This is a genomic window from Pyruvatibacter mobilis, assembly GCF_012848855.1.
In the GTDB taxonomy this organism is placed as follows: Bacteria; Pseudomonadota; Alphaproteobacteria; order CGMCC-115125; family CGMCC-115125; genus Pyruvatibacter; species Pyruvatibacter mobilis.
Genome location: NZ_CP051630.1, coordinates 285,172 through 342,842, shown reverse-complemented (window position 1 = coordinate 342,842; position 57,671 = coordinate 285,172). Strand labels below are relative to the sequence as shown.

43 protein-coding genes (2 of these 43 only partly in view) are annotated in these 57,671 nt (G+C 62.7%); 14 read left to right on the top strand and 29 right to left on the bottom strand.

The window, feature by feature from the left end:
• The 3 genes from HG718_RS01585 to hisN form a co-directional block, all read left to right on the top strand.
• Nucleotides 1-355, top strand: the 3' portion of a protein-coding gene (locus HG718_RS01585; protein ID WP_205345622.1) for a YceI family protein. Its footprint begins 302 nt before the window's first position; 355 of the gene's 657 nt are visible here — the last part of the coding sequence; its start codon lies off the left edge, out of view; its stop codon occupies nt 353-355.
• A 156-nt stretch (nt 356-511) separates the two neighbouring features.
• Nucleotides 512-2,350, top strand: coding sequence for a translational GTPase TypA (gene typA, locus HG718_RS01580; protein ID WP_160586751.1), 1,839 nt, complete (start codon nt 512-514; stop codon nt 2,348-2,350).
• Nucleotides 2,351-2,400: 50 nt separating this feature from the next.
• Complete coding sequence (gene hisN, locus HG718_RS01575) at nt 2,401-3,219, top strand: histidinol-phosphatase (protein WP_160586750.1); 819 nt, start codon at nt 2,401-2,403, stop codon at nt 3,217-3,219.
• On the opposite strand, the gene HG718_RS01570 is transcribed toward hisN, so the two are convergent.
• On the bottom strand, nt 3,216-4,205 hold the full coding sequence (locus HG718_RS01570) for an alpha/beta fold hydrolase (RefSeq protein WP_160586749.1): 990 nt from the start codon (nt 4,203-4,205) through the stop codon (nt 3,216-3,218). The genes hisN and HG718_RS01570 overlap by 4 nt on opposite strands.
• Nucleotides 4,206-4,336: 131 nt before the next feature.
• Here HG718_RS01570 and HG718_RS01565 point away from each other — a divergent pair, with 131 nt between their 5' ends.
• Entirely contained in the window at nt 4,337-5,893 is a 1,557-nt protein-coding gene (locus tag HG718_RS01565; protein WP_160586748.1) for an acyl-CoA carboxylase subunit beta, read from the top strand.
• Nucleotides 5,894-5,963: 70 nt separating this feature from the next.
• On the opposite strand, the gene HG718_RS01560 is transcribed toward HG718_RS01565, so the two are convergent.
• Both HG718_RS01560 and HG718_RS01555 read right to left on the bottom strand, forming a co-directional pair.
• Complete coding sequence (locus tag HG718_RS01560) at nt 5,964-6,794, bottom strand: hypothetical protein (RefSeq protein WP_160586747.1); 831 nt, start codon at nt 6,792-6,794, stop codon at nt 5,964-5,966.
• A 322-nt stretch (nt 6,795-7,116) separates the two neighbouring features.
• Nucleotides 7,117-7,587, bottom strand: coding sequence for a hypothetical protein (locus HG718_RS01555; RefSeq protein ID WP_188658383.1), 471 nt, complete (start codon nt 7,585-7,587; stop codon nt 7,117-7,119).
• Nucleotides 7,588-7,904: 317 nt separating this feature from the next.
• Here HG718_RS01555 and HG718_RS01550 point away from each other — a divergent pair, with 317 nt between their 5' ends.
• From HG718_RS01550 to HG718_RS01535, 4 genes are all read left to right on the top strand, one after another.
• Nucleotides 7,905-8,939, top strand: coding sequence for a TAXI family TRAP transporter solute-binding subunit (locus HG718_RS01550; protein WP_160586746.1), 1,035 nt, complete (start codon nt 7,905-7,907; stop codon nt 8,937-8,939).
• 34 nt (nt 8,940-8,973) lie between these two features.
• Nucleotides 8,974-11,049 (top strand): TRAP transporter permease, encoded by a 2,076-nt coding sequence (locus tag HG718_RS01545; protein WP_160586745.1) that lies wholly within the window; start codon nt 8,974-8,976, stop codon nt 11,047-11,049.
• Between the two features lie 176 nt (nt 11,050-11,225).
• On the top strand, nt 11,226-11,699 hold the full coding sequence (locus tag HG718_RS01540; RefSeq protein ID WP_160586744.1) for an Hsp20 family protein: 474 nt from the start codon (nt 11,226-11,228) through the stop codon (nt 11,697-11,699).
• A gap of 240 nt (nt 11,700-11,939) precedes the next feature.
• Nucleotides 11,940-12,926 (top strand): alpha/beta hydrolase, encoded by a 987-nt coding sequence (locus HG718_RS01535; protein ID WP_160586743.1) that lies wholly within the window; start codon nt 11,940-11,942, stop codon nt 12,924-12,926.
• A gap of 17 nt (nt 12,927-12,943) precedes the next feature.
• Here HG718_RS01535 and HG718_RS01530 read toward each other — a convergent pair whose 3' ends face one another.
• The 3 genes from HG718_RS01530 to HG718_RS01520 form a co-directional block, all read right to left on the bottom strand.
• Nucleotides 12,944-13,465, bottom strand: coding sequence for a hypothetical protein (locus HG718_RS01530; protein WP_160586742.1), 522 nt, complete (start codon nt 13,463-13,465; stop codon nt 12,944-12,946).
• Nucleotides 13,466-13,594: 129 nt separating this feature from the next.
• Nucleotides 13,595-17,740 (bottom strand): translocation/assembly module TamB domain-containing protein, encoded by a 4,146-nt coding sequence (locus HG718_RS01525; RefSeq protein WP_160586741.1) that lies wholly within the window; start codon nt 17,738-17,740, stop codon nt 13,595-13,597.
• Nucleotides 17,740-19,665 (bottom strand): autotransporter assembly complex protein TamA, encoded by a 1,926-nt coding sequence (locus HG718_RS01520; RefSeq protein ID WP_160586740.1) that lies wholly within the window; start codon nt 19,663-19,665, stop codon nt 17,740-17,742. Before HG718_RS01520 ends, HG718_RS01525 begins: the two co-directional genes overlap by 1 nt.
• A gap of 217 nt (nt 19,666-19,882) precedes the next feature.
• Here HG718_RS01520 and HG718_RS01515 point away from each other — a divergent pair, with 217 nt between their 5' ends.
• Nucleotides 19,883-20,716, top strand: coding sequence for a DUF2189 domain-containing protein (locus tag HG718_RS01515; RefSeq protein WP_160586739.1), 834 nt, complete (start codon nt 19,883-19,885; stop codon nt 20,714-20,716).
• An 86-nt stretch (nt 20,717-20,802) separates the two neighbouring features.
• Here HG718_RS01515 and ccoS read toward each other — a convergent pair whose 3' ends face one another.
• The 13 genes from ccoS to HG718_RS01450 all read right to left on the bottom strand — a co-directional run bounded on the left by ccoS (nt 20,803) and on the right by HG718_RS01450 (nt 32,980).
• The gene (ccoS, locus tag HG718_RS01510) at nt 20,803-20,985 is read right to left on the bottom strand and encodes a cbb3-type cytochrome oxidase assembly protein CcoS (RefSeq protein WP_027838956.1); all 183 of its coding nucleotides are present in this window, start codon (nt 20,983-20,985) and stop codon (nt 20,803-20,805) included.
• On the bottom strand, nt 20,985-23,222 hold the full coding sequence (locus tag HG718_RS01505; protein WP_160586738.1) for a heavy metal translocating P-type ATPase: 2,238 nt from the start codon (nt 23,220-23,222) through the stop codon (nt 20,985-20,987). The genes ccoS and HG718_RS01505 overlap by 1 nt, the downstream gene beginning before the upstream one ends.
• Entirely contained in the window at nt 23,219-23,743 is a 525-nt protein-coding gene (locus HG718_RS01500; RefSeq protein WP_160586737.1) for a FixH family protein, read from the bottom strand. Before HG718_RS01500 ends, HG718_RS01505 begins: the two co-directional genes overlap by 4 nt.
• Before the next feature lie 37 nt (nt 23,744-23,780).
• On the bottom strand, nt 23,781-25,367 hold the full coding sequence (gene ccoG, locus HG718_RS01495; protein ID WP_244617582.1) for a cytochrome c oxidase accessory protein CcoG: 1,587 nt from the start codon (nt 25,365-25,367) through the stop codon (nt 23,781-23,783).
• A gap of 122 nt (nt 25,368-25,489) precedes the next feature.
• A complete protein-coding gene (gene ccoP, locus HG718_RS01490) occupies nt 25,490-26,389 on the bottom strand; it encodes a cytochrome-c oxidase, cbb3-type subunit III (protein WP_160586736.1) in 900 nt (299 codons plus the stop codon).
• On the bottom strand, nt 26,386-26,577 hold the full coding sequence (locus HG718_RS01485; RefSeq protein ID WP_036262412.1) for a cbb3-type cytochrome oxidase subunit 3: 192 nt from the start codon (nt 26,575-26,577) through the stop codon (nt 26,386-26,388). The genes ccoP and HG718_RS01485 overlap by 4 nt, the downstream gene beginning before the upstream one ends.
• 12 nt (nt 26,578-26,589) lie before the next feature.
• Nucleotides 26,590-27,321 (bottom strand): cytochrome-c oxidase, cbb3-type subunit II, encoded by a 732-nt coding sequence (gene ccoO / locus HG718_RS01480; protein ID WP_027838954.1) that lies wholly within the window; start codon nt 27,319-27,321, stop codon nt 26,590-26,592.
• Nucleotides 27,322-27,336: 15 nt separating this feature from the next.
• A complete protein-coding gene (gene ccoN, locus HG718_RS01475; RefSeq protein WP_244617581.1) occupies nt 27,337-29,040 on the bottom strand; it encodes a cytochrome-c oxidase, cbb3-type subunit I in 1,704 nt (567 codons plus the stop codon).
• A gap of 235 nt (nt 29,041-29,275) precedes the next feature.
• Entirely contained in the window at nt 29,276-30,319 is a 1,044-nt protein-coding gene (locus HG718_RS01470) for a threonine aldolase family protein (RefSeq protein WP_160586735.1), read from the bottom strand.
• Between the two features lie 10 nt (nt 30,320-30,329).
• Nucleotides 30,330-30,815: a DoxX family protein gene (locus tag HG718_RS01465; protein WP_160586734.1), complete on the bottom strand. Its 486-nt coding sequence runs from the start codon at nt 30,813-30,815 to the stop codon at nt 30,330-30,332.
• Complete coding sequence (locus HG718_RS01460; RefSeq protein WP_160586733.1) at nt 30,815-31,645, bottom strand: HvfC/BufC N-terminal domain-containing protein; 831 nt, start codon at nt 31,643-31,645, stop codon at nt 30,815-30,817. Before HG718_RS01460 ends, HG718_RS01465 begins: the two co-directional genes overlap by 1 nt.
• A 4-nt stretch (nt 31,646-31,649) precedes the next feature.
• Nucleotides 31,650-32,582 (bottom strand): MNIO family bufferin maturase, encoded by a 933-nt coding sequence (gene bufB, locus HG718_RS01455; RefSeq protein ID WP_160586732.1) that lies wholly within the window; start codon nt 32,580-32,582, stop codon nt 31,650-31,652.
• Nucleotides 32,583-32,683: 101 nt separating this feature from the next.
• On the bottom strand, nt 32,684-32,980 hold the full coding sequence (locus tag HG718_RS01450) for a BufA1 family periplasmic bufferin-type metallophore (protein WP_160586731.1): 297 nt from the start codon (nt 32,978-32,980) through the stop codon (nt 32,684-32,686).
• A gap of 1,047 nt (nt 32,981-34,027) precedes the next feature.
• On the opposite strand from HG718_RS01450, the gene gltB reads away from it, so the two are divergent.
• Nucleotides 34,028-38,704: a glutamate synthase large subunit gene (gene gltB, locus HG718_RS01445; RefSeq protein WP_160586730.1), complete on the top strand. Its 4,677-nt coding sequence runs from the start codon at nt 34,028-34,030 to the stop codon at nt 38,702-38,704.
• Between the two features lie 66 nt (nt 38,705-38,770).
• Entirely contained in the window at nt 38,771-40,198 is a 1,428-nt protein-coding gene (locus tag HG718_RS01440; RefSeq protein ID WP_160586729.1) for a glutamate synthase subunit beta, read from the top strand.
• Nucleotides 40,199-40,271: 73 nt separating this feature from the next.
• Here HG718_RS01440 and HG718_RS01435 read toward each other — a convergent pair whose 3' ends face one another.
• The 8 genes from HG718_RS01435 to HG718_RS01400 all read right to left on the bottom strand — a co-directional run bounded on the left by HG718_RS01435 (nt 40,272) and on the right by HG718_RS01400 (nt 51,039).
• The gene (locus tag HG718_RS01435; protein WP_160586728.1) at nt 40,272-40,670 is read right to left on the bottom strand and encodes a hypothetical protein; all 399 of its coding nucleotides are present in this window, start codon (nt 40,668-40,670) and stop codon (nt 40,272-40,274) included.
• A 13-nt stretch (nt 40,671-40,683) separates the two neighbouring features.
• Nucleotides 40,684-42,159, bottom strand: coding sequence for an MBOAT family O-acyltransferase (locus tag HG718_RS01430; protein WP_160586727.1), 1,476 nt, complete (start codon nt 42,157-42,159; stop codon nt 40,684-40,686).
• A 99-nt stretch (nt 42,160-42,258) separates the two neighbouring features.
• Complete coding sequence (locus HG718_RS01425) at nt 42,259-43,563, bottom strand: GDSL-type esterase/lipase family protein (protein WP_160586726.1); 1,305 nt, start codon at nt 43,561-43,563, stop codon at nt 42,259-42,261.
• Nucleotides 43,560-44,561: an SGNH/GDSL hydrolase family protein gene (locus tag HG718_RS01420; protein WP_160586725.1), complete on the bottom strand. Its 1,002-nt coding sequence runs from the start codon at nt 44,559-44,561 to the stop codon at nt 43,560-43,562. The genes HG718_RS01425 and HG718_RS01420 overlap by 4 nt, the downstream gene beginning before the upstream one ends.
• Nucleotides 44,562-44,981: 420 nt before the next feature.
• The gene (locus HG718_RS01415) at nt 44,982-46,202 is read right to left on the bottom strand and encodes an efflux RND transporter periplasmic adaptor subunit (protein WP_160586724.1); all 1,221 of its coding nucleotides are present in this window, start codon (nt 46,200-46,202) and stop codon (nt 44,982-44,984) included.
• Nucleotides 46,203-46,205: 3 nt separating this feature from the next.
• On the bottom strand, nt 46,206-48,587 hold the full coding sequence (locus HG718_RS01410) for an ABC transporter permease (RefSeq protein ID WP_160586723.1): 2,382 nt from the start codon (nt 48,585-48,587) through the stop codon (nt 46,206-46,208).
• Between the two features lie 11 nt (nt 48,588-48,598).
• The gene (locus HG718_RS01405; RefSeq protein ID WP_160586722.1) at nt 48,599-49,336 is read right to left on the bottom strand and encodes an ABC transporter ATP-binding protein; all 738 of its coding nucleotides are present in this window, start codon (nt 49,334-49,336) and stop codon (nt 48,599-48,601) included.
• Between the two features lie 32 nt (nt 49,337-49,368).
• Nucleotides 49,369-51,039: a VWA domain-containing protein gene (locus tag HG718_RS01400; RefSeq protein ID WP_160586721.1), complete on the bottom strand. Its 1,671-nt coding sequence runs from the start codon at nt 51,037-51,039 to the stop codon at nt 49,369-49,371.
• Between HG718_RS01400 and HG718_RS01395 the strand changes: the two genes are divergently transcribed.
• The gene (locus HG718_RS01395; RefSeq protein WP_160586720.1) at nt 51,017-52,960 is read left to right on the top strand and encodes an autotransporter outer membrane beta-barrel domain-containing protein; all 1,944 of its coding nucleotides are present in this window, start codon (nt 51,017-51,019) and stop codon (nt 52,958-52,960) included. The genes HG718_RS01400 and HG718_RS01395 overlap by 23 nt on opposite strands.
• 38 nt (nt 52,961-52,998) lie before the next feature.
• Here HG718_RS01395 and HG718_RS01390 read toward each other — a convergent pair whose 3' ends face one another.
• Nucleotides 52,999-53,937, bottom strand: coding sequence for an AAA family ATPase (locus HG718_RS01390; protein ID WP_373868322.1), 939 nt, complete (start codon nt 53,935-53,937; stop codon nt 52,999-53,001).
• A 295-nt stretch (nt 53,938-54,232) separates the two neighbouring features.
• Between HG718_RS01390 and HG718_RS01385 the strand changes: the two genes are divergently transcribed.
• Entirely contained in the window at nt 54,233-56,323 is a 2,091-nt protein-coding gene (locus tag HG718_RS01385) for a 3-hydroxyacyl-CoA dehydrogenase NAD-binding domain-containing protein (RefSeq protein ID WP_205345742.1), read from the top strand.
• The gene (locus tag HG718_RS01380) at nt 56,323-57,042 is read left to right on the top strand and encodes a glutathione S-transferase N-terminal domain-containing protein (protein WP_160586718.1); all 720 of its coding nucleotides are present in this window, start codon (nt 56,323-56,325) and stop codon (nt 57,040-57,042) included. The genes HG718_RS01385 and HG718_RS01380 overlap by 1 nt, the downstream gene beginning before the upstream one ends.
• 40 nt (nt 57,043-57,082) lie before the next feature.
• Here HG718_RS01380 and HG718_RS01375 read toward each other — a convergent pair whose 3' ends face one another.
• On the bottom strand, nt 57,083-57,671 hold the 3' end of the coding sequence (locus HG718_RS01375) for a lytic murein transglycosylase (protein ID WP_244617580.1). The gene runs 629 nt beyond the window's last position; 589 of the gene's 1,218 nt are visible here — the last part of the coding sequence; the start codon falls outside the window, past its right edge; its stop codon occupies nt 57,083-57,085.

Below are 57,671 nucleotides of genomic sequence, written 5' to 3'. Positions count from 1 at the left end.
CACCGCAAGCATCGACACCGCCCACAAGGAACGCGACGAGCACCTTCGCAACGCTGATTTCTTCAACGTGGCCGAATATCCGGAGATGACTTTCACCTCCACCGCCATCGAAGTGACCGGCGACGCCACCGCCAAGGTGACCGGCGACCTCACCATGCTGGGCCAAACCCACCCGGTGACCCTTGATGTGACGCTTAACAAGGCCGCAGAACACCCCTTCTCCAAGAAATATGTCGCAGGCTTCTCTGCCACCGGCACCCTCGACCGTACCCAGTGGGGCATGGATTACGGTGTTCCGGCCGTGGGCTCTGAAATCGAGCTGCTGATCGAAGCCGAGGCCATGCGTCAGGAATAGCTGCCCCGCTCTATCGGGCACTCGACAGATCGGCGTCCGGGCCCTATACCGGCGCCAGAAAAGTCCTCGTAGAAGGGCGCGGAATGGGAGTTTCCCGGTTCCGCGCCCTTTCTGCGTCTATTACCCGGTTCTGACACCCAGTTAAGACAGGTTTCCATGGCCACCCAGGAACGCCGCAACATTGCGATCATCGCCCACGTCGACCACGGCAAGACCACCATGGTGGACAAGCTGTTCCAGGCCTCCGGCATCTTCCGGGAAGGCCAGGAAGTGGAAGACCGCGCCATGGATTCCGGCGATCTGGAGCGTGAGCGCGGCATCACCATCTCGGCCAAGGTCGCAAGCTTCGAGTGGAAGGGCATCCGCATCAACCTGGTGGACACGCCGGGCCACGCCGATTTCGGCGGTGAAGTGGAACGCATCCTCTCCATGGTGGACGGCGTGTTGCTGCTGGTGGACGCCGCTGAAGGTGCCATGCCGCAGACCAAGTTTGTGACCATGAAGGCACTGGCCCTCGGCCTGCGCCCGATCGTCGTCATCAACAAGATGGACCGCAAGGACGCCCGCCCCGACCACGTGCACGAAGCCGTGTTCGACCTCTTCGCAGGCCTTGATGCCAGCGACGAGCAGCTCGATTTCCCGGTGCTCTATGCCTCCGCCCGCGAAGGCTGGGCGTCTGCCACCGAAGCCACCTCCGGCGACAGCATGGACGCCCTGCTCGACGCCATTGTGGAGTACGTGCCGGCACCGGAAGACCTCGAAAGCGAGGATGCTCCCTTCGAGCTGCTGGCCACCGGCATCGAGTCCGACCCGTTCCTCGGCCGGCTGCTGTCCGGCCGCATCAAGGCCGGCACCATTAAGCCGAACATGACCATCAAGGTGCTGACCCGCGAAGGCGAAGAACGCGAGCGCGGCCGTGTCACGAAAGTCCTGGCGTTCCGCGGGCCCCTCCGCGAACCCGTCGACAGCGCCGAACCCGGCGACATCGTGGCCATTGCCGGTCTCAAATCCGCAACCGTGTCCGACACGCTGTGTGATGTCTCCATCACTGAACCGCTGGATTCCAAGCCCGTCGATCCACCGACCCTGGCCATCACCATGATGGTGAATGACAGCCCGCTCGCCGGTCGCGAGGGCTCGAAGGTGCAAAGCCGCGTCATCCGCGAGCGCCTGCTGCGCGAGGCAGAAGGCAATGTGGCGATCCGGATTTCTGAAGTGCCCGGCGGTGACGCCTATGAGGTGGCGGGCCGTGGCGAATTGCAGCTCGGCATCCTGATCGAAACCATGCGCCGCGAAGGTTTCGAGGTGTCGATCTCGCGCCCCCGCGTTTTGATGCGCGAAGACGAAAACGGCCAGAAGATCGAGCCCGCCGAAGAAGTGCAGATCGACGTGGACGAGGAGTTCACCGGCGTCGTCATCGACAAGCTGACCCAGCGCAAGGCTGAACTGATGGGCATGGTCCCGTCCGGCGCCGGCAAGACGCGGCTGACCTTCATCTGCCCCGCCCGGTCGCTCATCGGTTACCAGGGCGAGTTCCTGACCGACACCCGCGGCACCGGCATCATGTCCCGCCTGTTCCACGGCTGGGTGCCCTACGCTGGCGAAATCGGTGGCCGTCACCACGGCGTGCTGATCTCCAACAGCGATGGCGAGGCCGTCGGCTATGCCCTGTGGAACCTTGAGGATCGCGGCAAACTGTTCATCACCCCTGGCACCAAGGTCTATCAGGGCATGATCATCGGCGCGAACTCGCGCCCGGACGATCTTGAAGTGAATCCGCTCAAGGGCAAGCAGCTCACCAATATCCGCACCCAGTCCAAGGACGAAGCCGTGCGCCTGACGCCGGTGCAGCCCATGGCGCTCGAACAGGCCATCTCCTATATCGGAGACGACGAGCTCGTCGAGGTGACCCCGGAAAACATTCGCCTGCGCAAGCGCTACCTGGATCCCCATGAGCGCAAGCGCCACCGCAACGCCGCGGCCGCTGCTCAATAACAGGCCAAAGCCGCTTGCGGCCTCGCGCCCAACGGGCTACCCGTGAGCCCATGAGCAGCGATGATCCCATAAGCCTTGAAGGCTTTATCCTGGAGCTGGCAGACGCCTCGGGCGCTGCCATCATGCCCTATTTCCGCACCGCGCTGGACGTAGGCGACAAGCGCTCGCGCGGCGCCTTCGATCCGGTAACCGAAGGCGACAAGGCAGGCGAACGCGCCATCCGCGCGCTGATCGATGATCGCTTCCCGAACCACGGCATTCTGGGTGAGGAATACGGCTTCAAGCCCGGCACGTCGCCCATCTCCTGGGTCATCGACCCCATCGACGGTACGCGCGTGTTCATGTCGGGCCTGCCCACCTGGGGCACGCTCATCGGCGCCATGCAGGACGGCGTCCCGGCAGTCGGACTGATGGACCAGCCCTATACAGGCGAGCGCTTCATCGGCGGTCCGTCCGGTGCCTTCCTGATCGGCCGCACCGGGCGTACCCCGATGCAGACGCGTCCCTGCGCGGGCCTTGATGACGCGGTCATGGGCGCCACCGATCCGCGCATGTTTGCCAAAGGCGGCGAAGCCGATGCTTTCCGCACCCTCGCCGACAGGGTGAAGCTGCTGCGCTATGGCGGGGATTGCTATAATTACGCCATGGTGGCCATGGGGCAGATGGATCTCGTGGTGGAAGCCGGCAACCAGGCCTATGACATCCTGCCGCTCGTGCCGGTCATCGAGGCCGCCGGCGGCAGTGTCACAGACTGGCAGGGCCGCCCCTTGCGGGCAGGCGACGCCTTTACCCAATCAGGCGGCCGCATGATCGCGTCAGGCGACCGGCGCATCCACGATCAGGCGCTGGAAACCCTCTCGCAGGCCTAGGCCGTCTGTGGCGCCAGAAACGCGTCAAACGCTGCCCAGAACGGTGCCTGCAAGTCATCCTGCTCCATCAGGATTTCGTGCTTGCAGCCGACGCACTTGAGATACTGCCCCGTGCGCATCCGCCGTGCCTGCGCCGCAACACCTTGATCCGGCACCAGCACATCCTTCTCCGCCCCGGCAAACAACACCGGCGTGGTGATGGCCCGCGCAAATTGATCGCTCTGGACCCAGTCCATGCTCTCGGACGCAGCCCCCGCCCAGCCACAGGTGACAGATGCCAGTGCCAAATTTGGGTTCGCCTCAACAAGGGCAACCTGCCTCGCATAACGCTGCGGGTCTGACGTTACGCTATTGCCCTCAAACGCATGAGACCCGACAGCGTCTTTATCACCGCCGCCAGGCAAATAGGCATCCCCCAGCCCCAGCGCCATGCCGGTAAAGCCGAAACCGCGCATCAGCCCCTTCATCCACGGCTTGAGTGCGATGTCCACCATCGGCGCGCTGAGAACCAGCTTTTCCAGCTTCGGCAGCCCACGCGCCAGGGCAGCGCCCGTGTCCTGCAGATAAAGCCAGCGCAGCAGGATGTTGCCGCCCATGGAGTGCGCAAGGCCCACATAGGGTGCAGGCATCTGGCGCTCGCCGATCAGTTTGAGGAAACAGGCAAGGTCCCGGTCATACTCGCTGAAATCATCGATATGCCCCTTGAGCCGGTTACCCGTCATCCGCGCTGACAGCCCCTGCCCGCGCCAGTCCATGGTGGCAACCGCATAGCCCCGCTCACGCAGCTGCGTCACCACCTCGAAATACTTCTCGATGAATTCCGTCCGCCCGCTGAACAGCAGCACCGTGCCGCGCGGCGCATCAGCTGTGGCAGGCCACACCGCCCCGCGCAGTTGCCGCCCGTCATATCCCGCAAACCAGAACGCCTCCGCCCCCTCGGGACAGGGGTTCTCGGGAGTGTCCGTCAGCGAGGCAGGAGATGTCATGAGGCGCGGCTCCGCGTTTTGTTGTCAGCCGATTACAGATAGGCTGCCCGGCGACCTGATCCAATACGATGCAACGCCGCCCGGGTGCAAACCAGCCCGCTGCTGCATCCCGAACAATGAGCACACGACACATGACCTGGGAAGCCGAAGCCAAGGAAATCATCGCCCGCCGCGCCGCCGCCAAGAAGCAGGGCGGCGAGGAAGGGATTGCCAAGCAGCACGCCAAGGGCCGCCTCACCATCCGGGAACGCATCGCCCACCTGGCCGATGACGGCAGCTTCCAGGAACTGGGCGAAGGCGCAGGTGCACCGGAATTCGACGAGGACGGTAATCAGACAGGCTTCAGCCCCGCCAATTTCGTGCTCGGCTTTGCCAAGGTGGGCGGCCGCCGCGTCATCGTCGGCGGGGAAGATTTCACCCTCAAGGGCGGCTCACCCAACCCCGCCGGCCTGCGCAAAAGCGTCTATTCCGAAGACGTGGCCCTGCAATACAAGGTGCCGCTCATCCGCCTCCATGAAGGCGGGGGCGGGTCGGTGGCAGGCTCCGGCGGCAACAAGGGCAAATCCCGCCCTGTCGGTGATCCGGTTTTCTCGACCCCACGCTTCCTGTCGGTGGCAAAGACACTCGGCACCGTGCCCGTTGCCGCAGCAGCGCTTGGCCCGGTTGCGGGCATGCCCGCTGCCCGTCTCGTCTCTTCGCATTTTTCGGTGATGGCCAAAAACGCCCAGGTGCTGATCGCCGGCCCCGCCGTTGTCGAACGCGCCACCGGCCACAAGATGACCAAGGAAGAACTGGGCGGGTCGGACGTGCACGCCAAATCAGGCGTCATCGATAACGTGGCGGAGACCGAAGAAGCAGCGCTGGAGGACATAGCCCGCTTCCTCTCCTACCTGCCACAGAACGTCTTCGAGGCCGCCCCCGTTCTCCCAAACGATGACCCGCTGGACCGCGCCGACGACAAGCTCCTCTCAATCGTCCCGCGCGAACGCCGCAAGCCCTATGCCATGCGCAAGATCATCAAATCCGTGGTGGATGACGGCAGCTGGTTCGAAATGACCCGCCGCTACGGCCCCTCCCTCATCACAGGTCTCGCCCGCCTCGGAGGACGCCCCGTCGGCATCCTCGGCAACGACTGCACCTACTACGCCGGTGCCATGACAGCGGACGCCGCCCGCAAGACGCGGCGCTTTGTTGATTTCTGCAACACCTTCAACCTGCCCGTGGTGGCGCTGGTCGATGAGCCGGGCTTCATGATCGGCCCGGATTCCGAAACCACCGGCACCATCCGCGCGGGTGCGGAAGCCATTGCCGCTGTGATGAATGGCCGTGTGCCCTGGGCCAGTGTCATCGTCCGCAAGGTGTTCGGTGTGGCGGGTGCCGCCCATTTCGCCCCCGGCGGCCATGTGTTCTCATGGCCCAGCGCAGAGACAGGCGCCCTGCCTGTTGAGGGCGGCGTTGCGGTCGCCTTCGCCCGCCAGATCGCTGCCGCCGACGACCCTGATGCCAAGCGCCGCGAGCTGGAAGAGATGCTGGCCGCCACCCAATCCCCCTTCCCCCGGGCCGAGGGTTTCTCCGTCCACGAACTGATCGACCCGCGTGAAACCCGCGCCAAGCTGAATGAATGGCTCGACTGGGCTTGGCCGACGCTCGATCATCAGCGCGGCCCTTATCTCCGCGCCATGGCCTGACCCGCCGCATATAAAAAAGGTGCCCGGGCCGAAGCCCGGGCACCCTCCCGGAGAGCACCTCTCTTGCGGCTTAGAGGTACCGGTAACCCAGCACATTGCCGGTATAGGCACAGATCCGCAGATCAACGTTGCGCTTGCCGTGGCGCGCCTTCACCCGGTAGTGGTCGCTCCAGTCATTGCCACCGGCGACGTAGGTAGCGCCTGAGAAGTGCGAGTAATTGTGCTTCTTCAGCCCGCCGGTCCAGTGCTTGAACGGCTTGCGCTGCGGGGCCGCCTTGGCATGCAGATTGTATCGCTTGGCCTTCTGCACATTCTCGATGTGGCCCGTGCGGCTGTCGGCGGTGATCAGCACCGGCCGGCCCCGGCGGTTGAGCCCCCGCACCTTGTAGACATGGCCCTTGAGGTCCACGCGGTCGAACTTCTTGAAGCCTTCATGGCGCAGATTTGACAGCAGTTTGCGGATGCCGAGCGCCCGCTTCGGGGTAGGCTCGGTCTTGTGCGCACGGCTGACGTCGAACAGACGGCCTGTATAAGGATCAGCCTTGGCCTGGTTGAAACCACCGCGCGGGCCATAGCCCTTGACGTGATAAACGCCATTTCGGAACACGATGTCCGTCACCTTGCTGCCGGTGCGCTGCTGGATTTTCTTCACCACCCCCGGAATGTAGAGGAAGTTCTTGCCCTGGCCGCCATGGGCCTTCCGCGCTTGATGATAGAAATCAGTGCGGTGCCAGCCACGGTCATAGCTGTTGTAGTGATGCGCCTTGCCATTGGCGAAAACGATGCCGCCGCCATTGCCGTTGCTGATGGTCAGCGAAAAGCCGCCCGCCTGCGCCGGAGCGATGGCAGAGGTGGCGGCAAGAGCGCCACCCATGGCTGCAAGGATCAGATACTTCTTCATTTCATGGCTTCCTTCTCTTTTGCCCGGCTGCTGCTCATGCGGGCGGTTCAGCTTGGCCACCCATGCACGCGGTGGCAGGAACGTCGTGGCACCGGCATGTCCCCGGTGCGTGAGAAGGAAGTTGACCGACCCGCGCTGAACCCGTTCTGGGTGGCCCGTTAAGACGGGGCTCACACTTATGAACCTCACCCAACCCGGCATGCAGGCTCACGTCAGACGAGTCCCGGAAACCGCCTGTCCAACAGACAACGGGCGTCCCCGGCATCGCCGGAAACGCCCGTCATTCCGCCGATAAAGGCGGCCCTGCCCCTGGCGTCATCGCCTAGTGATAGCGCCACCCAAGCACGTTGCCGGTATAGGCACACACCCGCAGATGGACCCGCTGGCCGTAGCCATCATGGGCATTCACATAATAGTGAGGCGTCCAGTGCCGTCCGTGGCCATGAAATGTCGGACGGCCAAAACGGTAATAGCCATGACCGGACAGGATCCGGACGAAGTGCTTGAACGGCTGCACATTGCCGTAGCCGTGATGGCGGTAGCGCGGACCGTAGTGATAGTTGCGATGCTGCTTGTAGTGCCGCTTGTGCCAGTGCGATTGCCGCCAGCCGCCGTGATACTTGTAGCCGCGATGACGCGGCCGCTTGTGATCGATTTGCGTGGCTGCCAGCGGAGCATCCGCGGTAGCGGCAAGCCCTGCCGGTACCGCGGCGTGTGCGGGTGCACCGGTCAGCAGGCCAAGGGCAAATGCCCCGGCCAAACCGGCGATTGCCAAAGCCAGTCGAGAGTTCATGTGAGCGCTCCTGTCGGTAAGATTCGCCGGGCGCAGCATTGATGCCCCGCCCACCAGCGGTGCATTCAGCCCGGCACCTGCCTCCGGCCTGAATGCCATTCCCCCGTCTGGAAGCATCGTCCCGCGCGCCTGAACTCCTCCTGCATGCCGCGTTAACCTTTCGATCATCAAGATGAGCAAAATCTCATTTAGATGAACGACTTGTATGGTTAATCAGTCACGCCTAAAGCGGCCTCGCTGGAGACGGCGGGAGCACGTGATACTATCCCGCGCAGATCAGCCGTTTCGGACTGCCAGGACCTCCAGGGAGACTACCCATGCGCCGCCTGACCCGACATGCCCGCCACATCGCCGCTGCCGCCGTGGCGGCAGGCACGCTGCTGACCGCAGCTCTTTCCGCCCAAGCGCAGGACCGGCAATACATCATGGCCACGGCCACCACCGGCGGCACCTATTACCCCGTCGGCGTCGCCATCGCGACACTCAGCAAGCTCAAGCTTGAACCGCAATACGGCTTCTCCCTGTCCGCCATCAGCTCAGCGGGTTCCGGGGAGAACGTGAAACTGATGCGGGAAGACGAAGCCCAGTTCGCCATCCTGCAAGGGCTCTATGGCGCGTGGGCCGCCACCGGAACAGGCCAGCTCGAAAACACCGGACCGCAGGAAAACCTCCGTGCGGTCACCATGCTGTGGCGAAACGTCGAGCATTTCGTTCTGCATGCGGATGAGACGAAGACCAGAACAATCCACGACCTCAAGGGTCTGGGAAAACCCTTCTCCATGGGCAAGCGCAATTCAGGCTCCGAGGGGTCGGCCCTCCACATCCTGTCGGCGCTTGGCATCGAGCCAGGCACAGATTTTGACGTCATCAGTCTCGGCTACGGTCCAAGCGCCGATGCCATTCAGGACGGCAAAGCCGTGGGCATGAACACCCCGGCGGGAGTCCCCGTCAGCGCTGTGACCCGGGCATTCGCCGCTGCTAACGGAAATCTTGTGGTCCTGGCCTTCAGCCTTGAGGACACGGCAATCATCAATGCGGCGTTGGGTGATGACATCGCGCTCTGGTCGCCCTTCACCATTCCCGCCGGCACCTATCCGGGCCAGCAGCAGGATGTCGCCACAATCGCCCAGCCCAATTTCCTCGCCGTAAACGCCGATGTAAGTGACGAAGATGTCTATCAGCTGACGAAGGCGGTCTACGAGAACCTCCCGTTCCTTGCAGGCATTCATGCCGCAACAAAGGACATGGCCCTGGACAGCGCCACCACAGGTCTGCCCCTGCCGCTTCACCCTGGCGCCCTGCGCTATTATGAAGAAGCGGGCTTAGAAGTGCCGCAGCGCCTCAAGCCCTGACGCTTGAGCCGGCACAAACGGGGGAGACTACCGCATGGCTGATGAGCCGGGATCAGGCACAGGCGGCATGCCTGCAGCCGCACCGCTTGGCCGCCTTGGCATTGCCTTTGCTGTCGTCGTCTCCGCAGCTCATCTGTGGGCGAACCTGTTCGGCACAATGCCGGAACTACAGGCTGCCGGGTTCCACTTCGGTTTGTTTGCCATCCTCTGTGTGCTTTTATTCCCGGCCTCCGGGCCGCGCGCCTTACGCATCATTGCCGATGGGCTGATAGCTGCAGGTGCATTGGCCACCTCGATCTACCTCTACATGGCTGAGGACGCGCTCTACGCACGCGGTGTCAGCTTCATCTGGTCTGACTGGATTGCGGCTTTGACGGCGATCGCCATCGTCATGGAACTGGCGCGCCGCACCACCGGCTGGGTGGTGCCTGTGCTGACACTCCTGGCGCTCACCTACGTGGTGTTGTGGGGCCCCCATGTGCCCGGGGCCTTCGCCTTCGCAGGCCTGTCCGCCGAAACACTTCTGTTCCGCAGTTACTTCGGCACCGACGGAATGTTCGGCCCGATCGCACGCATCTCCTGGACCTTCGTGTTCATGTTCATCCTGCTGGGTGCATTCCTGGTGCGTTCCGGCGCGGGCGATTTCATCCTGGCGCTGGCCCGTGCTGCCGCGGGGCGCATGACGGGCGGCCCGGGGATCGTGGCAATTCTCGGTTCCGGTCTCATGGGGTCGATTACAGGGTCAGCCGTCGCCAACACGGTCTCGACAGGTGTCATCACCATCCCGCTGATGAAGCGTGCGGGCTTCCCCCCAAAATTCGCCGGCGGCGTCGAAGCCGCAGCCTCCACCGGCGGCCAGTTGATGCCACCTGTCATGGGGGCAGGTGCTTTCGTCATGGCCTCTTTCACGCAGATCTCCTACCTGGAAATCATCGCGGTGTCGGTGCTGCCAGCGATCCTCTATTTCTTCACTGTCGGTGTCTTCGTGCGCCTCCAAGCCGCAAGGCTAGGCCTCACGCCTGAAAACGATGCGGAACCTATTGGCCCCGTCCTCCGCCAGGGTTGGCATTTCCTCCTGCCAATAGGCGCTCTCGCAGGTCTGCTGATCTGGGGGTTCACACCGGTCTTCGCCGCTGCAATCGCCATCCTTGTCACCGTGGCAAGCTCATGGCTCTCCGGCACCCCCATGCGGCTCGACGATGTCCTGGCAGCCGCCGCCGACGGTGCAAAGTCCATGGCACCCACTGCCATGCTGCTGCTCTGTGTCGGATTGATCGTCAACGTGGTCGGCATGACAGGCATAGGCAACACCTTCTCGCTCATGCTGTCCGGCTGGGCCGGTGGAAGTTTGCTGCTGACCCTGGTGCTCGTTGCCCTCGCCTCCCTCATTCTCGGCATGGGCTTACCGGTTACGGCCAGCTACATCGTGCTCGCCACCCTGTCGGCACCAGCCATCTATGGTCTGATGGTGGACGCGGAACTGGTCCGCACCCTGATGGCTGGCGGCAGCACGCCGGAACTTGCCGCCTATGCCCTCCTTGCAGCGCCCGATCTCGCAGCACTTGTCGGTCAGCAAATGACGGAGACGCAGGCCTCCACCCTGCTCGCAGCCCTGCCCGCGGACATACGCGCGACACTGGCCGATGGCCTCCTCTCGCCGCCCCTCCTCGCGTCCATGCTGCTTGCAGCCCATCTTGTGATTTTCTGGCTCAGTCAGGACTCCAACGTCACGCCGCCAGTCGCTCTCTGCGCCTTCGCCGCCGCCTCAATTGCCGGGACACGGCCCATGGAAACGGGCCTTTCGGCCTGGAAAATCGCCAAGGGCCTCTACCTTGTCCCGCTGCTTTTTGTCTATCAGCCACTGGTCACCGGAACGGGCATCGAGCCCTTGGTGACAGCACTCATGGCGATGCCCGCATTCATGGCGCTCGCAGCATCGCTTCAGGGCTACTTCGCCGCCACCCTGCCCCCATTGTCCCGCCTGGTATTGGGGGTTGCGGGGTCGGCGGTCATCCTGCCTTGGGGCACTCTTTGGGAGCATGTGGCACTGAGCTGCATCCTTGCCGTGGGATTGGCGGTTTTCTGGCGATTCCAAACCCGGCGGGCATGATCCGCTCCCCCTTGACGCCCCCGTGGCGGGTTCCCAAATATCAAGAGCGGACGCCGGTTGTCGGGTCCGCGTTGGGCTTCATCACCTTTCACCGCCGTGCCCGCACGGGGCGGCATCCAAGGGTGAAAGGCACATGCAGCTTGATACGCATTACGCTCATCAGGAGGTTATGTCTCATGCGTGCTTATGATTTTTCCCCCCTTTACCGCAGTGCCATTGGCTTTGACCGCCTCGCTGGCCTGCTTGATACCGCCAGCCGGCTTGACGCCCAGGCACCGTCCTATCCGCCGTTCAATGTGGAGCGCGTGGACGAGAACGAGTACCGCGTGACCATGGCGGTCGCAGGCTTCACCGAGGACGAGCTTGAGATCGAGGTGAAGGATCAGACCCTCACCATCTCAGGCAAAAAGGTCGAAAGCGACGAGGACCGGAATTTCCTCCATCGCGGCATTGCCACCCGCAGCTTTGAACGCCGTTTCCAGCTTGCCGACCACGTTCAGGTGACCGGCGCACAGCTCGAGAACGGTCTGCTTCACGTCGACACACGCCGCGAGATCCCCGAAGCGCTGAAGCCGCGCACCATCGCGATCCAGTCCAGCGCCAACGGCAATGGCCGCAAGGTGATCGAAAACACGGCCGACGCCGCCTGATTGCCTGACAGAAAAAGCTCTCACACGGATGGAAGCGCGATCGCGGACTGCGGTCGCGCTTCTTTGCATGCCGTGCACGAGATACAGGCGTTATCCATCTCTGTCAGCATGGCTTCCATGCGCGACATGTGGGCAAAACGACTCGACACACCAGGCCGTATGATTTCAAATCGATGACACTGCGGCGACGTTCCCGCGTCGCCACGAAATGCGTCCCTGCCAAGACCCTGCGAGGATCCCATGGCAAGCTGGCAGAGCAGGCTGACCGCTCTCTTCCTCCGTCTTGCGGTCAAGAGGCCGCTTGATCCTTACGCCGACCCGGCCGTCATGCGCGCACGGGTCAACCGGATGGCAGGTCGCCTCAACGCCAAGGCCCCGTGGATCAGAACAAGCCCGGTCTCGGCAAATGGTGTGCCCGGCGAATGGATCTATGGGCCTTCAATTGATGCCGTGCCCGATGGCGCGACACCTCAGCGGTCGCGAAAGATCGTGCTCTATCTTCATGGCGGCGGATATGTCGTCTGCAGTCCGGCCACGCACCGTCTGATGGTCGCACGCATGTGCCGTGAAGCAGGCTTTGATGCCCTGCTGATCGACTACCGTCTGGCGCCTGAACATCCTTTCCCCGCAGCCGTGGAAGATGCGGAGGCAGCGTACCGATGGCTGCTCGCCTCGGGCTACGCCGCATCGGACATCGTTGTGGCAGGCGACAGTGCCGGCGGCGGGCTGACCCTCTCGTTACTGCTGACCCTGCGTGAGGCAGGCATGCCGTTGCCCGCGGGCGCAGCCCTCCTGTCCCCCTGGACGGACCTGGCGCTGACAGGCCTCACCATGCTTACCAAGGCCAAGGCAGACCCGATGCTGCGGCTTGATTCCGCTGCATTGGCAACCCGTCACTACCTGCAGGCGACATCACCAACCCACCCGATAGCATCCCCCTTGCACGCCTGCCTTGACGGCCTGCCACCACTCCTGGTGCAGGTCGGCGGTGAGGAAATCCTGCTGGATGATTCCCGCAGGCTTGTCGCCAAGGCGCTCGATGCTGGTGTGGACGCGTCGCTCGAGATCTGGCCGGGAATGATGCATGTCTTCCAGGCGTTCCCGAAGATGCCGGAAAGTAGGCACGCCATTACGCGTCTAGGCAGGTTCCTGAAAATGCGTGCGGATGCCGCGGACAACAGCGCACCCACAAGTCTTGCCGCTCCCGTATCCGAAGCTGCGGAGTAGAACGCCGCTCGACCGCGCTACTTGCCGGCAGGTGCGGAGCACTCAGCAAGGCGGCGCAGCAGATCGTCGACCCTGGGTCCGAACTCTTCCCGTTCGGCTGCCGCGGCGATATCACAGAGTGTAGACGTCGCTTCATCAAGCAGATCGATCATGCCGGGCGCGACCTGACGCATACCGCGAAGTGCCTCGCAGTAAGGACCTGCCAGCCGCGTCGCAATATCGAACCCGAACGATCCCGCCTGTCCCTTGATATCGTGCAGCACGCCAAAGGCATCGACCGATGCAGCGGCATGCTCCTCCGTATAGGGAGCAGCAGAACGCAAACGCGTCATCGCGTCTGCAAGTGTGCCCGCATCCTGGGAAAGCTGTGCCGGATAGTCTTCAGCGAGGCTCTCAACCGCAGCTTCAGCCGCGGCAATAGCCGCCATCAGCTCGTCATCAAGCTGGACATCCTCTTCATCGAGGGTGATTTCCGCATCCGGGGTCATCGATACCATGACCATGCCTTCCTCATGGAAACTGCCGCCGTCAGGCGGCACACACCGCATCCCGGCATCTGTGAGGCCGGATTGCGGATGTACGATCAGCATAGTCTGGCAGCCAAGGTTTAACCGCCCTTTAAGACAACCGGACACGCTCACAGCGCGCAGAGCCGGGTACTCCGAGGCTCAGTAGTCGCGCTCCCAGGTGACACCGACCTTCGTGTCACCTGTGGTCCCCACACCGCCATCCAGTGAGATGTCGTCGGTGAGTTCCACTTCCACGTTCACCTCGCCGGATCCTGCGTCCAGCCCCTGGGCAACACCCACATAGACGCCGTCCCGCACATAGGAGCCGACTTCAACCCCATCGTCGCCAAAGGACAGAACGTCCACCCCCAGTGCCCGGCGCATCGCATCCAGCACGCCGCCGCCAGATGACGCGCCCGCGAGATTGGCCGCCGCATCCGCCAGCTGAACCGCCTGGAGCGCCGTCAACTGGCCGGTACCCGTGCCAAACAGCACCCGTGACAGAATTTCATCGCGCGGCAGGGCGGGTACGGACGACAGGCCGATCTGCGGATCCGACGACAGTCCCGTGACAGACACGGTTGCCTCGAAACCATCTTCCTCGTAGACCGCCTTCACGTTGAGATAGGGGTCAACGTCCTGGCCACCGGTAAACTCCACCGTACCGCCTGATAGATTGAAGCTGCGGCCCAGAAAATCGAACGTGCCACGCAGCACTTCAAACTTGCCAACCAGGGCAGGCTGATCAGCAGGACCGGTCACTTTCAACGCCCCGCCCCATTCCGATTCCAGCCCCCGGCCGCGTACAAAGGCCCGGCGCGGCGCATTGATCGCCACATCCAGAACGATGCCGGGCGGATCATCCGCCTCTTCTGCAGAAGATTTCTCAGCTTCCGGATCAACCGGCACGCCATCGCCCGTCACCTTGGTCACGTCGATCACTGTCACGTCAGAAGCAAGTTTGTCCGGTATTCGCGCATCCAGCTGGTCCACCTGTATGTCCCCGCCGATGGTCACCGGCGTCGCCGCCCCATCCACACCACGCGGCCACAGAACCGTGACTGTCCCACTGGCCACCGCATTGACCTCATCCCGCCGGGCCGCGCGGAAGCGCGTCATCTGCATGGAAACATTCAGGCGGTTGTCGGATTGGTCGGTCAGGTCAAGCACACCTTCGCCCGCCAGACGCCCTTCTGCACCGTCGCGCGCATCCACCTCCAGTGTGCCGCCCGTACCGGTGCCATCCAGTTTCACCTTGAGGGGGGAAAGCAGAAGCCCCGTGTCGTAATTCTCGTAAAGGCCGTCGCTCATGGTCGCACCGCCGGCCACATCCAGATCCACGAGCGTGCCTGATGCCGACACATCAACATCCATCAACCCCGCCATCCGGTGACCATCCACCGGCACAAGCGGCCAGACCGCCCCGAGGTCGACGACCCCGGACAACGAAGCGGTCAGCGGCGCGCGTTCCTTCAGGAAAGGCACACCATTGCGCACGCCGACAGGAAGACGTGCTGACCCCGTGAGGTCACGCGTGCCCGGCATTTCCGCCGTCAGCTCCGCTGTGAGTTCAGCACCGTCCCATGTGCCTTCCATGGCAACCCTGGGGGGCGCAACCTGAGCACCAGGAACCACCGGGGCTGCCGTCAGATTGAAAGTGCCCTCCCCGCGCGCCCCGCTGGCTGACACCTTCGCCGTCCCCTCCAAGGTTCCGCCAATGCCGGTTTCAGCACCGGTCAGGGCACTGACAAGAGAGAGGGGGAGCGCTGCAAGAGACACATCCATGTCAAGCCTGCCCGGCTTCTGCTCCAGCCTCCCTTCAACACGGCCGCTCGCAAGACGCAGAGACAGGTCTTCGACACTCACACCCGTCGCATAGGAAAGCCGTACCGGCTGCTCCACGGAAAAAGGAACATCCGCAAGCCGCCCTTCGAGTTCGGTAAGTGATGCCTTTGCGCCATCCACATCGATATCGCCCCGCCCATATAGACGTCCGTTTTCCGATGCCCCGTCAAACGGCTGGACACCGCTTGCCTCGAAAGCGACAGAGGGCCGTTGCACCGTGCCGTTGATGCCGATCCTCACGCGATCTGCTGCCGCGCCGCCGGCAGCCAGAGACCGGAGGTTTACTGTGGCATCAAGTGTCTCCTCCGGTGCGAGCGTTGCGTCGAGCCTGGCCCCGCCGATCCAGAGATCGGTAATCTTGATCCGCTTGAAGGCACCCTTCGCGGTCATCTTGCTGCCGGTCTCTTCTGAAACACTCTTGATCGCGAGATTGCCCTGGCCCTTCAGCGGCACACCGGCAATCCGCCCCACCGCGTCAAGCGACGCCACATCAAGACCAAGGTCAGCGTCAACTGCGCCGGCGGGCCCCAGCACCACATCCCCCGACGCCACCAGTCCGGGCAGGGAAGCTTCGATCTCCGCAAGTCGTGTCGCACCCTGGTCCTGCATTACTCGGGCAGAAGCCCGCGCCGTTTCACCTGCCGCGCGCCCGTTGAACGCAAGGGTCAGGTCGACGGCAGGCGTCAACCTCCCGTCTACGTTGAGGCGCCCCTGCAGATCAACCCCGGCCACGCGCGCTGTATCAAGATCCACGGCGGCAGCAAGTTGCGGAGCACTTAATGCCCCGGTCAGTGTCACCTCGGCCTTGGCACGCCCCCCAAGCGGCGTGCCGGCAAGTGAAGAGAAAACCGAGAGGTCATCTGCATCAGCGGTCAGGGCAAGGTCGCTGGCGTCAGCCGACACACGGCCGGTAGCGGCAATGTCGAAAGCGCCCGATGCCGGTGTCAGGCTCAGGCTCTCGACAATCGTTTCAACGCTGCCTGTACCCCCATCACCGCCACTGGCAGTTCCGGTGAACCGGCCCGCAAGGGTCACCACCTCGCCAAGCACCGCATTGGGTTCCCCATCCGGGCCAAGCGCAGGCGCGTAGCGTGCGTCCAAACGCCCGGTCAGGGCGCCGGCAAAGTCGAGACGCTGCACATCAACCCGCGCCGTCAAATCACCCCCAAGAGGCAACAGGTCAGTGCCTGAGATTTCCACATCAGCCTGACCAGACGCCATGTCGGCAAAGAGGTCGATGTCGCCGGACATATCCGCCATCAGTCCGGGTGCTGATAGCGTCAGCCGCGCAACTTCAATTCGGGTCAGCCCGGCGTCTGAGGTCGCATCAAGATCAACGGTTAAGGGTTCAGGCAGCTGCTCACCGACCAGCGCATCCAGCCTGGCAAGCTGACCTGACAGACGCAGCTTCGGAGCGGACAACGGATCAGTGAGCGTCACCGCCCCCGCATAGGAAGTGTCCCCATAGGAAAGCCGGGCATCCTGCATCTCATAGACACCACCCGCCGAGGCAAGATCGCCGTCCAGTGAGACCTGCTTTACGTCGGCCAGCGCCGCACCGGGCAAGAAGCGCAATTTCGTTGCAAGGCGGCCATTGTCACCAAGAGGCCCCTGCGCAATTGCCGTGACATCACCATAGGCACCAATCTGCCCGGCGAGATCGAAAGTCCAGTCCGACAGGTCGCCGGATGATGAGGCAGTAACGTCCAGCGTGCCGAGCGACGGGTCGCCTGTCAGAGCGGCAACCAGTCCCGGTTGCTCCACCGTGCCATCCCGCAGCGAGATATCGATCTGTGGTGCGACCGCCTCACCCAGGGACGCGGCAACTGAAAGGTTGAAAGGGGCACCGCCGGTGCGCGCGACAGACAGGCTGAGATCAGCCCGCCGGCCGGCAAGGCCTGCGCGCCCCTGAGCAGTCAGAACAACGGTTTCGGTGCCGGCGACACCAGACGCCAGCATCACCTCTGAAAGCCTGAGCTCGTCGACCCGTACCGCGACAGGCAGTGAGGGGACGAGCGGACCGGGCCGAGTATCTTCTTCCTCGTCACTCCCGCCAGACGGAAGGGCATGGATGGTTGTCCGCGCCGCCACTATCTCCGTGGCATGCACCTCGCCGGACAGAAGCGCGAGCGGACGCCACCCTAAGGAGAGGTCCTCTATCTCGGCCAGCAAGGCTTCACCGTCGCGCACAACGACACGCTCCGCTGTCAGCCGAACCGGCCACAACCCGCCATAACCATCAAAGGTAACGGTGATGCCGTCTCCCTCAGCCAGGGAGCCCAGCACGCGCTCCGCGAGAGCCACCCGCACGGGCGTGACCTGGAGCACGAAGAACAGCAGGACTACCAGCCCCATTGCCACACTGAGACCGGCGCCAACAGCCACCGCGGCAACCCGCGCGGCCTCAAGCCCGTGCCCACGCATCCGCGGCCAGTCCATCCGGTCATCGGCCCACTGCATCAGAAGGCCTGACCCAGCTTGACGTAGAATTTGAGGCTCGGTTCTTCGTCCGAGGGCGTGGCGATGGGATAGGCCAGGTCGACCCCGATGGGCCCGAAGGAGGTGTAATAGCGGAAACCAAGCCCACCACCCCACGCGACCTCCTCCTCGAAGTCGGGCAGTGGCGAGTCCGTCACGATACCGCCATCAATGAACGGCACCACACCGAGATCATCCATGAAGCGCCAGCGCAGTTCATTGGAGAACTCCATGAGGCTGCGTCCGCCTTCCTGAGCGCCATCCGTGCCCAGCGGGGATATCTCCTGGAATTCGAACCCACGCACCGACCCGGCACCGCCGGCATAAAAACGCTTATCCGCCGGAAGCTCGCCCGTCCGCGCACCGACGATCGACCCCGCACGCGCACGCGTCGCCCAGACGAGCCGCTTTTCTTCGTCCAGCGGCACATAGGTCCGCAGTTCCACGTCGGCTACATGGAAGGCGAGTTCATCGTTGAACCGCCCGAAATAGGGCGTGGCGGCGAGCCTGAGGCGATAGCCGTCGCGGGGATCAAGCAGGCTGTCAGCTCCGTTGTACGTCGCCTGAAGCGGCACACCGAAAAGAAGGGCCGTCTCCGTCGCTTCGCCGACTTCGTCCACCTGCGCGCCGTCGAACAGGACACCTGCCTTCCCCGTCCATTTGTCACCCAGCGGCCGCTCGATGCCGGCCGTCAGCAAGCCACCGACACGGTCATAAATGTCGGTACTTTCGCGCCCCGCCATGGTGCCCAGTTCAAGCGTCTGATCAGCACGGCGAAAGCCAGCCACCCGGTATCGCGCCTCGGCCTCCTGCTCGATCTGCGCAATCCGCGCTTCCAGACGCAGATGCTGCCCTTCGCCAAGAAGATTGCGGTTCTCCCAATGGGCACTGATGCCGAAGCCCTCGGTACTCGAGTAACTCGCGCCGGCGCCGATTGTGCGCGGCGGACGCTCACTCACCGTTAGTGTCACGGGCACTTCGCCCGTGTCGTTCACGGCCTCGCCCACTTGAAAGCGCACACCGTCAAAAAGGCCGGACCGGACGAGCCCCGCCCGCATGTCGTCAAGCTTCCGCTGATCGAAGACTTCGCCATCCTCGAATGTCTTGCGCCGGTCGATATACGCGGGCGTTACCCGCTCCAGCCCGTCAACGGTCAAGTCCCCGAAACGGGCCCGGGCACCCAGCTCAACAAATGTCGTGACTGCGAGCCTGTCGGAGTCCACGTCCGCCAGCGCCCGCCGGCCGCCAGACTTGGCAAAGGGGTAGCCCCGGTCGTGCAGATCATCGACGAGCTTTTTCTCAGCGGCAATGATATCCGCCGCAATCGCAGGCGCACCAGGCACAATGCCATAGGCTGACAAGTCGGACGGCAAGCCCGCATCGCTGTCGCCGACGGACTCTGCTGCTGCCTTCTCGCGGTAAGAGACCTGGTTGTCGCCGATCACATATTGCGGACCGGCATCGACCTGCACCACCACTTCGACCGGCTGTGTTGGCAGCGCGGGAACCGGTGGTGCGGCACCGGGCACCACTGTCCCGTCTGCCGGAGTTGCTGATGCAGATTGCGGCAGCCCAAGATCGATCCGGTAAGCAACGGTGCCCTCAAAATATCCCCGCGACTGCAACACCTTGTTCATGCGCGTCACATCGGATTGGGCGCGCCTGCGCAAACCACCGATACTTGCCGGTGGTTCGTCCTTTCGGGCAATCAGCTGCGAGACTTCCTCGAACGCGCCGCCAAGGCCATCAGGCACGCCGTCGAGACGAACTGCATAGCCGCGGTCGCCAATAAGCCGCAGCGAGTCGCTGATCAGGGGGACTTGTGGGCCGGGAGCCGGAGGGACATCCGCGCGTGCGGCATCGTCCGCCGCCTGCGCGATGGACGCCAGCCCGGCAGAGATCGACATGGCCAGCGCCATTCCGGGTGCGGCCCGCCATATTGGCCGCGCTACGCGACGGAAACCCAGCAAAACAAGCATGATGCCGCCAATATAGCTTCATCATGGCCAAACGGCGACCGGCGCACTTTTTGCGCCTGATCAATTCCCTTCCGCGGCAAATACACGCATAATTTTCACAAACTGCAGGAGTGGAAATCACCCGCGTATCGTTTGGGAGGACAATATGACCACACAGGATGTGGCCCATCATCACGCAGATACCGGCAGCAATGGTGCTGCCAAGCCCGCCCCCGCCATCAACCGCGTCGCCATGGACGCGCCCTGGCGATGGCTGGCAGCAGGCTGGCGGGACATGTGGACCCGGCCTGGCCTGAGCCTTGGCTATGGCCTCGTCGCCGTAGGCGTATCCGCCGGTCTCGCCGCAGCGCTCTGGTACGCCGGGCTCTTCTCGCTGATCCTCGTGCTTGCGGCAGGCTTCCTCATTGTCGCCCCGCTCCTGGCCGTCGGCCTTTACGAGATGTCGCGCCGCCTGCAGGCTGGCGAGCCTGTCACCCGTGCCGACATCGCACTGGTTTCAACTGCGTCGCCGGTGCAACTCGCCTTTGTCGGCATCATCCTGATGCTCATGTTCCTTGCGTGGATCCGGGTCGCCACTCTCCTTTTCGCCATCTTCTTCGGCCTGGAGGCAATGCCGCCCTTCGAGCAGTTCTTCCCTGCCCTCATCCTGGAACCGCGCGGGCTGTCCCTCTTGGTCATCGGCACGATTGTCGGGGGGCTCATCGCGGCCGCGGTCTTCTCTGTAGCCGTCGTGTCGGTCCCGATGCTCCTTGAGCGGGATGTAGATGCCGTCACCGCCGTCCTCACCAGCCTCCGCTCGGTGCAGGAAAACTTCGGACCGATGGCCCTGTGGGCATGGCTGATCATGGTGCTGACCGTCTTCGGCATCGCCAGCCTGTTCGTCGGCCTCATCATCACCTTCCCCCTTGTCGGTCATGCCACCTGGCATGCCTACAAGGACGTGGTGGCCCCGGAGAGCGCACCTAAAGAACCTGCCTGATCCCACTCAGGACCAATTGCATAAAGAACGCGGGGCCCGGATGGATCCCCGCGTTTTTTGTTTACCGGCCGCAATCTGTCGACTTTCTACCGACTGTCACCCCCATCGCGTCCTGGCGGTGGGGCGTCATCATCGTCGTCGAAAAGGATTCGTTCTGCCGCCCCATCAAGATCATCGAACTGCCCGCTCTTCAGCGCCCATAGAAATGCCGCAAGGCCCAGAAGGCCAAGAAACAATGCGGCAGGGATGAGCAACGCCAGAACGTCCATCAGAGATCGTCTCCATCACTCTTCATGCCCACATGGCCGAGCCGCAAACGCAGCGCGTTGAGCGTCACGAGAATGGAAGAAGATGACATCGCCAGGGCTGCGATCAGCGGCGTGACGAAGCCGGCAACGGCAATCGGCACCGCTACCGCGTTGTATGCCAGCGACAACCCGAAATTCTCCAGTACCAGCTGACGGCTTCGGCCTGCCACATCAATGGCCGCGGTCACGGGAGCCAAGGCCTGCCCCTGGAAGACAAGGTCAGCCGCAGCCTGGCTCACATCCGCCCCCGTTGCAGGCGACATGGAAACATGAGCTGCTGCAAGAGCCGGCGCATCATTGAGCCCGTCACCCACCATCAGGACCTTGCGGCCATCGGACGCCATGGCCTCGAGCCGCGCGATCTTGTCCTGCGGCAGCAAGCCACCTTCGAAGGCCTCGATACCTGCCTGCCCCGCCATGGCCGCCACAGTGCCCGGGCGGTCGCCGGACAGAAGCACGACATCCAGGCCACGTAACCGTGCCCAGTCGATAACCGCTCCCGCGTCCCCACGCAGGGTGTCCGTGAAACCGAACCGCACCGGCGCGTCGTCTCCCGCCTGAAACCATATCTCCGGGCCAAGTGCTGCGTGGTCGGAGCTGCTTCCAGCACCGACGAACTCTGCACTCCCCAGCCGCGCCGGCACCCCGCCGACATCGCCCATCAGCCCCTGCCCCGGATGCTCGCTCACATCGGCCGCCGCCGGACCATCGCCTGCTGCCTGCGCGAGGGCTCGGCTCAGCGGATGCGTGCTCGCACGCGCCAGCTGTGCTGCCCGTTCCAACTGGTGCGGATCAACGCCATGCCTGTCCAGCGTGAGTGCGCCATGGGTGAGTGTGCCCGTCTTGTCGAAGACAATCGTGTCCACCTCGGCAAGCCGTTCCAGCGCGTCCGATGATTTGAGGAGTACCCCGCGCGACAGCAGTCTCCCGCTGGCAACCACATGTACCACCGGCACCGCCAAGCCGAGGGCGCAGGGACAGGTGATAATCAGGACGGCAATGGCAATCTTCAGGGCCTCGTCCCAGACAAGGCCGCCAGCCAGCCACCAGCCAATGAAGGTGGCCGCGGCCAGGATATGCACTGCCGGTGCATAGACCCGTGCAGCCCGGTCCGCGATCCGCACAAAGCTGTCGCGTCCCTGCTCGGCGGCTTCCATCAGCCGGACGATTTCGCTCAGCAGGGACTCGTCGTCGCCCGCTGTCACCTTCACCCGCAAGGGGCCACTGATGTTCAGCGTACCGGCAAAAACCTGCGTGCCGGGCGCTGCAGCCACAGGTGCTGTTTCCCCGGTGATCAGACTCGTATCGAGGTCCGACGCACCGTCGACGACAATTCCGTCAGCCGCAACCCGCTGCCCCGTGGCAACAGCGACCACCATCCCGGGCCGCAACGCCTCAACCGGCAGAGCACGCGCCACGCCATCATCACCTATGACGGTTGCCGCATCAGCCCGAAGCGCCAGAAGATTCTGGGCGGCCAGCGCGGCCCGCCCGCGCATCTTCATGTCCAGCGTCCTGCCGATCAGCAGGAAGAACAGCAGCATGATGCTGGCATCAAAATAGACATGCTTTGCCCCGGCGATTGTCTCCGCAAGGCTCATGCCTGCTGCCAGCAACACCGCCAGCGAGATCGGCACATCCATGTTCATGGCACCGGCCCGCAAGGCCCGCAGGGCGGACCGGAAGAATGGCCGCCCCGCATAGGCCACGGCAGGCATGGCGATGAGGCCGGAAATCCAGTGGAACATGTCGCGCGTCGCGTCTTCCATGCCACCGGAATGCCCGGCCCACACAGACACAGACAGCAGCATCACATTGGCCGCCGCAAACCCGGCGACGCCCATGCAGGTAATGAGTTCCTTCTCTTCGCGCGCCTGCTGGCTCTCCAGCGTCTTCGGATCATAGGGCCGCGCGCCATACCCGGCATCGACAATGGCCGATACGATCTGCCGCGGTCGCACCTGCGCAGGTGAAAAGGCCACGGTCAGCCGTTTGGTGGAAAGGTTCATGCGGCCATTGGTGACACCTGCAAGCCCGTTCACCGCCCGCTCGACCTTCTTTACGCAGCCGCCACAATGAACCCCGTCAACGACGAAGTGCACCACCGCGCCGCCATCGTCGAGCGCGCGGACATAGCTGTCGGGTATGTCGGGAACGTCCTGGCCGAGCCCGGCATCATCAGCGGACACATCGGTCATGAGGGTTGCCTTCCGCCTGCCCATACCCGTTTCTCGAGATAGTATGGAGTGTCCGTACCAGTATCGAGTTCGAGCCGCATTTCCCAATGCCCCCGCGCGGGCAGCCGGGCAATCCCTTCATAGTCGCCGGGTGCGGTTTCCGTGAGGTCCGTCACCACGTCCTCACCCTGAACCACCGGGCGCCAGAAGGTCACTGTGCCGCTGAAGCCTGCCAGCGCAGCGTCGCCGGCATCTCTTGCGGTAATCAGGACACGCACTTCCGCCCCGTCACCCGCCGCTTCAAAGGTTTCCTCGATGGAGACACCCCAACCCAATGCCTTCTGGGCTTCCGCCGCTGCAAGACGCTCATTGAAGTCGCGGCCTTCCTGGTAGGCATTCGGGGTCTCGATGCCTGAGAAAGTGGAGAGAGCGACATAGGTCATCACGCCATTGACCGCGAAGACGACGCCGAAGAACAGCACGAAGATGGCAAGCACATGCCACCCCGTCAGGCGAAAACCGCGCGTGTCTGCATTGCTCATGGTCAGTCCCGGCCTCTCGTCAGCATGCCAGTGTCACTCAGAAATCCGGCCCGCGGAAGGTGGTGTCATTCACCACCTGCTGGCCATCAGCACTATCCGTGATCACGAAACGGATGTCGGCCCGGCCATCCGACAGCGCATCCGCACCATCCGGCGGCAGAACCAGGAACAGCCGCACATTGCGCAGCCGATCAGGGGCAACCGGAACGGCCAGTTCCTTGAGACCACTCTCGGTGAGGGTTGACAGCGTCGCGCCGTCCAGACCTTCCACGCTCACCATGAACACGCGCTCTTCGTTGCGTTTGTTGAGGATCTTGACCTCATAGCCGTTGCGCACGGACCCGTCGGACAGCGTCACAAAGAGCGGATTGCGATCGCGCAGCACATTCACGTCCAGCGTCGAACGCGTCACCAGCACACCAAGCATCACAAAGCCAACCACCGCGATCAGCAGCGCATACAGCACCGTGCGCGGGCGGATCAGCCGCGTCCGCGCCTTCTCGCCCTTCGCCCGGCGCTCCTGGTTGTCGAAATTGTCGTAGGTGATCAGTCCACGCGGCCGGCCGATCTTGTCCATGATGTCATTGCAGGCATCAATGCACAGCGCACACTGGATGCACTCCAGCTGGTCACCATCACGAATGTCGATACCCATGGGACAGGCAACGACGCATTGCTTGCAATCGATGCAGTCGCCACGCCCTTCCCAACTCTCACCCTTGCGATGGGGGCCGCGCGGTTCACCCCGGTCCACGCGGTAGCTCACCAGAAAGGACTGGTCGTCCACCAGCGCACCCTGAATGCGCGGCCAGGGGCACATGTAAGTGCACACCTGCTCACGCGCGAGGCCGCCCAGCATGTAGGTGGTCACGGTGAAAACGCCGATAAAGAGATAAGCGACGGCCGGGGCTTCAAACGAGACAAGCTGCATCGCAAGCGTGGGCGCATCAGCAAAATAGAATACCCAGGCGCCGCCGGTCGCCACGGCAATCAGCAGCCAGATGCCGTGCTTCAACACCTTGCGTCCGAACTTGCCCGCGCTCATTGACTGCTTTTGAAGCCGTAGGCGCTTGTTGCGATCCCCTTCCACCATGCGTTCGACCATGATGAACAGATCGGTCCACACGGTCTGCGGACACGCATAGCCGCACCACACACGACCGAACATGGACGTCGCAAGGAACAATATGAGCGACGCCAGCACCAGCAGCCCGGTGATGAAGTAGATCTCCTGCGGCCAGATCTCGATGAAGAAGAAGTAGAAACGCCGCCCCGGCATGTCGAGCAGCACGGCCTGGTCTGGCGCATTGGGGCCGCGGTCCCACCGGATCCACGGCAGCAGATAATAGACGCCGAGGGCAACACTCATCATTGCCCATTTGAGATTACGGAAGGTGCCGTGCACCAGCTTGGGATGGATCGGCTGGCGCTTGGCATAAAGCGAGCGCTGCGATGAGGAGTTCACCGCCTCGACATCGTGCCGCTCAACCTTCTCATGAGCCCGTGCCGGGGAGGCTGCGCCGGACACATTGGCGGCGGCTTCCTGAGCGAGCTTCGAAAGCCCGTCCCCGGCTCCGCCGTCCATGCCTGCACCATTAGTCGCAATCTGGTCAGACGTCGTCATTCCTGCCCCTCCTAGCCGGGACACGCAGGCCGGTCCGCCTGCGGGTTATGTGTCACCCGCGCAGCGTCCGGTGCCGGACCTCCCCTCCGGCCATCCGCCTACGGATGGTTAGTCTCGCCCCCTCATTCACCGCCACCAAGCGAATGAACGTAGAGGGAAAGCTTGGCGATCGTCGCCTCATCCAGGCGCCCCTGCCAAGCGGGCATGACGCCGCGCCTACTGTGTGCAATTGACGCATAGAGGGTTTCTTCGTCGCCGCCATAGAGCCAGATGGCATCGGTCAGGTTCGGCGCACCGAGTTCCTGGTTGCCGACGCCGCCTTCCATGTGACAGGCAACGCACTGTGACGCGAAAATCTCACCGCCGCGTGCAGCGGCTTCGGCATTGCTCTCACGACCCGACAACGACAGCACATATTGCGTGGTATCGCTCACCTCAGCACTGCTCAGGATGCCGTCATCAAGAAACTTCGGCATGTCGTTCATGCGTGTTTCCTCATCGGCCGACCAGCGGATGCCATGGCGAATGGTTGCCTGGATATCGGCCAGTGTGCCGCCCCAGATCCAGGCGTCGTCATTGAGGTTCGGATAGCCCTTGAAGCCCTGGGCACCGCGACCGTGACACGGCGCACAGTTATCGCCGAATGCGCTTTCACCACCCGCCAGCGCCACTGAATGCAGCTCCGGATTGCCCGGCACATCCGCAAGGTCACCGGCGAGGATCTGATCGTCATAGACACGCAGAGCCGCCTGCGACTGTGCGATCTGCTCGGTCACCACGTCGCGTTGCGAGTAACCCAGCACGCCCTTGGTGTAGCTCGCAGCCAGCGGCCAGGCCGGATACAGGACCCAGTAGCCCACAGACCAGAGAATGCAGGCATAGAACGTCCACAGCCACCAGCGCGGCAACGGATTGTCCAGCTCGCGAATGCCGTCCCACTCGTGGCCGGTGGTCTCGACGCCCGTGTGCGCGTCCACATGGCCATGCTCGTCCGGGGCAGACTGATGCGTATTGTCGTTCATTTGGACGGCCTTTCCTTGCGAGGCATATCCCCTTTCGGGGCATCGTCTTCCAGCGGCAGCTGGGCTGCCCGGTCAAAGCGGTTGCGGTTTCCCGGCCACAGCGCATAGGCGATGACGCCGATGAACCCGATGAAGAGCATCACAAGGCCGATTGCGCCGCCGATGCCCCTGATTTCGTCATATCCCACGGGAGACCTCCCCTAGCGCAGGTTCTCGCCCTCGGCCTGATAGGCCGAGAAGTCGACCAGCGTGCCGAGCATCTGCATGTAGGCGATGAGTGCGTCGAGTTCGGAAATCATCTCCGGGTTGCCGTCGAAATCCCGAACCTGTGCCTTGGGATAGCGGGCGAGCATGGCGTCGTAGTCGCCCCACTCATCCACCTGTATCTCGAGATCAGCGCGGGCGTTCTCGACCATTTCATCCGTATAGGGAACGCCCACTGTGCGGTTGGCCCGCAGATGCGCCTCGATATCCGCATATTCAAGCGGCGTCTCCGCCAGGAACGGATAATTGGGCATGATGGATTCCGGCACCACGGCGCGCGGGTCCGCCATGTGGAGCACATGCCAGGCATCAGAGTACTTGCCGCCCAGGCGCGCAAGATCCGGCCCGGTGCGCTTGGACCCCCACTGGAAAGGATGGTCGTACATACTTTCCGCAGCCAGCGAGTAATGACCATAGCGCTCCACTTCGTCGCGCAGCGAGCGGATCATCTGGCTATGGCAATTGTAGCAGCCTTCCCGGATGTAGATGTTGCGGCCCGCAAGCTCCAGCGGGGAGTAGGGCCGCATGCCTTCAACCTCCTCGATCGTCGAATTGAGGAAGAAGAGCGGTGCGATCTGCACGATGCCGCCGATCGAGACCACCAGCAGGATGCCGATGGTCAGGATCAGGGAGTTGCGTTCAAGCGTAGCGTGGCTGAACAGTGACATTGGTTCTGGCCCTCCCTAGTGAGCCGGCGCCGCGACGAACTGGCCCTGCGGAGCGCGGCCAGCCGTTGCATCGAGCGGTTCGCTTTCGCGGATTTCGCCCTTGGCGGTCTTGTACAGATTGTAGGCCATGATCAGTGAGCCGATGACGAACAGGAGCCCGCCCAGCGCACGGATCACGTAGAAGGGATGCATCGCCTCCACCGTCTCCACGAAGGAGTATTCGAGGAAGCCGAGCTCGTCATAGGCGCGCCACATCAGGCCCTGCAGGATACCGGACACCCACATGGCGGTGATGTAGAGCACGATGCCGAGCGTCGCGATCCAGAAATGCCACTCGACCAGCGCAAGCGAGTAGAGCCGCTCGCGGCGCCACACCCACGGAGCCAGGCAGTAAAGCGCCCCGAAGGACACAAAGCCCACCCAGCCAAGGGCACCGGAATGCACGTGACCAATGGTCCAGTCCGTGTAGTGCGACAGGCCGTTGACGGCCTTAACGCTCATCAGCGGGCCTTCGAAGGTGGACATGCCGTAGAACGCCACCGACACGACGAGCATGCGGATCACAGGGTCGGTCCGCAGCCGGTCCCAGGCACCGGCCAGCGTCATCAGGCCGTTGATCATGCCGCCCCAGGACGGCATCCAAAGCATGATCGAGAAAGTCATGCCGAGGGTTTGCGCCCAGTCAGGCAGCGCCGTGAAGTGCAGGTGATGCGGACCGGCCCAGATATAGAGGAAGATCAGTGCCCAGAAATGGATGATCGACAGCCGGTAGGAATAGACAGGCCGTTCGGCGCGCTTGGGAATGAAGTAATACATCAACCCCAGGAAGCCGGCGGTCAGGAAGAAACCCACCGCGTTATGGCCATACCACCACTGGGTCATGGCGTCCTGCACGCCGGACATCAGGATGTAGGACTTGTCGCCCGTCAGCGACACCGGCACCGCCAGATTGTTGACGATGTGCAGCATGGCAATGGTGACGATGAAGGCGAGATAAAACCAGTTGGCCACATAGATGTGCGGCTCACGGCGCTTCCACAGGGTGCCCAGGAACACCAGCAGGTAAACCACCCACACGATGGTGAGCCAGAGGTCGATGTACCACTCCGGTTCCGCATATTCCTTCGACTGGGTGATGCCAAACACATAGCCGGTCGCCGCCAGCACGATGAAGAGCTGATAGCCCCAAAACACGAACCACGGCGCGATGTCGCCCGCCAGCCGCGCCTTACAGGTGCGCTGGACCACGTAGAACGACGTGGCGATCAGGATGTTGCCGCCGAACGCGAAAATCACGGCGGAGGTGTGAAGCGGGCGGAGGCGTCCGAAATTGAGTTCGGCAATGCCCGTCAGCAGCGTCGGATAGGCAAGCTGCAGGGCGATGACCAGACCCACCGCGAAGCCGACCACGCCCCAGAAGGTGGAAGCGATGACGCCCCACCGCACCACGGCATCATTGTACTGCACCCCGTCCGGCGCGCGCGGCGTCGGGCCACGCTTCAGGAAATCGAAGTGCCGGTCGCCGATCCACATGACCGCCAGGATGCAGAACAGAGTGATGAGGCCGCCATGCAGCATCATCGGCCCGGTCTTCGCACCGGAAATCACGAAGAGACCCAGAAAGGCCCCCAGAATGAACAGGCCAATGGCGCCCCACCCCATGGTGGTGAGCCGGCCGTCATCGGCCATCGGCGTCTGTGGTGAGTTGGTTTGGTTCATGACCCGCTGTAGCCCCGCATGAAAAGTCCTGCCTGCCCGCTACGGAAAACGGGCAGTCCGTCATGCCACGCTAAGTGCAGGATCGCCTTCCGCACAACATTGACTTCAGTCAAATGGGCGCTTCGGTCGCAGCGTCATTTCGCACCTGCGGCATCCTGTCGTGAGTCGCACTCCTTCCGGAGAAGGAGGCCAACTCCTTGATGCTCAATGGTTTAGCTGGAAATGCCTGATCAGCTCAGCCCGCAACACTCGCCGCTTGTTGCAGCGCAGCGCGAAATTGACGCACCTCATCTTCGGTCGTCTGAAAGGACGCAACGAGGCGAATGATGCCCTCCCGCGGTGCCCAGGGCACAAAAGCAACGCCTGAGTCGGCCAGCCGCCGGATCACCGTGACGTCTCCGAACCGCACAAACACTTCGTCCCCGTCGACCGGGTGCAGGAGATCTGCGCCCGGTGTTTCCGTGACCGCATCAGCGAGCAGGGTAGCCATGCGGTTGGCATGGCGCGCCAGCCGCAGCCACAGATCGTCTGCCACATAGGCTTCCAGCTGTGCTGACAGAAATCGCATTTTCGAAAGCAGATGCCCCCCGCGCATGCGGCGCTCCTCAAAGCCCGCCGCCAATGCAGGATCGAAGAAAATCGCAGCTTCCGCCGCCATCGCTCCGTTCTTGGTGGCGCCAAAGCTCAGCGCATCGATGCCGGCCTTCCAGGTGATATCAGCCGGGCTGCAACCAAGATGGGCAACCGCATTGGCAAACCGTGCCCCGTCCATATGGACCTTCAGACCCGTCTCATGGGCCAGCCCGGACAGTGCCGTCACGTCATCCACGCCATACACCGTGCCGGCCTCAGTTGCCTGGGTAAGGCTCAGGACGTGCGGCACGACGTGATGAACGTCTCCGCCGGGCATGGCATCGATGGCCATTTCCAGCGCCTGCCGTCCGATCCGTCCGTGTTCCCCGTCAACCGGCACGAGCTTGGCGCCACCTGAGTAGAACTCCGGAGCCCCGTTCTCATCCACGTTGATGTGAGCGTTCCGCTCACAGAAAACGGCGCCCCATGGCGGTGTCAGCGCAGCCAGGATCAGGGCATTCGCCGCAGTCCCCGTGGACACGGGGAAGGCCGTAACCTCATGCTCGAACAAATCCGAGAACAGACCATTGAGACGGCGGGTAATCTCATCCCGCCCATAGGCCCAGGCCGGCCCGTCATTGGCGCGCGCCAGGGCCTCCATGATTTCAGGAGCGACACCACTCGCATTGTCGGAAGAAAAATGCATGGGCGCGATGCTATGCGCCGCCCGCACTCCCGGTAAAGCGCCTGTCGATGAGATGATCGACCGAGAGCAGTCCCCCGCCCCGTGACAGGAGGAAAAGAAGGCCTGTGGCCCAGAGCAGGTGCAGGTTCCAGGCCCCCGGATAGACAAAAACCTGGATCACGGCCGTCATGACGAGCAATCCCAAGGCGGCAAAGCGCGTGCCAAGCCCCAACACCAGCATGATGGGAAACATGTGCTCAGCAATGGTGGCCATCACGGCCGCCCACTCATAGGGGATCACCGGCAGGGCATACTCATACTGAAACAGGAAATAGGTGCTCTCCTTGATGGAAAAGACGCCCTCAACCTTGGTGCGTGCTGACGTCCAGAAAACGCCGGCAAGTGCAACGCGCGCGGCAAGCGCCACAAGCCAGTCCGGCACGCGGGCAAGCAGGTCGTTGAACCGGCGGATCAGATCAAGATTGAAAGGCGCGGTGCGAGGGGTGGGTTCGGTCATCACACATTTCCGGAAGCATGCGCCGGAAGGAGTGCTCGCGCATCCTTCGGCAAGATGAAACTGCCAGCTGTCAGCAACTGGGCGAAAACCTGCTGGGGATCACAGTCCGGCTCTTCTTCGAATGCCGCGATCAACGCACGGCCGAGCGACATTCCGCCCTGGATTGCGCAGAGCAAACCAAAGGCACCCGGTGACACTCTCAGCACATGAACGTCGACACCTGGCCGCACAACGAACACGCGCTCATTCCTGTCGGCATCCGAGAAGGCCAGCTTCCCATCCCGATCAGGCTGATTGGCTTCCCAAATTCGCGATATGGGATAGGGGGACATCAGCAGGTGATGGGCGGGCACAAGACCAAGCACCAGCTTGTCGAGTTCCTTTTCGCCACGCACATCCGCATAGGCCTTGAGGTCCTCAGCAGTCGCAGGTGATGCATCGGGGCCGTGATAGACCCTGTGCCAGGCGTGCTCGAGGCGGGCAACGTCCGGCAGATAGGGCAATTGCCGAGCCGGTTCGAAGCTCACGAGAAAGCCGGCAAAGTCAGGGGCAAAGCCGATCAGCGAGGCCTGGGTCGGCATAGAACGATCCAGATAGGCACGCGCTGTCGCTTGAAAGAAATCATTGCCAACCAACCGCCGGCACACGGGATAAAGGGCTGCCAACGCATCGATCAGGCTCGATGCAACATTGTTCCGGTAAACATCCAGCCGCGCCCGTTGAGGCAGCGAGTCCGCGCCAAGTGCTGCGATATCAAGCATGGATTGCCCATTGTCGGGGTCACGCAGGGACGCTGCAAAGCGTGCCTGCAAATCAGAGAGGCGGGACATCGGATCAGGCTCCCCGCCCGGCAGCCTCAACTGCCCCCTCAGCACCTTGAAGGATCGACCGGGCCGTTTGGGCCTCGCGCTCCAGATCCGCCAATGGCGGCACATCCCGGTCCCACTCGATCGTCGTCGGCACAGGGCCGTTTTGCGCGATGACAGATCGATAGAGGTTCCAGACCTCCGACCCAGGTGCGCTGCCATGGTCATCTATCTTGAGATGTGCCGCCCCGCGCCTGTCATCCGCATGCCCCGCAAGATGGACTTCCCGCACAAGAACCATCGGGAAGGCATTAAGGTAGGAGCCGGCGTCGAATTTCAGATTATGGGCGCTTACAACAACATTGTTGATATCGAGCAACAGACCGCAGCCCGTACGCGCAGCCATCTCCGACAAAAACTCCGTCTCCGGAATATCGCTGACTTCGAATGCGAGATAGTTTGCCGGGTTCTCCACCAGAATCTGCCGCCCGAGCACATCCTGGGTCTGCGACACATGACGGCACACGGTGTTGAGCGCCTCATTGGTCAACGCCACTGGCAGCAGGTCATTGAAATAGGCCCCGCCACTGGCACACCAAGCCAGATGTTCTGAAACAAGCGCTGGTTCGTACCGGTCAATGAGGCCTTGCAGCCGCGCAAGGTGGTCCGCATCAAGCGCTCCGGCGCCACCCAACGACAGGCCGATCCCGTGGATGGACAAGGCATGCCGTTCACGAATGGCGGTAAGATAGCGGTGCGGTGCGCCGCCACAGCCGAAATAGTTCTCGGCGTGCACCTCGAAGTAATCCGTGTGCGCACCGTCGGACAGGATAGTGGCGTAATGGCTGGGTTTCAGCGAGATCCCGGCGGACGCCGGCAGCACGTCGTGCTGGGCAAAGGTCGAATGCCCGGATGATCCCAGCGGCTGGTCGGCGGCCCCTTGAGGGGGGACCGGGGCCATGCCGGCGGCGGACGGAGATGCCGCCTGCGCCGAGGGGGACGACGCAGCCCGAGCCAAATGTGTCGGAACCATCCGGGTCATTCTCAACTCACGCGCTGGGATTACGACGGAAGGCGTGAGTCGTTCGCTTCAAGCGTGCCGGTACCATGCGGAGTCTCCATGGAGGCACAGGTGCCGGCCGGGACCAGCTTCCACGCATTCGACTGGTAGTCGATCTTCGACGTCCCTGCGCAGGACGTGCCCGGACCGGCCGCGCAGTCGTTTTCACCCGCGAGCGCGACGCCGTAGCACTTCTCCATGCCTGCCGCGTCCGCAGCGGATGCCGATGAGGCAGACATGGTCAGCGCGGCGGCAAGTGCACCAGCGGCGGCGAGAGCGGCAGTGGATGCGTTCTTCATGAGTTCATTCCTCTAAAGATGACACTTTTCGGTGCTCCCCCACCGCGATCTCCAACGTCGGCGACAGAAGCTCAAAAGGGAACTCACGAAGCCGTCTCACCGTCTCAAACAGCTGTGAAGCCGCGTGGGCATGGCCGACATGCAGACCGAGGCACGTCTGTTTTCGGGCAAACACGCGTGCCGCGGGGCCTGGCCAACCGCCTTGCGGTTAGCCTCAATTTCGGGCTGGTGATTTGAGGGAGAGAAGCGCGCAAGGGGCTTGCCAACCGGACAAACGCGGCGGGGGACACCGCCGGTCAGCAAACGCCCTTGCGACACGGGAAGTCTTGCACAATCCCGGTTTTCTGCGGAAATCACGTCCCGCGTGAGCGTCATAAAAGCGATGTGAGACCGCGTGAGGACATGAGCTTGATTCTCCGCACCCCAATCATGGTTAATTCCCGTGAAGCTTTGACTCTGCTGGACTCTGCACGCCAAGTGATTCTGAGGGAGCCGGGCCTCTGGACTCCGTAGGGGCGTCAATAAAAAAGGTCACTATTCCTGACCTTGATTCTGAACCCCTCATTCTGGCACACTCCGCGCGCTCGGCAGGGCTTGGGGCGACGTATCGCGTTTCAGGCCCGCCTAGCATGGGCGAAGGGGGCCGCCGCCGGCAATGAGCGGCAGCCCGGGCTTAGATCCCCCGCAAAGGAGCGGGATCACTTCCGGGATACTCTCCCGTCCAAAGGCTCAGGTCTTCCTGGCCGGTTACCTGGCGAGCGACGCAACAGATGCTCCAGGAGCGGTCAGCGAGGGCCCCTAGGTCAATTCGCGATAAGGCGGCGTTCAGTCGGCCCGCGTCCTCTGATGCTCCGGTGTTCAACGGGGTGCCAATGCAGGAGACGGGTTGATCCGGTGACGCCGGATTGTCGTGCGGACTTTCCGCCCCAGATTGGGGCAGGCAGGCGGTGAGGCCGGCCTGTGGAAAGCGTCCGTTTGGTTTGGATTTTCGGGTGGGTGGCCAGCGACGTGGGCCGCGCCACCCCGCAGTTTGAGAGGTTTGGCGGCATGACGAAGACCCCCGAAGGTCAGTTCCGTCCGGCAGGTTACCCCGCACCGCAGGGTCTGTATGACTCGCGCAACGAAAAAGATTCCTGCGGCATTGGCTTCGTCGCCAATATCAAGAACAAGAAGAGCCATAAGATCGTCGAGGACGGTCTCAACATCCTGTGCAACCTGGAGCACCGCGGTGCCGTTGGCGCCGACCCGAAAGCGGGCGACGGCGCTGGCATCCTGATCCAGATGCCGGATGAGTTTCTGCGCGCGGTGACCGGCGACCTGGGCATTACCCTGCCCGCCGAAGGCGACTACGCCGTTGGCCACTTCTTCCTGCCGCAGGACGATGAAAAGCGCGCCCGCGTAATGAAGCGGACCGAAGAGGTCGTTGCCGCCGAGGGGCAGACCTTCCTCGGCTGGCGTGATGTGCCGGTAGACAATTCAGATCTCGGCTACTCAGTGCTGCCGACGGAGCCTGTCCACAAGCAGCTCTTTGTGGCCCGGGGCGACAACTGCGCCGATCAGGACTCCTTCGAGCGCAAGCTCTTCGTGATCCGCAAGGAAATCTGGAACAGCCTTTATGAGGAAGACGTCACGACTGCGGCTGACACCTACGTCACTTCGCTGTCGTCACGCGTCCTCAACTACAAGGGCATGCTGCTCTCCGATCAGGTCGGCAAGTACTATCTCGACCTCAAGGACGAGCGGATGGTGTCCGCGCTGGCGCTCGTGCATCAGCGCTTCTCGACGAACACCTTCCCCACCTGGTCCCTGGCCCAGCCCTTCCGCATGATCTGCCACAATGGCGAGATCAACACGATGCGCGGCAACGTCAACTGGATGTCCGCGCGCAAGGGCTCGATGGAATCCGAGATCTTCGGGGATGACCTCAAGAAGATCTGGCCGCTCACCGTCGAGGGCCAGTCTGACTCGGCCTGCTTTGACAATGCGCTCGAACTTCTGGTGCTCGGCGGCTATTCGCTTGCCCACGCTATGATGATGATGATCCCGGAAGCCTGGTACGGCCATGAGCTGATGGATCCCAAGCGCCGCGCGTTTTACGAGCACCACGCAGCCCTGATGGAGCCGTGGGACGGCCCCGCCGCCATGGCCTTCACCGATGGCCGCCAGATCGGCGCCACGCTGGACCGTAACGGCCTGCGTCCCGCCCGCTACTTCGTCACTGACGACGATCACGTAATCCTCGCCTCCGAGATGGGTGTTCTTCCCTACCCGGAAGACCGCATCGTGGAGAAGTGGCGTCTGCAGCCGGGCAAGATGCTGCTGATCGACCTCGAGGAAGGCCGCATCATCTCCGACGAAGAGATCAAGGAAGAGCTTGCCTCCCTTGAGCCCTATCAGAAGTGGCTGGACAAGGCCCAGATCAATGTCGAGGAACTGCCGGATATGGGCGGCACTCCGCCCCAGCCGAATGTGCCGCTTCTCAAGCGCCAGCAGGCTTTCGGCTACACCCAGGAAGACGTGAAGACCCTGATGGCTCCCATGGCTGCCACCGGCCAGGAAGCCATTGGATCCATGGGCACCGACACGCCCATCGCGGTCCTCTCCGACAAGCCGAAGCTGCTTTACGGCTATTTCAAGCAGAACTTCGCCCAGGTGACGAACCCGCCGATCGACCCGATCCGCGAAGAGCTGGTGATGAGCCTCGTCTCCTTCATCGGCCCGCGTCCGAACATCCTCGACCTGCACAATCAGGGTGAGCTGCGCCGTCTTGAAGTGCGCCAGCCGATCCTGCGCAACGAGGACCTGGAAAAGATCCGCGCCATTGGCGACATCGCCGACAATCACTTCCAGACCAAGACGCTGGACACGACCTTCGCCGCCGACCGTGGCGCCGAAGGCATGAAGCCGGCGCTCGACGCGCTCTGCGAACGGGCCGAGCGCGCCGTCGAGGAAGGCTTCAACATCATCATCCTGTCGGACCGGCTGGTGAGCGAGGATCGCGTGGCGATCCCCGCCCTGCTTGCCACTTCCGCCGTACACCACCACCTCATCCGCAAGGCTCTGCGCACCCGCGTGGGCATCGTGGTCGAAACGGGTGAAGCCCGCGAGGTGCACCATTTCTGTGCCCTCGCCGGCTATGGCGCAGAGGCCATCAACCCCTATCTCGCCTTTGAAAGCCTCATCGCCATCAAGGGCCAGCTCGGTGAAGAGCTGGACGATGCCACCATCAAGACCCGCTACATCAAGGCGGTGAACAAGGGCATCCTCAAGGTGATGTCCAAGATGGGCATCTCCACCTACCAGTCCTATTGCGGCGCGCAGATCTTCGACGCCATCGGCCTGTCAAGCGACTTCATCCGTGAATTTTTCTACGGCACCGCCACGACCATCGAAGGTGTGGGCCTGCCGGAGATCGCGGAAGAAACCATCCAGCGTCACCACCGCGCCTTCTCAACCGACCCGGTGCTCAAGAAGTCCCTGGCCGTCGGCGGTGAATACATGCAGCGCATCCGCGGCGAGGACCACGCCTGGACGTCCAACTCCGTTGCTGACCTGCAGCACGCAGTGCGCGGCAACAGCCAGGACAAGTATGATGCCTTCGCCAAGGCCATCAACGACCAGTCCAAGCGCCTGCTGACAATCCGCGGCCTGTTCCGCCTCAAGAACGCCGAAGAACTTGGCCGTCAGCCGCTCTCCATCGACCAGGTCGAGCCTGCCCAGGAAATCGTCAAGCGCTTCGCGACAGGTGCCATGTCGTTTGGCTCCATCAGCCGCGAAGCACACACGACGCTAGCCAAGGCAATGAACCGCATCGGCGGCAAGTCGAACACCGGCGAAGGGGGTGAGGAGCCTGACCGCTTCACCCCGCTGCCGGACGGCGACAGCATGCGCTCCGCCATCAAGCAGGTCGCCTCGGGCCGTTTCGGTGTCACCGCCGAGTATCTGGCCAATGCCGACATGATCCAGATTAAGATGGCGCAGGGCGCCAAGCCTGGTGAGGGCGGCCAGCTGCCCGGCCACAAGGTGGATGCCGTCATCGCCAAGGTGCGGTACTCCACGCCGGGTGTGGGCCTTATCTCCCCGCCCCCGCACCATGACATCTACTCGATCGAGGATCTTGCGCAGCTGATCTTCGACCTCAAGAACGTCAATCCGGAAGCCGCGATCTCCGTGAAGCTCGTGTCGGAAGTCGGCGTCGGCACCGTGGCCGCCGGCGTTTCCAAGGCCCGCGCCGATCACGTGACGATTTCAGGCTTTGAAGGCGGTACGGGCGCGTCCCCGCTGACCTCCATCAAGCACGCCGGCTCCCCGTGGGAACTTGGCCTTGCCGAAACCCATCAGACGCTGGTCGCCAACGGCCTGCGTGGCCGCATCGCCGTGCAGGTGGATGGCGGTCTCCGCACCGGCCGTGACGTCGCCATCGGTACCCTTCTGGGTGCTGACGAGTTCGGCTTCTCCACGGCACCGCTCATCGCGGCGGGCTGCATCATGATGCGCAAGTGCCACCTCAACACCTGCCCGGTTGGCATCGCCACCCAGGACCCGGTGCTGCGTAAGCGCTTCGTCGGCCTGCCCGAGCATGTGGTGAACTACTTCTTCTTCGTCGCCGAAGAACTTCGCGCCATCATGGCGGAAATGGGTTTCGCCACCTTGGCCGAGATGACCGGTCACATGGATGCCCTGGACCAGACCAAGGCCGTGGCACACTGGAAGGCGCAGGGGCTGGACATGTCCCGCCTGTTTGCCCGCCCGGAAGACAAGCCCGGCGTGGCCATCCATCACTGCGAAGAACAGAGCCACCCGATTGTCGACATCCTCGACCGCAAGCTTATCGAGCAGGCAAAGCCTGCCCTTGAGAATGGCGAGCGCGTGACCATCGAGACGGACATCAACTCCATGAACCGCTCTGCCGGTGCCATGCTGTCCGGCCAGGTCGCCAAGAAGTATGGCCACAAGGGCCTCGAGCCCGACACCATCTCGGTCAAACTCACCGGCACGGCCGGCCAGGCTTTCGGAGCATGGCTCGCCAACGGCGTCAGCTTCGAGCTGGCTGGTGAGGCCAATGACTATGTGGGCAAGGGCTTGTCCGGCGGCCGCATCGTCATCTACCCGCACGAGACCGCCAAGATCGTGCCTGAGAAGAGCATCATCGTCGGCAATACGGTGCTCTATGGCGCCATCACCGGCGAGTGCTACTTCCGCGGTGTGGCCGGTGAGCGTTTCGCCGTCCGCAACTCCGGCGCCATCGCCGTCGTGGAAGGCACCGGCGATCACTGCTGCGAATACATGACCGGCGGTGTCGTGGTTGTGCTTGGCGAGACGGGCCGCAACTTCGCAGCCGGCATGTCGGGCGGTATTGCCTATGTGCTGGACGAGAAGGGCGACTTCGAACGCCGCTGTAACCTCTCCATGGTCGAGCTCGAGCACATCGCAGCCGAGGACGATGCCATGGAAGCAGGCCACCAGAGCGGTGACCTTGAAACCCATGGCCGCGTCGACGTGATGACCGACATGACCCGCTTCGATGCCGAGCGCCTGCGCCAGCTCATCGAGAACCAGGCCCGCTACACCGGCTCCGCCCGGGCCCGCGAGATCCTGGACAACTGGGACCAGTACCTGCCGAAATTCGTGAAGGTGATGCCGGTGGATTACCGCCGCGCGCTGGAAGAGATGAAGGCATCCAACGAAAACTCCGCAACGCAGTTCAAGGCCGCGGGCGAATAAGCCCGCGGTCCCTGGACCACGTTGCATCTTCAGAATTTCAATTTTCGACCATGAAGGAACAGTCCGATGGGTAAAGTCACCGGCTTCCTAGAGATCGACCGCCAGGACCGCACCACTGCGCCGGCGTCCGACCGCATCCGCCACTTCCGCGAATTCGTCATTCCGATGTCGGAGGAAGGCGTCAAGAACCAGGCCGCGCGCTGCATGGACTGCGGTATTCCCTACTGCCACAATGGCTGCCCGGTGAATAACCAGATCCCCGACTGGAATGATCTGGTCTACAACTCCGACTGGGAAGAAGCTGCGGTCAACCTGCACAGCACCAACAACTTCCCCGAGGTAACCGGCCGCATCTGCCCTGCCCCATGCGAGGCCGCCTGCACGCTGAACCTCATCGACAAGCCGGTAACGATCAAGTCGATCGAATGCGCCATCGCCGACCGGGCGATCGAGGAGGGCTGGGTGAAACCGCAGCCTGCCGCGCACAAGACCGGCAAGAAGGTGGCCGTCGTCGGTGCCGGCCCGGCTGGCATGGCCTGCGCCCAGCAACTGGCGCGCGCCGGCCACGACGTGACCCTGTTTGAGAAGAACCAGAAGATCGGCGGCCTGCTGCGCTACGGTATTCCCGACTTCAAGATGGAAAAGCACGTCATTGATCGCCGTGCCGACCAGATGGAAGCCGAAGGCGTCACCATCAAGACGGGCGTTCATGTGGGTGTGGACATCACCACCGACGATCTGATGAAGGACTTCGACGCCGTTGCCCTTGCCGGTGGTGCAGAGAAGCCCCGCGACCTTCCCATTGAGGGCCGCGATCTTGATGGCATTCACTTCGCCATGGACTTCCTACCGCAGCAGAACCGTCGCGTGGGCGACGAGCCGCTGGGCAACATCATGCCGATCCTTGCCGGCGGCAAGCGCGTCGTGGTCATTGGCGGTGGCGACACCGGGTCGGACTGCATTGGCACGTCCTTCCGCCAGGGTGCCGTGTCCGTCACCCAGCTTGAAATCATGCCGGCCCCGCCGGAAAAGGAAGACAAGCTGATGACCTGGCCTCACTGGCCGCTCAAGTTCCGCACCTCCTCCAGCCAGGCGGAAGGCGCTGAGCGAGACTTCGCGGTGATGACCAAGCACTTCAACGGTGAGGACGGTCAGGTGACCTCGCTCACCTGTGTGCGTGTGGACGACAAGATGCAGGAAATCGAAGGCTCGGAGTTCGACATCAAGGCCGACCTCGTGCTTCTGGCCATGGGCTTCGTCAGCCCGGTGCACGAAGGCATGATCGACGACCTGTCACCCGAGCTTGATGCCCGCGGCAACGTCAAGGCCGATACTGAAGGCGACGAAGCCTACAAGACCACCAAGGACAAACTGTTTGCCTGCGGCGACATGCGTCGCGGCCAGTCCCTGGTTGTCTGGGCCATCCGCGAGGGCCGCCAGTGCGCGCACGCCGTGGACAAGGCGCTGATGGGCAGCACGACCCTGCCGCGCTAAGGCATCAGAACCACCAAAGAGAAAAGCCCTCCGGCAAAACCGGAGGGCTTTTTTGTGCCTCGCTTATAGGCGGCTACTCCTCGACGCCGCCCCGCAACTCTTCAGGGGCATCACCCGTCCGGGATTGCGACAGAAGCGCATCCACGTCTTCCCAGGTAGCGTCGTGAATGGCCACGACAGCAGCGTTGAGCTCGCCGTAAAGCGCGGTCAGCCCATTGCGCTGCATCTGCTCGTGCCACGCTTCCGTAACCGCAATGATCGTGTCTTCCACCGGGCCGATGGGCAGACCGCGAACATAGGTGACCAGCGAAGCCGAATGAAAAAGCGACAGGACGAAGAGGCCAAGCAACATGGCCAGCAGGACGCGCTTGAACGTCTTGCGCGTCTCGCCCTCTGCATTGAGCTGTGCCTTGGGCGTCATCTCAAAGCCGGGTTCGTAGGCGTCGGCTTCCGGATCGATATGTTCCATCATGGCAGGCCGCTCCCTAGAACTGGAAATAGATGAAGGGCGCCACACCTTCCGGTGCCATGGCCTCGATGAGCAGAATACCAAATCCCAGCGTCAGCCCCAGAACCGGCCAGGACACCCGTTGCAGGACCCGCCCCGCACCGATGGCCCAGCCAGACGGCAGGAACTGCCCTGCGAGGGAAAAGGCAATGAGCCCCACAATGAAGGGAGACGCGAACTGGGCCGGCTGCGACCAGTCCGCAAGACCTGCCACATAGTTCCAGGCACCGGAGAAGCTCGACGCACGGAAGAATATCCAGGCGAAACACACAAGATGGAACGTCAGCACGATGCCCAGCAGCGTGGCGAAGGTACCCTGAATTCGCCGGCCGACACCCATCAACGCGGCCATCAGGCCACCGCCATAATGGTGGCCATTCCCGGTCAGTTCGTCCCAGCGGCGCGTCACTGCACGTTCGACACCCAGCATTGCGCCGTGGAATGCGCCCCAGAAGACAAAAGTCCACGCCGCACCATGCCAGATGCCCCCAAGGAACATGGTGAGGAACAGGTTGCGATAGGTCTGGAAGGTGCTCCCGCGGCTGCCGCCGAGCGGAATGTACAGATAGTCGCGCAGCCAGGTAGACAGGGAAATGTGCCACCGCCGCCAGAATTCCTGCAGCGAAGCCGACCGGTAGGGATGGTCGAAATTGCGTGGGAATCGGTATCCCAGCAACGCGGCCACGCCGATGGCGATGTCGGAGTAGGCCGAGAAATCGCAATAGATCTGCACCGCATAGCCATAGACACCCAGCAGCAGGTCGCCGCCCCCATAGGCCGTCGGATCAAAGAACACGTGATCAACAAGTTCCGTGGCCAGGTAGTTGGCGATCACCATCTTCTTGAACAGCCCCACCAGGATCAGCACGACCGCAAGCCCCGCCATGCGCCGGTTCACATGCGGCGTGCGTTCAAGCTGCGGCAGGAAGTGCGCCGCGCGAACGATGGGCCCTGCCACCAATTGCGGGAAGAACGAGATGTACAGGAAGATGTCCAGCACCGAGCGCGAGGCATCCACATGCCTCCGGTACACGTCCACGAGGTAGGAAATGCCCTGGAAGGTGAAGAACGAAATCCCCACCGGCAGGATGATCTCGAGAAACGGCAGATCCCGCTCAAGGTTCACCGAGGCAAGCAGGTCAGCAAGCGATGCGAGGAAGAAGCCGTAATACTTGAAGAAGGCAAGGACACCGAGATTGAGCGCGACAGCAATGCCCAGCACCCACTTGCGCAGCGCACCGTCATTCAGCCCGCCGATGATCCGCCCGGCGGCATAGTTGAGCAGCGAAGACCCGGCAAGCAGCAGGGTGAAGCGGATATCCCAATAGCCGTAGAAAAAGTAGGAGGCGAAGACGAGGACAAGCTTGCGCGCCTGCAGATCCCGTCGCAGTTCCCATGCGATGAGAAACACGATCACGAAGAACAGCGCAAAATCCAGAGTTGGAAACAGCATGTCCGCGCAGCGTCTCACAATGGTGCCAGGCGGAGCCGGACACCGAGCGCCCGTCCCATTTCCTAACCCCAGGTTACCCCCGAAGACGCATCTGTGCCGTTATGGAACAGCCTGCCCCTTCCCGTCCCCCTGCCATGCCACAAACGCGCCATTGAGCGCGTCCATCAGCATCCGCGCGGAGAGGGCATACCCCTCCCCGGTCAGGTGCACGTGGTCCGGGCGGGCCAGCTGCGGGTCACCAGCCAGCCGCCAGTCATGCACCGCGCACGCACCCCCCATGGCCTCCCGCCAGTTCCAATGCGCTGCCCCCTCGTCCCTGGCGACCTCCCGCTGCGCTGACAGGACAGCTTTCAGCATGGGCGGCTCGTGCCAGCGCAGCAGGGAGGCACTTTCTGCCTCGATCAGGGCGGCATAAGTCTCCCGCTCCGCGCCGCTCAGAGGCGCGCATGTCCACTCCTCCGGGTCCCGACTTTCCGTATCCGCATAGAAAGGCAACCGCGTCCCGTCGGGCCCACCGGTGATCAGGACGGACGCGTTTGGCGCGAAGCGCTTGAGACGGGCGATCTGGTGGCGGAAGTTCGCTCCATAGGCATCGAGATCAAGCTCATCATCAAAACCTTCATTCGTGCCGTAACTCAGAATGATCAGGTGAGGATCAAGGCGCTGAATCTCCAGCCGCAACACCTCATCGTCCCACCGCTGCATGATCGCAGATGTCGCGCCAGGCCATCCCGCGTTGCTAAGCACTACCCCCGGACGGTCTGCTTCAAGCACCATCGACAGCAACGCCACCGGCCCATCGCCTGCCGGCATGATGCGAATGATCTGGGCTGCTTCAGGTACCGCAAAGGCCGCGAAGGCCGGACCTTCGTCACCCTGCGTCGGGATTGCCTGCACCGCACCATCAAACTGCACCTGCACTGCGCCGCCATCGGGCTGTCGCCAATAGCCCACAAGAAGGCGATCAGCAGGCACCTCAAAGCCGGACAGGCTAAGGGTTGGGCTTGATCCAGCAGCCGCTTCCGCCCTGGCACTCATGAGTCCAAAAGGCCCAGACGCCTCCTCGTCCCGGGCACGATAGATGGTCCAGCCTTCCGAAGCATCGATCTCGACACCGCGAAGCTGCAAGAAGGGGTAGACGAGCCCGGGCGGCAGCAAGCCCCGCGCGCCCGGCATATCGCCCGACATCATCTGCCGCAGATCACCGGAAAAACTGTCTCGTGCAATATGGCTGTCGCCGAGATGGAGCACACGCACACCCTGCCCCGCTTCCCGTGCACGGAAATAGGTCTCAAGCGCGTCCGGCTGCATGATCTCCGCGCCTGGTGTTGCCAACTCCTGGGCACGGGAGACCCCGCCCGCTGCCACCGCAATGGTAACAGCAAGACATAGATGGCGGATCACTGGCCTGGCTGCGGGTCTGACGGAGACGTGCCCTGCGGCTGACGAAGGTCGTCTGCTCGGCCCGGCTTGGCCTCCGGCAGCACGAAACCACGCAACTCAGACAGCGCATGGGCGATGCCGGACGCAACCTCCGAAACCCCCGCCCGTTCAGACCGCTGCACGTCTTCCGGCTGACCGTCCAGCTGGGACGGCATGATCTCGGAACGTGCCGGGCGTGCTACTGGCGCCGGGGCTGCAATTTCCGGTGCCGTCACCTCAGGCAAGGCAGGAGAAACCGGCGCGACCGGCGTCTTGACCGACGCTGGAATGACATCAGCTGCGGGCTGGGCATCGGATTGCTGCCCGGGTACATCCGCCATGGCATCTGTGACAAATCCCGCGAGCTTGATGTAGCCGCTCATCGTGAAATGAATGCCGTCATTGGTGCGCATCTTGCGCTTGCGGCCGCGGTCATCCGTGCCATAGGCCGAATACGCCCCATTGTCACCGAGCGTGCGCTGCCATGTGCGTACATAGGTGATGCCATTGGCCGCCGCGCGCTCTTCAAACAGGGAGTTGAAATACTGCATGTCACGCCCGAAGCGCGGTGACCGCATGGCAGGCAGCTCCACCCAGAAGACCTGCGCTCCCTCATCCTTCAGCACCTGCGTCAGGTCATCGATCCGCGCCTTGTAGATTTTCTCCCACGTGGCAGACCGCAGGGCATGACGTCCGTTCTCGACAATCGCCTGCCGGTCATTGGTGCCGATCATGACCACTGCCACATCCACCCGGTGCACAGCGACAATCTGCCGAACCGCCTTGGACCAATCGTAGAAGTCCTTGCGAACAAGACCCGTCGAAACCCGCGAATGCTTGGTGACTTTGTAGCCGTCAGCCTTGGGCAGCTTGCGGTAGAGGCCGGCCCACACGCCGTCGCCCAGGCTATCGCCGAAAACATGAATGTTGAGAGGACCGTCGGCTTTGGCCGGATTGGCTTTGTCGGGGATGGGAGCCATGGCAGCCGGAACCGCGGAAGCTGCGGCATGCGCTGCCGCATCCGTCGCCGGACCAGACAGCTGCGCAGCTGCAGGGGTCAGCCCCCACACCAGAAATGCGAATGCCGCGCCCAGACACCTGGCCGGCAAACCACCCCAATTCACGACAAAGCGCGTCACGCTCGCCCCCGAATACAATTTCATGCGCCCCCACGCAGACCGAATGGTGCCTCAGACGCCCCGAAGAGTCACGCAGGCGCAACCGGCCCAGGCAGGTGGAAGAGCCGGATTCTCGCGGCAAACACCGAAATCCCTGCGCGCTGTGCCGTCCCGACAACAGATGCACCCACCCCATGCGCCTTTGTGCGCTCTACCTGGCCAGCGTCTCAGTTTACGCAAGTCCCGCGCCGTTGGCAGCCGCCGGACGCAGGCCCGTTGCGATTAACGTAAACCACGGGCCTCGATGCCCACGCCGTCCACAACCCGGTCACTGGGGTGAATGACAACGCTGGCAGCCTCTTCAAGCCCCGACAGGATCTCCGCTTCCAGCGCATTGCGGCGGCCGATCTCAACAGGGGTCAAAACCGCTTCCTCATCAACCACCCGGAACACTGCCCATCGGCCCTGATCCCGGAACAGGGCGCTCACCGGCAGTTTCAGCACATCTTCCGCCTCCCACACGAAAATGCGTGTGTCGAGCCGATAACCGTGGCCCAACTCGGCCCATTTTTCCGGCGCGTCCTCGAAATCGATGATGACATTGACCCGCTGCTCTTCGATGCCCAACGCCGACACTTTGGTGAAACCGAACGGTTCAACCCTGCGAACGATACCGTTGAGGTCATGGGGTCCGCCCCAATCCTCGATGACCACCCGGTCGCCTTCGGTCACCCGCACCGCGTCTTCCGACAGGAGATCAACGACAATCTCCAGGTCATCCGCGTTGCCCACCTCGATGAGCGGTGCACCCGGCTGAACGATGGCTTCGCTTTCCTGCATTACCCTCAGCACCCGGCCGGTAATCGGCGCGCGAACCGGAACGCAACAGCCCAGAGTTCCACCTTCCGGTGGTGTCGTATCGGAGGCTTCACCCGGCTGGATGAGGAGGGCACGCGCATTCTCCAGCTCGAAGTCACGCATGGACAGGGCGGCCCGCGCCTCATCAAGCGCTGCTGCCCGCGTCCGCATATCCAGCCGCGCTTTGTCGAGTGTCGATTGCGAGATTGTGCCCTTGCCCGCCAGGCGCTGCGCACGACGATACTCAGACTGGGCGAAATCAAGCTCGGCCCGGGCCCGCTCCACATCTGCGGCGGCCAATGTGCGCGCGGCTTCAGCAGCCTTCACTTGAGCTTCCGCCTGGCCAAGCGAACGGGCATCAAGGAAGGAGGGGTCCGTGGGCTGGATTGTCGCCACCACGGTTTCGCCCTGCGTCACCGGATCACCCACCTCCGCGCGGATACGCAGCACACGTCCGCCGACCGGAGCGGAGACGGTATAGACATCACGCACCCGCGTCTGCCCCTCCTCATCCACCGTTACCGCCAGGGCACCACGCGAGACTGTCGCCAGATCGGCCGGCACCGGCTGCGGCATGAAGGCCAGCCCGATGGCGACCAGAAGGGCCAGGCCGATCACAAGGCCGCCTATGGTTCGGATGGACATGGATCAGTCCCTCGTCTTGAGAACGGAAATAAGGTCAAGCGTTGCCACGCGGCGCCCGACAATGAGACCGGACACCGCTGCCGCAACAAGCACGACGAGCATCGCCAGGCCATAGGTGGACGGCGCGATGATAACCGGCACACGGAACAATTCGGTCTCCATGCCAAGCTTGCCGATGAGCTGAGCGAGACCGAACCCGAACAGGCAGCCGATAGGCAAAGCGACGACGGTAAGCAGGGCCAGTTCACCCAGCAGGATATAGGCAACCTCACCGCGGCTGAACCCGAGCACGCGCAGGCTTGCAAGCTCACGCGCCCGCTCGGACAGGGAGATGCGGGCTGCGTTGTAAACCACACCGATGGCAATGAAGCCCGCAAACATGGCGTTGAAGATCACGGTCATGGAAAAGCTCTCATTCACCGTGTCCCGGAATGTCTGGACCGCCTTGCGCTGAAGCGTCACCCCGGCGACGACCGGTGTCTCCTTGATGTCCCGGTAAAGCTCGTCCTGGACCGCACTGTCATTGAGAAGGTAAACACCCGAAACCACATGCCCTTCCTGCATGACCCGGTTGAGGGCGCCGAGCCGCATGTATGCATTGAGCCCGATGTAACTCTCGACAATACGTGCCACCGGGATGCTCAGCACCGGGCGGCGGCCTTCCAGAACTTCCACCGTCAGCATGTCGCCTTCCCGCACATCGAGAAGCTTGGCGAGGTAATCGCTCAGCAGGAGACCCGCCTCCGGCAGGGCAACGGGCGCCAGATCAGCATCCAGCACACGGGAAATCTGCGGCGCTTCCACGAGACCCGTAATGCCCACCCGCTTCTCCCGCACGCCGTTGACCAGCCGCACGCCGACCATCCGGAACGGTTCGGCAGCCATAACCCCCGGCAAGGTTTCGACAGCCCGCAGCGCGTCGACATGGCGTTCTCCTTCGAAGATCACCGTCATCGTCTGCCGTTCTGCCTGGTAGAAATTCACGTCGATCATGTAGTCCATGGAATCGAGGGCAAAGCTCGATCCCACCAGCAAACCAACTGCGACTGAAACGCCCGCCACCGTCAGGCCGGACCTAACGGGCCAGCGTCCGATGTGACGCAGGATCATCCGGGTCGGCTGGTCCGTCAGCCTGTGCGGCAGCAGCCGCTCTATCAGAGACTTGCCATAGCGGGTCGGAGGCGCGGGCCGCATCGCCACGGCAGGAGGCAGCAAGGCGGCCCGCCGCACGGCGGCCAGCGTACCGCCTATGGCAGCCAGCGCACTGATACCAGCGCCAAGCGCGAAGACCGCCGGGTCAGCCTTGTAGTAAAGGAAGGGAAACTTGAAAAAGTCGGTGTAGAGCCCGGCCATGCCGCGCCCCATCCAGGCACCGCCCGCAATACCGGCAAGGATGCCGATTGCCGTCAGGGCACCGACGAATTTCAGATAGTGACGTCCGACAGCCCAGTCGGAATAGCCGAACGCTTTCAGCAACCCGATCTGCTCGCGCTCCTGGTCGATCATCCGGCTGATCACCACGTTCAGCAGAAAGGCAGCAACTACGAGGAAGATCGGCGGCAACACCGCCCCAAAATTGCGCAGCTGGTCCATCTCACTCTTGAGAAAGGCGTCAGAGAGCTGGTCCTCGCGCAGATAGGCACCCCCTCCCCCATACCGGTCCGTGAGGGCATCCACCCGGTCGATCACATCGTCGGGCCGCGCATCACGCAACAGTCTGAGGAGCGCTTCGTTGAATGCCCCGTCAAGATCATAGGCCGCCGCCAAGGCCTCCTCATTCATCCACAGGATGCCGAAGCGCGCCGCATCGGGCATCAACTCGCCAGGCGCAATCGCGTAAACGAATTCCGGGCTGAGAACGACACCGACGATTGTCAGCGACCGTTTGCGCCCATTGATGATGGCCGCGACCTCATTGCCCGGCCCGAAACCGTGGGCCATGGCAAAACTCTCATCCACCAGCACTTCACGGGGGTGGTTGCGTTCCGGCCAGCGGCCATCACGCAACACAACATCATTGATCGCAGGCCGGCCATGCTCGGGCAGCGAGACCATCCGGCCCGTGGCAGGCTCAATCATGCCCGGCACATCCAGCGTCACATCCACGAAGATCCGCGTCTCGACGGACGCGACACCCGGCACCCGCGCCAGATCATCCTTCAGCTTCTCCGGCGCCCGCTTCATCGGCACCCAGACATCCGCAAAGCGGTACCGCTCATAATACGCGTCCCGCGTCGCTTCGAGAGATCCGAGCATTCCGTACATCATCACCAGCACGGCCACCCCGGCACCGATGACCGCAGCGATAGCCAGAGCCTGGCCGCGTACCCGCCACAGCTCACGCAGCACTTTCTTGTCCAGGGGGTGCAGGAGGCTGTGGAACATGGCCTCCCCGCCTACCAGGAAATCTCACGCGCCGGCTTGCGCTCGGCATTCACGCGGACTTGTGCAATCGCGCCATCGGCGAAGCTCACAACCCGATGAGCCATGTCGGCAATCGATGCGTTATGGGTGATCACCGCCGTGGTGGTTCCAAGCTCGGCGTTTACCCGCTCAATGGCATCCAGCACGATGACACCCGTCTCGGAATCAAGCGCGCCCGTCGGCTCGTCGCAGAGAAGCACGTCCGGCCGCTTGGCAATCGCGCGGGCAATCGCCACACGCTGCTGCTCACCACCCGATAACTGAGCCGGGAAATGATCCATCCGCGGCTCAAGCCCAACCAGCGCCAACGCGTCACGGGCATCCATTGGCTCGCGGGCAATCTCCGTCACCAGTTCGACATTCTCGCGAGCTGTAAGACTTGGCACCAGATTGTAAAACTGAAAGACAAAGCCCACACTGTCGCGGCGGTAGCGCGTCAACAGCCGCTCACCCGCAGCCGTGAGTTCAATATCCCGAAACCACACACGCCCTTCGGTCGGCGTATCGAGCCCGCCAAGGATATTAAGCAGTGTCGATTTGCCGCTGCCGGATGGCCCCAGCAGCACCGCGAATTCACCCTCGTAGAGTTCGAGATCAACACCGCGCAGAGCATGCACCTGCACATCACCGGTATCATACACCTTGGTGATGCCCTTGGTGCGAAAGGTAATCTGCGGATCGGACACCTGGTCCGGAGCAGCTGCAGCCATGACAGTCTCCCTCTGACAGAGACCTTCCCGCCTTACGTGGCGCTGCGCAAGATATCGTCGACCACGCGTTCCAGATCTTTCAGCGATGCGCAGCTCTGCGACCGATGGCTGAACGGTTTGAGCTTGAGCATTTCGCTGTCGCCCGTGCCCCACAATCCCTCTGCCTCCGGATTGAGGATGATCACCCGCTTCGCCCGCTGATAGATCAGTTTCATGATGTCCGTTCGCGGATCGGTGAAGTTCGAGCGGCCATCCCCCAGGAGAATGACCGTCGTCTTGTTGTTGATGTCGTTCAGCGCCAGATCTGAAAAATCCTGCAGCGACGCGCCATAATCCGTCGAGCCGTTTCCGTACTCTTTCAGGATCAGGGGAATGGCCTGTTCGATGTCGTGTTGCTCGAAGAGGTCAGTGACCTCACCCAGATGCCCTGAAAAGGCAAAGGAGCGCACCTTCGGCATCACCTCGCCGAGGGAATAAAGAAACATCAGCAGGAAGCGCGCCACGGTTGAGACCGAACCGGAGACATCGCAGATCGCCATGACTTCAGGCCTGTCGACCTTGCGGCGCTTCCAGTGCGTATCAAACAGAATGCCGTCGAAAGCCACGTTGTGACGGATGGTCCGGCGCACATCCAGTTGGCCGCGCCGGGCCCGCTTCCTGCGGCGCGAATGCAGCGAGATCAGCTTTTTCGCCATCTTCTGCACCAGCCCCCGCATCATCGCGAAGTCACGCATTTCAACATTTGTCAGGCGAATGCTCTCGAGCACTTCCTCGCGCAGCTTGCGGCCTTCATTCTGCGCATGGAGCTGCAGATTGCGCTCGACATAGTCATCAACGTCCTGGCGAACCATTTCGCGCAGCCCCTTGAGGCGCTCCACACCCGGCCCGCCTGGCCCTTCCGCACGCTCGGCGGCGATTATCTGGTCGGTGATTTCCTGCGCCCCGATCGCATCCATGATGCGGCGGCCATAAAGCCCGCGTTGCGTGAAGAAACGAATGTTCCGTATGCCCACGCGTTCGCCGGCCTGGGCAATTGCCATTGCCAGCGCCGTGCGGTCTCCGGTGCGGAGGATTTCCATAAGGCTCTGAGGCGGCAGCGCGGCGGTGCCTTCCTGATCCTCTTCAACGCCATCGGCATTTCCGGGCTGTCCATCCGGCGGTCCGCCCGCCGATGGCGGCCCGTCGTCGCTCTCCCCGCCGGCGCCACCGGCTGCGCCGCTGCCGGCCGCCTCCTGGTCCTCCGGGCTGTCGTCGTCCGTGCCATCACCGTCCGGCTGATCGTCGGAATTGTCATTGGCCTCGTCGAAATCGGAGAAGGACGTGCTGTTTTCCATCATCTCGAAAGCAAAGAACCGCTCGAAGACCTCTTCGAAACTGGCCTTTTCCTCCGGCGTCTTCGCAAGCGCCAGCGAGAGGGTCGTTTTCAGCAGAACACGGTCGCCATATCCGATCTGATCGAGCGCCTGCATCGCATCCAGCGTCTCTGCCGGAGAAACCTGCACATCTGAGGCTCGAAGAGCATCCACGAATGACGTCACGACGCGGGACAAAACACACCACCAATTCAACCATAAGTCGCAATTTAACGACTTCTTAACCGCAAAAAGAGCAGCCTCCCCGCAATACAACTGGAGGTTGCAAATGCTATGTGCCGACCCGACACGAACCACCCACCGCCGCATGGCCATATTGCTCTGCGCCACAGCCGGTCTTGTGAGCATATCCTCACCAGCACTGGCATCAGCAGGCTGTGACGCCGCCAACGCAGGACAGTATGACCTGTCTGGCGGCAGTCTGGCCAATCTTAACACGACACTTTCAGCCAATTTCGACGCAGGCGATGAACTGGTCATCACGGCAGCAGGGTCGCCACTTCTCGCATCTGTCACCACTCTGGGAACCAATCAGAACCTCTTCCTGTCCGTGGGCCCCGGATCCACAACGGTTGAACTTGGCGGTGGCGTCACCGGCCTTGTCTCGGTCCTGACCACCGCGATTTTCCAGTCCGCAACCCTCACCATTCGCTGCAACGCAGTGGGTGGTGGCGGTGGCGGTGGCGGTGGCGGAGGCGGCGGTGGCGGTGGCGGCGGTGGCGGTGGCGGTGGCGGCGGTGGCACCACCACCCTGTCCCCCGGCGATCAGTCCCGGATCATCACGGCACTGAGCCACGGATTGTCAGCCGGCAAGATGTCAAACGTGCCGTCCGGCTTCCCGGGAACCCTCAACACCAGGCTTGGCCGGCTCAGCCGGTCTCGATCCATCCAGTGCGACCTTGCATCTGCCAATCGGCATCGCAACAGCATCCTTGCCCGCGCTTTCGGTATCTCTAGCCAGGACAGTTCGGGCAGCAGCTCTGGCAATACCGGGTGCGCCAGCTCTCCGGCTCCCATCAGCATCGACACACCGGAAAAGTCAGCCCGCCTGGACAACTGGCTCAAGGCGCAGGGACTTGAAGCAGAATGGAACGAGGTCAATGCCCGAATCCAGCGGCTGGAGAAGCAGCTTGCCGGCAAAGAACGGGTAAGCCGTCCGGCTCGGCGAAATACACCCCCAACCCAATTCACAAGCGTGCCGATGAGCCATTCTGCTGCTCACGCCATCGGGCTCCGAGGCGCGATCATGGAGACGGAGCGGGTTCCTGCGTTCATCATCGCCGTCAGCAAGCGCACGGACGATGAGAGCGAACCACAGGTTGCCCGGCTGCCTCAAATGCTGGGCCTGAAAGGGTCTATCAGCGCCGGCAGAACAATCAGCCTCGAGTTTTCAACCGATGCCCTTCTCGCGGAAAAAGTGGCTGCCGCTCAAGCCAACGCATCCGCCGCGCCTGACAGCCTTTCGCTCTTCGGGATGGACACAAACATCTGGGCGCGGGCACAGGTATCATTGTTGGACGGCGATGATCGCCGCGGCATTAACGGCCAATCTGTCCACGCCCAGGGCGGGCTAAGCCTCGCCCTGACGGACCGTCTGCTTGTTGGCCTGTTCGGGAGTTATTTCAGCGGCGACGGATCAAACGAGATCCTGCTGACAGATATCGAGCAAACGCAGTATGGGGGCGGCGCCCATCTCCGTGCCCACCTGTTCGATACGGTCTACGGAAACCTTCTTGGTACTTACGAAACAGGCACTCAGACCATCTCTGTCATCGCATCCACCGGGGAAGCAGACCTGGAAGAATGGAGTGTCGGCGGTTCCATAGACGGCACCATTCATGCCGACGACGGCAGTGTGATTGCGCCTTATCTATCGGTCATGCGGGAAGTCAGGGAACGTGACGCGTATACAGATGGCGCGGGCCGCATCATCCCAGGCGGCAAGGGCACCAATCTCTGGCTTGGCGGCGGCCTCACCGCCGCGCATACGCGGCAGCTGTTCAACAGCTGGATCAGCGAGATCACACCCCGCGCAGGTGTGGACACACGCTACTACCTGAGCCGACAGGGCTATGATCTGGACCTGGAAGGTTTCAGCAACGACACAAGCGCCTGGTCTGTTTCTCCCCGCGCGGGGGTCACGCTGGCGACGCGCAGCGGCCAGCAACTATCCATAGACGCAGGCATCAGTCATTTCGGCCAGGATACCATCGGATACAATGGCATGGTCACATTGTCGTCGCCGCTATGACCGGGGCACTATCGCAAGATCGACAGCCCTGACACTGCTCAGACAGCATCCTTCGCCCGGCGCAACATGCCGGAGATCTCGGTGTCGACACTCTCGATATCGTCCTCGAACTTGAGGAGCAGGTTGAGCGTGTTGCGCACAAGCGCCTCGTCCAGTTCATCCGTATGCAGAAGCATTAGCGCACGGGCCCAGTCGATGGTCTCGCTCACCGCCGGCAGTTTTTTGATGGTCTTCGTGCGCAGCTCTTGCACAAAAGCCACGAGCTGCTTCAGCAGGGACTCAGGCACCCCGGGCACGCGCTTGTCGATGATCTTCATCTCAAGCGCCTGGTCCGGGAACGAGATGTAAAGATGCAGGCAACGGCGCTTCAGCGCGTCACCTACCTCACGCGTGTTGTTTGAGGTCAGGAAGACAACAGGCTTCACATCCGCCTTGACCGTGCCGATTTCCGGCACAGTCACCTGGAAGTCCGACAGGATCTCCAGCAGGAAGGCCTCGAACTCCTGGTCAGACTTGTCGATCTCATCCACCAGCAACACACCGCCATCCGGCACCTGCAGCGCCTTCAGAAGCGGCCGCGGCTCCAGGAACTCCGGCGAGAAGAACGTGTCGTCGAACTCATGCAGCCGGTCCATGGCATCTGAAATGCCGTCAGTTCCAACCATCAGGTCAGCCAGCTTGTCTTTCAGGACCTGCGTATAGAGAAGCTGCTTGCCGTACTTCCACTCGTATAGCGCCTTGGCCTCGTCCAGCCCTTCATAACACTGCAGGCGGATGAGTTCGCGCCCCAGATGAGCCGCGGTTGCCTTCGCAAGCTCCGTCTTGCCCACGCCGGGAGGGCCTTCAACAAGGATCGGTTTGTCCAGCGCGCGCGCAAGATAGACGGCGGTGGCAATATGGAAATTGGCTACATACCCCCCGGCTTCGAAGCCGGACTGTATTGCAGCGATCTCGGCCTGTGCCGCCTCTGACTTGATGTGATCGGTCACGGAATACGTTCTCTGGACTATGTCGCGTTCGCCAAAGGGCATACGCGAGGGCAGGCGATCCGGCAATGGTGCTTTTGCAAAGCCCTTTGCAAATGCGCCGCATGCGATCACCCGGCCGCCATAAGCAGATGATGCGTGAATGCAAGACTCGCATAGCCCGCCAAGCTGACTAGAATGCCCGCCAATCCTTCCGGGGCAGCCCCACCGGCCTTGCCCCGCATTTCCAAGAACAAGCGCCAGCCCCCTCCGGCCGGCCCAACAGGGAGCCCATCGGATGACCGCCATCAATGACGTCACCACTCTCACCCGCGACGGCGACATCGCCATCGTTACCCTCAACTCACCGCCGGTGAACGCCCTCTCCGCCAAGGTCCGCGAGGGACTGTTTGAAGGCTTCAAGCAGGCAATCGCCGACGACCAGGCCAAGGCCATCGTCCTGATCTGCGAAGGCCGCACCTTCATTGCCGGCGCGGACATTACGGAGTTCGGTCAGGCCCCCAAGGGTCCGGGACTGCATGAAGTGCAGCAGATGATCGAAGACGCGCCCAAGCCGGTCGTCGCAGCCATCCACGGCACCGCGCTGGGCGGCGGTCTGGAAGTGGCGCTGGTCTGCCACTATCGGGTGGCTGTTCCTTCCGCGAAAATGGGCCTGCCGGAGGTGAATCTCGGCTTGCTGCCCGGAGCCGGCGGCACCCAACGCCTGCCCCGCGTGACCGGCGTCGAGAAGGCACTCGAAATGATGACCTCGGGCCGCCACGCATCCGCCAAGGAAGCCAAGGAAAGCGGCCTTGCGGATGAAATCGTCGAAGAAGGAAAGCTGCTGGACGGCGCCGTCGCCTTCGCGCGCAAGGCCGTGGCCGAGAACTGGCCGCTGGTAAAGATTCGCGAGCGCGACGACAAGGTTGCAGAAGCCCGCGGCAAGCCGGAAGTCTTCGAAGCTTTCCGCAAGTCCGTCGCCCGCAAGACGCGCGGCTTCCTGGCGCCGGAATACAACATCCAGTGCATCGAAGCCGCTGTGAACCTGCCATTCGACGAAGGCATGAAAGTGGAAGCAAAGCTCTTCCGCGAACTCGTCACCGGCAGCCAGTCTGCCGCCCAGCGCCACGTCTTCTTTGCCGAACGCCAGGTGGCTAAAATCCCGGACGTGCCGAAGGAAACGCCGCTCATCGACATCAAGTCCGTCGGCATCATCGGCGCCGGCACCATGGGTGGCGGCATCGCGATGAACTTCGCCAATGCCGGCATCCCGGTAACCATCATCGAGCAGTCGCAGGATCGTCTGGACGCAGGCCTCGGTGTCGTCCGCAAGAACTACGAGAACTCGGCAAAGAAGGGCCGCTTCTCGATGGACGAAGTCGAAAAGCGCATGGGCCTGCTGCAGGGCTCGACCAGTCTTGAAGACCTGGCCGACAAGGATCTCGTCATCGAAGCCATCTTCGAGAACATGGACGTGAAGAAGGACGTGTTCGGCAAGCTCGACAAGATCGTCAAGCAGGGCGCCATCCTTGCCACCAACACGTCCGCGCTGGATATCGATGAGATCGCCACCGCCACGTCCCGCCCGGAAGCAGTTATCGGCCTGCACTTCTTCTCGCCGGCCAATGTGATGAAGCTTCTGGAGATCGTTCGCGCCGACAAGACCTCTAAGGAAGTGATCGCCACCTCCATGGCGCTGTCCAAGAAGATCGGCAAGATTGGCGTTCTCGTGGGCGTGTGCCCCGGCTTCGTCGGCAACCGCCTGCTGGCCCAGCGCCAGCGCGAGGCAAACAAGCTCATCCTGGAAGGCGCCATGCCGTGGGATGTGGACCGGGTTCTCTTTGGCTTCGGCCTGCCCATGGGTCCGTTCGCCATGTCCGACCTCGCGGGCCTCGACCTTGGCTGGAACAAGGAAACCTCCAAGGGCGAAACCCTGCGGGACCTGCTCTGCGAGCGCGACCGCCGTGGCCAGAAGACCGGCGCAGGTTTCTACGATTATGACGAGAACCGCACCCCGTCACCTTCCAAGGAAGTGGAAGAGCTTATCCGTCAGTATGCGGAAGAGCGACAGTTCCAGCAGCGCGACATCTCCGACCAGGAAATCCTCGAACGCTGCCTCTATCCGATGGTGAACGAGGGGGCGAAGATCCTCGAAGAAGGCAAGGCCATCCGCACGTCCGACATCGATATCGTGTGGATCATGGGCTATGGCTGGCCGCGTTATGAGGGCGGCCCGATGTGGTGGGGCGAGAACGTTGTCGGCCTCGACAAGGTCCTGGCCAAGATGAAGGAGTGGGACGCCGCCGATACCAGCGGCACCGGTGTCTTCAAGCCGTCAGCCCTGCTTGAGAAGGCCGTTGCCGATAAGGTGTCCCTTCAGAAGGCCCTTGAAGGCTGATGGCATCCGTCTCCACAAAGCTGGCCCTCTATGACCTCGAAGGTCGTGATGGCCGCCGCTTGAGCCCCTTTTGCTGGCGCACGAAATATGCGCTGGCGCATAAGGGGCTCGAGTGGGAGGACCGGCCGGTGGGCTTTGGTGAGATCCAGTCCATAGGCGACGGCTCCCACCGCACGGTGCCGGTGCTCGATCATGACGGGAAGCTGATCGGTGACAGCTGGAAGATCGCGGTCTATCTCGACCAGACCTTCCAGGACGCACCGCCTATCTTCCCCAGCCTCGACGCGCTGCACTACGCGCAGTTCGTCGAGCGCTGGCTGTTCACCCAGGTGTTCACCGCCATGTTCCCGGCCCTGGTGCGTCAGATCCACGAGCATGCAAAGCCTGAGGATCAGGACTATGTCCGCCGCAGCCGCGAGCTGCAACTGGGCGGCATGAGCTTGGAAGATGCTGAGAAACGGGGCGCCGAAGGCCTGGGCGCGATGGCGGTGGCATTGGCGCCCCTGCGCGCCAAGCTGGCCGACATGCCCTATCTGAACGGCAATGAGCCGGGATACGCCGACATTGTCGCGGCGAGCACCTTCATGTGGGCCCGCGCGGTCTACCCCAAGAAGCTGTTCCCGCCGAACGACACTGTCATTCCATGGTTCAAGAGCATTCTTGAAATGCATGGCGCGCTTGGCCGCTCAGCACCGGGATATGACATCACCGGCGCCTGACGGACCAGCCGCAGCGCAGGTTTGAGACAGGGCGGCACCCCTAGCGGGCAGCCGCCCTTATCTTTTTAAGAAGCGAAGCCGTTGCGAACCCGTCCTGCGGCTGGCCGAGGCGGGCCTGGAACTGGCGAATGGCCTTGCGGGTCATCGGCCCGATGATGCCGTCCACGCCGCCCGTATCAAGGCCGATCTGCGTCAGCTTGCGCTGCATCTCCTGCGCCTCGCTCACCGTCAGGGGCCGTTCATCCGTCGGCCATGAACGGGTAATGGGCGCATCACCGGCAAAGTGCTTGGATAGATAGGACACGGCCATCGCATAGGCCGTTGCATTGTTGTAGCGCAGGATCGTCTTGAAGTTCGGGTAGGCGAGAAAGGCTGGCCCCTTGAAGCCCGCAGGAATGATCAGATAGGTTTCAAGCCCTCGCTCCCGAGCCGGCAGTTCGGCCCCGCTCACGGTCTGCACTCCCAGCGTCTGCCATTCCGCGCCCGTCTTGGTGATACCGCGGTCCGCCAGCGCGTAGTCGAACCCCATCGGCAGCACGACCTCGCGCACGGGCGCATCACCCTTGTCCCAGCCGGAGGCCTTCAGATAATTAGCGGCAGACGCCAGTGCATCCGCATGGCTTTCCCAG

Excerpts from the sequence above, each read along its gene's own strand:
- HG718_RS01535 (WP_160586743.1), top strand. The coding sequence starts at position 11,940 with ATGGCAAGCTGGCAGAGCAGGCTGACCGCTCTCTTCCTCCGTCTTGCG.
- typA (WP_160586751.1), top strand. The coding sequence starts at position 512 with ATGGCCACCCAGGAACGCCGCAACATTGCGATCATCGCCCACGTCGAC.
- HG718_RS01525 (WP_160586741.1), bottom strand. The coding sequence starts at position 17,740 with ATGCAGTGGGCCGATGACCGGATGGACTGGCCGCGGATGCGTGGGCAC.
- HG718_RS01500 (WP_160586737.1), bottom strand. The coding sequence starts at position 23,743 with ATGAGCAATGCAGACACGCGCGGTTTTCGCCTGACGGGGTGGCATGTG.
- HG718_RS01565 (WP_160586748.1), top strand. The coding sequence starts at position 4,337 with ATGACCTGGGAAGCCGAAGCCAAGGAAATCATCGCCCGCCGCGCCGCC.
- HG718_RS01465 (WP_160586734.1), bottom strand. The coding sequence starts at position 30,815 with ATGACCGAACCCACCCCTCGCACCGCGCCTTTCAATCTTGATCTGATC.
- HG718_RS01415 (WP_160586724.1), bottom strand. The coding sequence starts at position 46,202 with ATGTCCATCCGAACCATAGGCGGCCTTGTGATCGGCCTGGCCCTTCTG.
- HG718_RS01450 (WP_160586731.1), bottom strand. The coding sequence starts at position 32,980 with ATGAAGAACGCATCCACTGCCGCTCTCGCCGCCGCTGGTGCACTTGCC.
- ccoS (WP_027838956.1), bottom strand. The coding sequence starts at position 20,985 with ATGGACGTTCTGGCGTTGCTCATCCCTGCCGCATTGTTTCTTGGCCTT.
- HG718_RS01550 (WP_160586746.1), top strand. The coding sequence starts at position 7,905 with ATGCGCCGCCTGACCCGACATGCCCGCCACATCGCCGCTGCCGCCGTG.
- HG718_RS01515 (WP_160586739.1), top strand. The coding sequence starts at position 19,883 with ATGACCACACAGGATGTGGCCCATCATCACGCAGATACCGGCAGCAAT.
- HG718_RS01410 (WP_160586723.1), bottom strand. The coding sequence starts at position 48,587 with ATGTTCCACAGCCTCCTGCACCCCCTGGACAAGAAAGTGCTGCGTGAG.
- HG718_RS01380 (WP_160586718.1), top strand. The coding sequence starts at position 56,323 with ATGGCATCCGTCTCCACAAAGCTGGCCCTCTATGACCTCGAAGGTCGT.
- HG718_RS01420 (WP_160586725.1), bottom strand. The coding sequence starts at position 44,561 with ATGGCTCCCATCCCCGACAAAGCCAATCCGGCCAAAGCCGACGGTCCT.
- HG718_RS01395 (WP_160586720.1), top strand. The coding sequence starts at position 51,017 with ATGGCCATATTGCTCTGCGCCACAGCCGGTCTTGTGAGCATATCCTCA.
- HG718_RS01555 (WP_188658383.1), bottom strand. The coding sequence starts at position 7,587 with ATGAACTCTCGACTGGCTTTGGCAATCGCCGGTTTGGCCGGGGCATTT.
- HG718_RS01470 (WP_160586735.1), bottom strand. The coding sequence starts at position 30,319 with ATGCATTTTTCTTCCGACAATGCGAGTGGTGTCGCTCCTGAAATCATG.
- hisN (WP_160586750.1), top strand. The coding sequence starts at position 2,401 with ATGAGCAGCGATGATCCCATAAGCCTTGAAGGCTTTATCCTGGAGCTG.
- HG718_RS01570 (WP_160586749.1), bottom strand. The coding sequence starts at position 4,205 with ATGACATCTCCTGCCTCGCTGACGGACACTCCCGAGAACCCCTGTCCC.
- HG718_RS01545 (WP_160586745.1), top strand. The coding sequence starts at position 8,974 with ATGGCTGATGAGCCGGGATCAGGCACAGGCGGCATGCCTGCAGCCGCA.
- HG718_RS01505 (WP_160586738.1), bottom strand. The coding sequence starts at position 23,222 with ATGACCGATGTGTCCGCTGATGATGCCGGGCTCGGCCAGGACGTTCCC.
- bufB (WP_160586732.1), bottom strand. The coding sequence starts at position 32,582 with ATGGCCCCGGTCCCCCCTCAAGGGGCCGCCGACCAGCCGCTGGGATCA.
- HG718_RS01520 (WP_160586740.1), bottom strand. The coding sequence starts at position 19,665 with ATGTCGATCTCTGCCGGGCTGGCGTCCATCGCGCAGGCGGCGGACGAT.
- HG718_RS01540 (WP_160586744.1), top strand. The coding sequence starts at position 11,226 with ATGCGTGCTTATGATTTTTCCCCCCTTTACCGCAGTGCCATTGGCTTT.
- HG718_RS01435 (WP_160586728.1), bottom strand. The coding sequence starts at position 40,670 with ATGATGGAACATATCGATCCGGAAGCCGACGCCTACGAACCCGGCTTT.
- HG718_RS01560 (WP_160586747.1), bottom strand. The coding sequence starts at position 6,794 with ATGAAGAAGTATCTGATCCTTGCAGCCATGGGTGGCGCTCTTGCCGCC.
- ccoP (WP_160586736.1), bottom strand. The coding sequence starts at position 26,389 with ATGAACGACAATACGCATCAGTCTGCCCCGGACGAGCATGGCCATGTG.
- ccoO (WP_027838954.1), bottom strand. The coding sequence starts at position 27,321 with ATGTCACTGTTCAGCCACGCTACGCTTGAACGCAACTCCCTGATCCTG.
- HG718_RS01405 (WP_160586722.1), bottom strand. The coding sequence starts at position 49,336 with ATGGCTGCAGCTGCTCCGGACCAGGTGTCCGATCCGCAGATTACCTTT.
- ccoG (WP_244617582.1), bottom strand. The coding sequence starts at position 25,367 with ATGACGACGTCTGACCAGATTGCGACTAATGGTGCAGGCATGGACGGC.
- HG718_RS01430 (WP_160586727.1), bottom strand. The coding sequence starts at position 42,159 with ATGCTGTTTCCAACTCTGGATTTTGCGCTGTTCTTCGTGATCGTGTTT.
- ccoN (WP_244617581.1), bottom strand. The coding sequence starts at position 29,040 with ATGAACCAAACCAACTCACCACAGACGCCGATGGCCGATGACGGCCGG.
- HG718_RS01460 (WP_160586733.1), bottom strand. The coding sequence starts at position 31,645 with ATGTCCCGCCTCTCTGATTTGCAGGCACGCTTTGCAGCGTCCCTGCGT.
- gltB (WP_160586730.1), top strand. The coding sequence starts at position 34,028 with ATGACGAAGACCCCCGAAGGTCAGTTCCGTCCGGCAGGTTACCCCGCA.
- HG718_RS01440 (WP_160586729.1), top strand. The coding sequence starts at position 38,771 with ATGGGTAAAGTCACCGGCTTCCTAGAGATCGACCGCCAGGACCGCACC.